Origin of the sequence: Caulobacter segnis (assembly GCF_019931575.1) — a bacterium.
Lineage (GTDB): Bacteria > Pseudomonadota > Alphaproteobacteria > Caulobacterales > Caulobacteraceae > Caulobacter > Caulobacter segnis_C.
Genome location: NZ_CP082923.1, coordinates 2,086,159 through 2,143,829 on the forward strand (window position 1 = coordinate 2,086,159; position 57,671 = coordinate 2,143,829).

A 57,671-nucleotide genomic window follows, 5' to 3' on the forward strand; every position below is an offset into this window, starting at 1 on the left:
AAGCGGACCCCGCGTCTAGCGGGATGTCGCGGCGAAATCGAGGCGTTTCATGTTTCTGGATCGGTGGCTCAAGCCCAGGCCCGCCAAGGCGGCGGGGGCCAAGCTCTATGCTGGAGCCGTCGGGCAGGCGCGGTCCGCGACCTTTTATCGTGACTTCGGCGTCCGCGACTCGATGGAAGGCCGCTTCGAGCTGTTCAGCCTGCACGTCATTTTCCTGATCGAGCGGCTGAAGGGGCAGGGCGAGGCGGCGGCCGAAACCTCGCAGGCGGTGTTCGATTCCTACGTGAAGGGCCTGGACGACGCCTTTCGCGAGATCGGCGTGGCCGACACCTCGGTCGGCAAGAAGATGAAGAAGCTGGCCGGCGCCTTCTACGGCCGCCTGAAGGCCTATGACGAAGCGGCCGCGGGCCTGCCCGACACGGCCGGCGTGACCGATTTCCTGGCCCGCACCGCGTTCGAAGGGCGCGGGGAGGGTGATGTGGCGGCCCTGACCGCCTATGTGATCAAGACGCGCGCGGCGCTGGCGGAGCAGCCGCTGGACGCCCTGCTGCAAGGAGACGTGACGTGGCCGAACCCGTGACCGCCCCCTGGCCCTGCGAGATCCCGCTGGCCCAGGTCGACCGCGGCGCCGTGAAACTGCGGCTGGAGCCGAGCGCGGATCAGCGCAAGGCGATCGCCAAGCAGCTGGGCCTGGTGAGCCTGGAAGCGCTGAGCGCCGAGGTCTACCTGACCTCGTGGCTGGACGGCGCCGAGGTGTCGGGCCTGCTCCGCGCACGCGTGGTCCAGACCTGCAGCGCGACGGCCGACGACTTCGAGACGCCGATCGACGCTCGCTTCGACCTCAGGGTCCTGCCGGCCAACAGCCAGAACGCCCCGCAGGAGGAGTTCGGCGACCTGGGAGCCGATCCCGACGGCGACGATCCGCCGGACGTGCTGGAAGGCGAGAAGATCGACGTCTCGGGCTATGTGGTCGAGCACCTGGCCCTGGAGCTGGATCCGTTTCCGCGCAAGCCGGGCGCGGTGTTCGTCCAGCCCGCCGAACCAGTCGAACTGTCTCCGTTCGCGGCCCTCAAGAGCCTGAAATCGTCGGACGAATAGGCCGAAGACCTCCGACTCGACCGCTTGCGTGATATTCACGCGGATGTATCGTCCGCCGCCTTGAGGGCGGCGGATGCCGCCTGCCGGAGCTTTTAGCGCCACGTGTCCCAATCCGTAGTCATCTCCGTCGACGCCATGGGCGGCGACCACGGCCCCTCCATCGTCGTGCCCGGCGTCGCCCAGGCGGCCCAGGCTCTCCCCGGAGTGCGGTTCCTGTTGCATGGCGACGGCGCGGCGATCGAGGCGGAGCTGGCCAAGCACCCCGCGGCCAAGGCCGTCAGCGAGGTCCGTCACTGCGACAAGGCCATCGGCATGGACGACAAGCCCGCCCAGGCCATGCGCCGGGGCAAGGGCTCGTCGATGTGGAACACCATCGAGGCCCTGCGCGAGAACGAGGCTCACGCCTGCGTCTCGGCCGGCAACACCGGCGCCCTGATGGCCATCTCCAAGCTGATCCTGCGCATGGGGGCCGACCTCGAGCGCCCGGCCATCGTCGCCAACTGGCCGACCCTGAAGGGGGTCACGGCGGTGCTCGACGTCGGCGCCAATGTCGAGAGCGACGCCGAGCAGCTGGTCGAGTTCGCCATCATGGGCGCGGCCTTCCACCACGCCGTGCACGGTTCCAAGCGCCCGACCGTGGGTCTGCTGAACGTCGGCTCCGAAGACCAGAAGGGGCATGAGGACGTGCGGGAGGCCCATGCCATCCTGCGCGAGACCAAGCTCGATTTCGACTATCACGGCTTCGTCGAGGGCACCGACATCGCCTACGGCACCGTGGACGTGGTGGTCACCGACGGCTTCACCGGCAATGTGGCCCTGAAGACCGCCGAGGGCCTGGCGCGCTTCTTCTCCAACGAGATCAAGTCAACCCTGACCTCCACGCCCCTGGCCATGCTGGGCGCGGCGATCGCCTCGGGCGCGCTGAAGAAGATGCGCCAGCGGCTGGATCCGGGCCGGGTGAATGGCGGTCCGCTTCTGGGGCTGAATGGAATCGTGGTGAAGAGCCACGGCGGCGCGGACGCGGGCGGCTTCGCCTCGGCCATCCGGGTCGCCACCAATCTCGCGCGCAGCGATTTCCGCGCCGAGATCGACAGAAATCTCAAGCGCCTGACCGCCGCCGCGGCCAAGGACGAAGCCTCGGGGCAGGGGCAGGACCAGGGAGCGGCCGAGTGAGCGTGACCCGTAGCGTAGTGACCGGCGTCGGTGCGTATCTGCCGCCGAAGGTCGTGACCAACGACGATCTGGCCAAGTTCGTTGACACCAGCGACGAATGGATCGTCGAGCGCACCGGCATCCGCCAGCGCCATCAGGCCGCCGACGACCAGCCGGTCTCGGATCTGGCCGTCGAGGCCGCCCGGGAGGCCCTGGCCGCCGCCGGCAAGACCGCCGCCGACGTCGACCTGATCATCGTGGCGACCACCACGGCCGACCTGACCTTTCCCGCCGTCGCCACCATCGTCCAGCGCAAGCTGGGCGCGCCGGTGGGCATCGCCTTCGACGTCCAGGCCGTCTGCTCGGGCTTCGTCTACGCTCTGAGCGTCGCCGACGGCTTCGTCGCGCGCGGCCACGCCAAGTGCGCCCTGGTCATCGGCGCCGAAACCATGACCCGCCTGATGGACTGGAGCGACCGCGGCACCTGCGTGCTGTTCGGCGACGGCGCCGGCGCGGTGGTGCTGGAGCCCAAGGAAGGCGAGGGGACCACGGCTGACGAAGGGATGCTGGGCTTTGCCCTGCGCGCCGACGGGACCAAGCAGGACCTGCTCTATGTCGACGGCGGCGTCTCGACGACCGGCACGGTCGGCAAGCTGCGCATGCTGGGCAACCAGGTCTTCAAGCACGCCGTGGTCAATATCTCCGAAGCCATCCACGCGGCGGCCGCCAAGGCCGGCGTCGCGGTGGCGGACGTCGACTGGTTCATTCCGCACCAGGCCAACCAGCGCATCCTGCAGGGCGTGGCCCATCGCTGCGGCATCGACGAGGAGAAGGTGATCTCGACGGTCGCCATCCACGCCAACACGTCGGCCGCCTCGATCCCGCTGGCCTTCGCTCACGGCGTCAAGGACGGTCGAATCAAGAAGGGCGACCTGTTGCTGCTCGAGGCCATGGGCGGCGGTCTGACCTGGGGCGCCTGCGTTCTGCGCCTTTAGGGCGCGGCTTCAGGCAGCTTGCGCGGCCTTGTCGCCGGGCTTGAACTCCTGACGTTGAGTCTTTGACTTCATGCGATAATCGCGGCATGAGGTCGTCGGTGAATTCGGGCGCGGCCAGTTGAGGGCGGTCGCATCCAGCCTGGGTTCGCCGCGAGTGCTCCATCGTCGGTGGTCTTCCAGACCGCCAAGATACGCGTGAAGGGGGTTGCATGAAGGGCGCTACTTTGACCCGAGCCGACCTGTGCGAGGCGGTTCATGAAGAGGTCGGACTGACCCGTCAGGACTGCGCCGGGCTTGTCGAGCGCACCCTGGATCTCGTGGCCGAGGCGCTTGAGAACAGCGAGACGGTCAAGCTTTCCGGATTCGGCGTCTTCCAGGTCCGTTCCAAGCGGGCCCGCATGGGGCGCAATCCCAAGACCGGCGAGCCGGCCGAGATCGAGCCCCGCCGGGTGATCGGCTTTCGCGCTTCCCAGGTCATGAAGGCGCGAATCGACCGCGCGCTGGGCGGCTAGGGAATCAAAGCGGTGGCGAAGGGGCCGAACGCCTTCCGCACGATTTCCGAGGCAGCCGACGAGCTGGGCGTGCCGCAGCACGTCCTGCGTTTCTGGGAAACCAAGTTCTCCTTCATCCGCCCGATGAAACGGGCCGGCGGGCGACGCTTCTACCGTCCGCAGGACGTGGCCGTGCTGAACGGCGTCCGCACCTTGCTGCACAGCGAGGGCCTGACCATCAAGGGCGTGCAGAAGCTGCACCGCGATCATGGCCTGGCCCAGGTGATCGCCGCGGGCATCGGCTCGAACGGCTCGGCCAGCCTCGATCTGGACGTCGATTACGAAGCGCCCGTCACGCATGGCCGACGACTGGGCGGTGAAGCGCGCGACCGCCTGGCCTTCGCGCTGGACGACTTGACGGCCATCAAATCACGTCTCGACGGACTTCTGGCGCGCTAGGGTTACACGCCGAAACCGCCCGCGCTTTCGGGCGCTTGGCTCTGTTGAATTTCGTCCGAAATCGCTGTTGCCCAACCCCGGAGCGGCCCCTATAAGGGCGCTCCTTCCGCGTCGGAGCGTGGCGCAGCCTGGTAGCGCACTTGACTGGGGGTCAAGGGGTCGCAGGTTCGAATCCTGTCGCTCCGACCATTTCCTTCTGGGAATAGCGGAAGACGAAAGGCCGCCCTTCGGGGCGGCCTTTTTCATTCCTATCGCTCGCCGACATTCAGCGGCTTGTCGGCCTTGCCCATCCACGAGATCAGCGGGATCACCGGAAGGATCCAGCCCATGCCTAGCGCCACGAAATAGATCAGGTGCACGAAGCGGTTCTGCGGCAGGCGGTCGTAGAGACTGGTGAAGGCCCAGATCCAGGCGAACAGGACGGCCATCACGCCGATCGAGCCGATCAGCTTGCGAAGGCGGGCCGGGATGAGAGGAGCGCTCACGCGGGTCTCCGGATGAGGCCGAGCACGGCCAGGAACAGGATGGCCCCAACGCTGGAGACGATCAGCTCGCCGAGGAAGCCGGCGAGATGCAGGTCGATGCGCGAGGCGACGAACGCTCCGATGAACGAGCCGATCACGCCGATCAAGAGCTTGATGAACAGCGAATGGCGGCGCGGCGGCAGCAGGTCGGCGATCCAGCCGGCCAGGATGCCGATCAACGCCGCCGCGAATACGCCCATGCCGCTCATCGTATCCTCAGCCTCCGGACGTCCCGTGTTTTACATGAAGCACGCTCGGCGTCATGCCGGGTCACAGAGACGTTGAAGCGCGTAAGCGTCAGGCGTAGGGAAGTCACGCCGCATTTCGGCCCATAAGTGACGCTTTTCCGATCCTATGACGTCTTTCCTGCGTTCCGACCGTTCGCGCGCCGTCGCGATCTGGCTCTTCATCGTCGCCGCCATGGTGTTCGCCATGGTCGTGGTCGGCGGGGCGACCCGCCTGACGGATTCGGGCCTCTCGATCACCCAGTGGAAACCGATCATGGGTGCGCTGCCGCCGATGTCGGAACAGGCCTGGCGCGAGAGCTTCGAGCTCTACAAGAAGATCCCCCAGTACCAGCTGGTGAACCCCGACATGACCCTGGACGGGTACAAGGGCATCTTCTGGTGGGAGTGGGCGCACCGCTTGCTGGGGCGGACGGTGGGCGTGGTGTTCGCCATCCCGTTCGTCGTCTTCCTGATTCGTCGCGACATCCCGCGCCGCCTGATCTGGCGGTGCGCCGTCATGCTGGGCCTGGGCGGTTTGCAGGGCCTGGTGGGCTGGTGGATGGTGTCCAGCGGCCTGTCCGAACGCGTGTCGGTCGCGCCCGAGCGGCTGATGATCCATCTGGGCCTGGCCCTGGCCTTGTTCGTCGTCCTGATCTGGACGGCCCTTGACGCCTGGAACGGCTCGCCGCGCGTTGCGGAACGCTCGGCCTGGCGCGGCTGGGCGCTGGCCTTCCTGGGGGCGGTGTTCTTCCAGAGCCTGCTGGGCGCGCTGGTGGCCGGCAACGACGCGGGCCTCGTCTACAACGACTGGCCGCTGATGAACGGCGCGTTCTTCCCCGCCGACTATGTCGGCAAGGGCTTGTGGGGCACGCTGGCCCACAGCCAGGGCGCGGTGCAGCTGCATCACCGCCTGGTCGCCTACGTCCTGTTCGCGGCCGGGATCGCCATCGGCGTCCTGGCGCGCCGCGATCGGCCGCTGGCGGCCGGCAGCAAGGGCGCGGCGCTGGCGGTGACGGTTGTCGTGACCCTGCAGGCGGGTCTCGGGATCTGGACGCTGATGGCCGGCGTGCCGATCGCCCTGGGCGTGCTGCACCAGGCCGGCGCGGCGTTGCTGCTGGCCACGGCCACGGTCTTCGCCTGGCGCGTCCGCCGGCCCTGACTTTCGCGAGGCCGATTTTCCGGAGGCTGTAACAAGGGGCCGGAACAACTGTCACATGCCGGGCGCAAACGGGGCCGATTCCTCATGGAGCTTGGCCTTGATCCGCCCCCTTGTTCTCGCCCTCGTCGCGTCCGTCGCCGTTCCCGCCATCGCCCTTCCCAGCATGGTCCTGGCCCAGGCGCCTGTCTCGGCCAGCGCCAGCGACCCCTACTACAAGGCCGGCGAGGCCGCCCTGGCGCGGCAGATCGCCGTGGTTCCGAACACGGGCAAGGCCCGGAACGTCATTCTGTTCCTGGGCGACGGCATGGGCATTTCGACGGTCACGGCCGGCCGCATCTATGACGGCCAGCTGAAGGGCGTGGACGGCGAATCGAACTCGCTGGCCTTCGAGAAGCTGGCCTATTCGGCGCTGTCCAAGACCTACAGCCACGACACCCAGGTCACCGACAGCGCCGCCGGCATCACGGCGATCATGAGCGGCGTGAAGACCCGCAACAAGATCATCGGCCTGACCGGCGCGGCGATCGGCGAGAAGTGCGAGACCGAGAAGGGTCACAGCGTCGAGAGCCTGGCCGAGCTGGCCAAGGCCAACGGCCGCGCGGCCGGCGTCGTCACCACCACCCGTGTCACCCACGCCACGCCCGCCGGCGCCTACGCCCATACCGCCTATCGCGACTGGGAAGGCGACAGCGACATGCCGGTCGAGGCTCTGGAAGGCGGCTGCAAGGACATCGCCCGCCAGCTGATCGAGGCGCCCGACGCCCTTCGCCTGGACGTCGTCATGGGCGGCGGCCGCTCGCGCTTCCTGCCCGAGGACAAGGACGGTAAGCGCGCCGACGGCCGCGACCTGACCGCCGAGTGGCTGAAGGCCGAAGGGGCGGGCTCGTCCTACGTCACCACCGTCGACCAGTTGAAGGCGATGCCGGCCAGCACCAGGCATGTGCTGGGCCTGTTCGCCGCCGAACACCTGCCGTACGAGGTCGAGCGACCGGTGCTGGGGCAGGGCGTCCCGACCTTGGCGGAGATGGCCCTGTCGGCCATCGACGTGCTGTCCAGGAACCCGAACGGCTATTTCCTGCTGGTCGAGGGCGGCAAGATCGACATGGGCAGCCATCTGGGCAACGCCAAGCGGACGCTGACCGAGACCGTGGAATTCTCCAAGGCGATCGAGGCCGTGCTGGCCAAGGTCGACCTGAAGGACACCCTGGTCGTCGTCACCGCCGACCACAGCCACGGCCTGGTGATCTCGGGCTACGCCGCCCGCAACGCGCCGATCCTGGGGCTGGCGGGCAACGAGGGCGAGCCCATCCTCGGCGGCGACGGCAAGCCCTACACGACCCTGATGTTCGCCACCGGCCCCGGCGGCCCGCTGGGTAACGACACCCGCGTCGACCCGGCCAAGGAGGACCTGGACGACAGCGACTATCACCAGGAAGCGACCGTGAACCTGCCCAGCGCCGCCCACTCGGGCGAGGACGTGGGCGTGTTCGCCGACGGTCCGCAGGCCTTCCTGCTGCGCGGCGTGGTCGAGGAGAGCTACATCTTCCAGGTCATGCGCCACGCCTTCGGCTTCGACGGCAAGGCAGTGAAGAATCGCTGATCGTTCTAGGGCGGCCGGCGCCGCAGGCCCCCACCTGACCGCTTCGCGGTCGTCCGCCCCCAAAGGGGGCGGAAGGTGCGCGCGCCGTCCTTCTTCCCCCTCCGGGGGAGGAGCGCGCTAGCGCGGAGGGGGCGAGTACGGGGATTGAGCGCGCTCTGTCCTCGGAATTCGCGAGATCGACTCCCGCGAAATCAATCGCTTGTCGATTTTAGACGCCGCTGAATGATCCGCGTTCAGAACCGCCCCCATACTGCTTCTCACCTGATGGCTTGAAAGGGACGTCCGGCCGGCGATCGTGACGGCTGTCAGGGGTGGTCGAGCGGGAAGCGCTCGCCGGTCTTCCTTCGGGAAGGCGTCTTCGCGACGGATCCAGCACGGGCTCCCTGAAACATCGGGACGAAAGGCTGGCGGCGAAGACTTCGGCGACCGCGACAGGTCCGGGCTGAAATCGCCCGGGCGTTCCGGGACCGGGGTCGTCGCCCCGGCCCGCCCGTCGGGGGCCTCTCGTGAGAGCGGGTTAAGACCCCGCGCCTCGTGGGCTCACCGGATAACGCGCCACGCGGAGCGTCCTGGCTTCGTCGAAACGGTACTCACTATCCAAACCTCCGGGCGACGCCCGGCGCTCCGCGTCCCTTTCCATCCCTTCAGCGGCAAGCCGCGTGAGGACGCCGACGCATGATCTCGACCCTAGGCCTTGACGCTCGCCCAGGGCCCGGTGATCGCCAGGGTGATCCCGGGGTTCTGCACGTTGACGAACATCGTGCCGCCGTCGTGCGAGAAGCAGGCGCCGGCGAACTCGGAATTGCCCGTGAAGACGTTGCGGCCCAGTGTGTAGACCTTGCCCTGGGGCGTGACCCCGCGCAGGTGGTTGCGCAGGGTGTCCGAATAGCGGTCCTCGCAGACGATCACGTGGCCCCATGGGGCGACCACCAGGTTGTCGGCATAGTCCAGCACCCGGTCATTCTGGCTTTCGACGAACAGCTGCAGCTTGCCTGGCTGGTCCTTCTCGCCGGCCTGGCCTTCGGCGGGCGAGGGGACGTAGCGGAAGATCTGGCCCGAGCCGGCCGCGCCGCCGGCCGTGCAGGCGAAATAGAGTTCGCCTTGGCCGAAGAACACGCCTTCGCCCCGGCAGAAGACCGCCGCGCCCTTGGCGTGGCCGCGGCGGCGCAGGTCGTCATAGGGGTTGTCGACGCCATCCAGATCGATCCAGCGCACGGCCTTGGTCCCGCCGATCGGGAAGGTCTTCTCCTCCTGGTTCCGCGTGTCGCCGCCTTCGGGCGCGTCGACCAGACCCAGCGCTTGGAGGCGGCCGCCGGCGGCCAGGTTGCGGCGGTCGGTGGGCAGGAAGCGATAGAAGAGGCCGTCGGCCACGTCCTCGGTCAGATAGACCACGCCGGTCCTGGGATCGATGCAGGCGGCCTCGTGTTTGAAGCGGCCCAGGCCCTTCAGGGCGACGGGCTGGACGAGCCCGACATGGGCGGCGGGCACCTCGAACACCCAGCCATGGTCCTTGCCGACCTCAAGGCCCGACTCCAGCGTCGTCTCCTCGCAGGTCAGCCACGAGCCCCAGGGCGTGACGCCGCCGCAGCAGTTGACGAGGGTGCCGGCCAGGCTGAGGTGCTGGCGCTCGGTCTGGCGGGTCTTGAGATTGTAGAGCTGGGTCGTCGTGCCGCCGGGCAGGGGGCGCTGGCTGTTGTGGAAGTCCCAGACCTTGGACCGATCGATGCGGTCGACCAGGCGCTCGGAGAGGCCGAACGCGCCGTTGTGGATGTCGCTGACCGACAGTTCGTGGTTGCGAACCAGCAGAACGCGCTCGGCGTCGACGGAGAAGCAGCCCATGCCGTCGGCCTTGCCCGGCACTAGGAAGCCGTCGCTCATGGTCTCGCCGGCCTGGGAAATGACCTGGTAGCGGAAGCCCGCCGGCAGATCGAGAAGGCCCTTGGGATCGGGGACCAGCGGGCCATAGCCCTCGACCTCGTTCAGATAGGTCTCGGCCTCGACCGCCTCGTCCTGGGCGCGGGCGGAAAAGGCGGCGAAGGCCAGGCTGGTGGCGGTGGCGCCGAGGAAGCTTCTGCGGGAAAAGGACATGGAGCGCGCTCGTGCGAAAGGAGACCTACACGGCGGCTATGCCCGTCCTTCGTGACGGTTCGAACACAAGGATGCGGTATTATAATACCTTATCATTTATCTCATTGTATTTTATGGGCTTTGTAAGTTTTTCATATCGCTATTGTTGACAGCGCTCGAACCCTCCCGTACATGCCGCGCCTCACACGGACGAAACCGGATTTCTCGGGGTCGGACGCCTAGAAATTACGGATCAATCCCATGCAGAAGATCACGGCTTCCTTGAAGCCAGCCGAGGTCGAGAAGAAGTGGATCGTGGTCGACGCCCAGGACGCCGTTGTCGGCCGTCTGGCGACGTTCATCGCCATGCGTCTTCGCGGCAAGCACCGTCCTGACTACACCCCGCACGTCGATTGCGGCGACTTCGTCGTCGTGATCAACGCCGACAAGGTGAAGTTCACCGGCAAGAAGCTCGACGACAAGGTCTACTATCGTCACACCGGTCACCCGGGCGGCGTCAAGGAAACCACCCCCCGCAAGGTGCTGGGCGGCAAGTTCCCGGAACGCGTCCTGGAGAAGGCCGTCGAGCGCATGCTGCCCAAGGAGAGCCCGCTGGCTCGCAAGCAGCTGACCCACCTGCTCATCTACAACAACGGTGAGCACCCGCACCAAGCGCAGAACCCCGAAGTCGTCGACTTCGCCGGCCGCAACGCCAAAAACACCCGGAGCCTCTAAGCTATGACTGACGCTCAAGGCTTTGAAGCGCTGGCCAGCCTGTCCAGCAACCCGGAAACCGCCGCTCCGGCCGAACCCAAGATCGACGCCCAAGGCCGCGCCTACGCGACCGGCAAGCGCAAGAACGCGATCGCTCGCGTCTGGATCAAGCCGGGCAAGGGCTCGATCACGATCAACGGTCGTGACCAGGAAGTCTACTTCGCCCGTCCGGTGCTGCGCATGATGATCGCCCAGCCGCTGGAAGTGACCGACCGTCTGGGTCAATTCGACGTCGTCGTGACGGTTGAAGGCTCGGGTCTGTCGGGTCAAGCCGGCGCCATCCGCCACGGCCTGTCCAAGGCCCTGACCTATTACGAGCCCGGCCTGCGCCCGGTCCTGAAGCCGCACGGCTTCCTGACCCGCGACAGCCGCGTCGTCGAGCGTAAGAAGTACGGCAAGGCCAAGGCCCGCCGCAGCTTCCAGTTCTCGAAGCGCTAATCGCGGTTCGTACGCGATTGGAAGAGGGCGCTTCGGGTCTCCGAAGCGCCCTTTTTCTTGGTCTTTTGTCCCCCTGTCTGGATTGGAGCGCGCCATGGCGAACGCCCCCAAGGTCTTCATCGACGGCGAAGCCGGCACCACCGGCCTGCAGATCCGCGAGCGCCTGGTCGGCCGCACCGATCTGCAGCTGGTCTCGATCGATCCCGACAAGCGCAAGGACGCCGATGCCCGCGCCGAGATGCTGAACGGCGCCGACGCCGTGATCCTGTGCCTGCCCGACGACGCGGCCAAGGAAGCCGTTTCGCTGGTCACCAATCCCGACACGGTGATCATCGACGCCTCGACCGCCTACCGCACCGCCGAGGACTGGGCCTACGGTTTCGCCGAGCTGGACAAGGAGCAGCGCGGCAAGATCGCCGCGTCCAAGCGCATTTCCAATCCGGGCTGCTATCCGACCGGCGCGATCGCCCTGACGCGGCCGCTGGTTTCGGCGGGCATCCTGCCGGCCGAACTGCCGGTCTCGTACAATGCGGTCTCGGGCTACAGCGGCGGCGGCAAGGCGATGATCGCCGAGTTCGAGGACGAGAGCGCGCCCAACTATACCAAGGTCCCGTTCCGCATCTACAGCCTGTCCCAGGCCCACAAGCACGTGCCGGAAATGCAGAAGCACGGCGGGCTGCTGAGCCGCCCGTTCTTCGCGCCGGCCGTCGGTCGCTACATGCAGGGCATGATCGTCGAGCTGCCGCTACACTTCTCGACCCTGAACGGCGCGCCGTCGCTGGGCGACATCCAGGCTACCCTGGCCAAGCACTACAAGGGCGAGAAATTCGTCGAGGTCGCTTCTCTGGAAGAGGCCAAGGGCCTGACGACCCTGGACCCGGAAGGGCTGAATGGCACCAACCGCCTGAAGCTGTTCGTGTTCGGCTCTGACACCAGCGGCCAGGCGCGCCTGGTGGCGCTGCTCGACAACCTGGGCAAGGGCGCCTCGGGCGCGGCGGTGCAGAACCTGAACATCGCCCTGGGCCTGAAGGAGGACGCGGGCCTCTAGGCCCCGTCCGATCTACACCCGCCAGCGATAGTGGCCGGCGGGTTTGTGCAGCTTGAACATCCACAGCGGTTCCTCGCGGACGCCGTCGCCGATGTTGTGCGCCACCCGCACGCGCCGGGGGCCGTCGACCACCACGCCCAGATGCGGCCGGCCGCCGGCTAGCCGCCAGGTCAGCACGTCGCCCGGCTGGGGACCGTCGAAGGCGTCGCCGCCGAACGGCAGCGCGGCGGGCAGGGGCAGGCGCGCGTTCTGGCGGGCCAGGAAGGTCTCGAGGTTCAGCACCCGCCGGTGGTCGATATTGGCGTCCGGCTTGGTCAGCCCCCATTCGCGGCGCGAGGGATAGCTGGCGAAGGCCTGGACCATGTCCTCGTGCACCCGCCGCTGCAGATCCACGTCCCAGGCGTCGCGGGCGGCGCGGATCAGCACGTCCGAGCAGACGCCGCTGGTGCGCAGCACGTCGCCGTTCGGATAGCCGATCGAGCGATAGCTGGGATCGTAGTCGATCGTGACGCCGATCTGCTCGCGCGCCGCGGCGGCCAGCTTCAGGCCGGCGTTCGGGATCAGCGCATGGCTGGACGACGCGCCCGCCATGAGCGGCGTGGCGGCGAGCATCCCCAGAGCTGTCCGGCGATCAAGCGTGAGCATGAGGCGAAGCTTCGCCGCGATCCGGGCGACTTTTGGGCGAACATGGGTCCGCGATGCGGCGGCGGCGCCTTTCAGGCAGGACTGTAGCCGCGGAGCCTCAGGCCTGAGACTTCACCAGCACGAAGCTGCCCGGGGCGTCCTCGAGGGGCTTGAGCGGGCCCTTGGCCGGATCGCGCGCCGGAACCTCGCCGCCCGATCGGGCCCGGAGCCACGCGGCCCAGTGCGGCCACCAAGAGCCCGGATGCTCCGTCGCCCCCGAGATCCACGCGCCGACGTCGCCGGGTAGGGTCTCGTTGGTCCAGTGCTGGTATTTCTTGGCGTCCGGATGGTTGATCACCCCGGCGATGTGGCCCGAGCCCGCCATGGTGAAGGTCACCGGCCCGCCGAACGCCTTGGCCCCGCGATAGACGCTGCGATAGGGCGCGATGTGATCGTCCTTGGACGACTGGACGTAGATCGGGGTCTTCACCTTGGAGAGATCCAGGTGCTCGCCGCCCAGGTCCAGCTTGCCCGTCGTCAGGGCGTTGTCCTTGTAGAAGTTGCGCAGATAGAACAGGTGCAGCGCCTTGGGCATGCGCGTCTGGTCGGCGTTCCAGAACAGCAGGTCGAACGGGCGGGGCTCCTTGCCCATCAGGTAGTTGCTGACGAAGAACGACCAGATCAGGTCGTTGCCGCGCAGGGCGTTGAAGGTGTCGGCCATCGACTGGCTGGGCAGGAAGCCGCCGGCCGCGTCCATCTGCTGCTCGATCGACTGCAGCCATTCCTCGTTGGTGAACAGCAAGAGGTCGCCGGCCTCGGCGAAGTCCTGCTGGGCGGCGAAGAAGGTGGCTGAATTGATCCGCTTGTCGCCGCGCGCGGCCATGTGGGCCAGGGCGACCGACAGCAGGGTGCCGCCGATGCAGTAGCCGACGGTGTTGACCTTATCGACGCCGCACTGGGTCATGACCTGCTGGGTGGCGTCGTAGACGCCCTCCAGCATGTAGTCCTCGAAAGTCTTGGCGGCGAGCTTCTGGTCCGGATTGACCCAGGACGCGACGAACACCGTGAAACCCTGGCCGGTCAGCCAGCGGATCATCGAGTTCTCGGGGCGCAGGTCCAGGATGTAGAACTTGTTGATCCAGGGCGGGAAGATCAGCAGCGGGATCTCGCTGACCTTGTCCGTCGTCGGATCGAACTGCAGCAGCTGCAGGATATCGTTCTGGTAGACGACCTTGCCTGGGGCGGTGGCGACGTTCTCACCAACCTTGAACTTGGCCAGGTCCGTCTGGCTGATCGCCAACTGACCGCCGCCGCGCTCCAGGTCGGCGGCGAAGTTCTCCATGCCGCGCACCAGGCTTTGCCCTTGGGTCTGCACGACCTCGCGCAGGGCGGCGGGGTTGGAGATCAGGAAGTTGGACGGCGAGAAAGCGTCGGTCAGCATCTTGGTGAAGAACTCGACCCGGCGCTTGGTCGCGGGATCGACGCCCTCGACCTCGGCGATCAGGCCGTTCAGCCAGTTCGAGGACAGGAGATATGACTGCTTCATCAGGTCGAACATTGGGTTCGACGCCCAGTCAGGGTCGTTGAAGCGCTTGTCGCCGGCGGCGGGGGCGACCACGGGCGTGACCGCCTCGCCGGCGGCGCGGCGGGCGGTCGACTGCCAAAGGTCCATGTACTGGCTGAAGAGATCGGCCTGGGCCCGCATCAGCCGGTCCGGCTGGGCGGCGAGGCGGGTCATCACCTCGTTCAGAGCGGGGGCGACATGGAAGGGGTCGGGCGTCAGGGCCGCTGGGCGATCGGCCTGCCGCAAGGCGGCTTCGGCGATCGCGCCCTGGGCGGTGACGGCCGCGCGGGCCAGGTTGGCCGACAGGGTCTCGACCATCTTCAACTGGTCGGGCGAGAGCATGCCCTCGAACGGCGGGAAGGGCGGAGAGGCGGCGTCGGCGTGAGCGCCCGTGAAGGTCCTGCCCGCCGATTCGGCCTTGGGCGGCGGCTCGACGGTTTCGGGCTTGGTCTTGGCCTTGGTCTTCGCCGCCTTCGGCGTGGCCTTGGGTGCGGTCGTCTCGGCCTTGGCGGAGGTCTTTTTCCGAGGCTTGGGGGCGGCCTTCGCCGTGGCCATGTGGTTTCCTCCGCTTGTCCAAAGCCAGTTCGCGAAAAGCGACGCCGAACGCCTTTCGCTCGCCGCGATCATCGCATAAGACCAGAACCAATGAACGGCGAAACCCGCAAAATCGTGCGTCTTGGTTTGATCGTCGGCCTCGCGGCCGGCGCGACCGCCTGCGCGAGCCCGTTCAAGACCGCCCAGGTCGATCCCAGCTCGCCGATCGCGGCCGAGGCCGCCGCCGCGGCGAAGGCCAAGGCGCCGCGCCGCAAGTTCTCGGACATTCCCGTGATTCCGAGCGACGTGCCGACCGCCGATCAGGTTCGCGCGGCCGTCGTCCAGCAGCAGCGCGCCGGCGAGGCCCTGGCCGCCGCCGTCGCGCCGAACACCTGGGAACTCAAGGACACCGAGGCGTACGTCTCCAAGGCCCGTCGCGACGTCAAGGCGCCGGCGTTCGAAGCGCCGACCGAGGCCGACCGCGCCGACACCGACGCCTTCGCCCGCGCAGCCCGCGGCCGAGCTAGCGCGCCTCCGTCAACGCCCCAATAGGGCGACGGAGGCATAATCTTCCTTGAACCGGCTTGGCTTGACCCCGCGTGGGGTCTATCCATGCCCGACTTTTCGCTCCCAGAGCGCCGAAGCGGCGCACAGAGCCCTCATGAGCACCGATTTTCACCGTATCCGCCGTCTGCCGCCATACGTTTTCGAAGAGGTCAACAAGATCAAGGCGCGCCTCCGCGCCGAGGGGACCGACATCATCGACTTCGGCATGGGCAACCCGGACATGCCCACGCCCCAGCACATCGTCGACAAGCTGATCGAGACGGCGCGCGACCCCAAGGCGGGCCGCTATTCCGCGTCGAAGGGCATTCCCGGCCTGCGCAAGGCCATGGCCAACTACTACGGCCGCCGCTTCGGCGTGAAGCTGAACCCCGACACCGAGGTGATCGCCACCCTGGGTTCCAAGGAAGGTTTCGCGAACCTCGCCCAGGCCCTGACCGGTCCCGGCGACGTCATCATCTGCCCGAACCCTGCCTATCCGATCCACGCCTTCGGCTTCATCATGGCCGGCGGCATCATCCGCCACGTGCCGGCTCTGTCGCCGGAGGAGTACCTCTCCAACATCAGCCGTGCGGTGAAGCACTCGGTGCCGCCGCCCAGCGTGCTGATCCTGTCCTATCCGTCGAACCCGACCGCCCAGTGGGTGGACCTGGACTTCTACAAGGATGCCATCGCCCTGGCGAAGAAGCACGACCTGCTGGTCATCAGCGACGTGGCCTATGGCGAGATCTATTTCGACAACAACCCGCCGCCGTCGGTGCTGCAGGTCGACGGCGCCAAGGACATCGCGGTCGAGGTCAACTCGCTGTCGAAGACCTACGCCATGGCCGGCTGGCGCGTGGGCATGGTGGTCGGCAACAGCCGCATCTGCTCGGCCTTGGCTCGCGTGAAGTCGTACCTGGACTACGGCGCCTACACGCCGGTGCAGGTCGCGGCCGCCACAGCGCTGAACGGCCCCCAGGACTGCGTCGACGAGATCCGCGCCATCTACAAGAGCCGCCGCGACACCCTGATCAAGTCGATGAAGGGCGCGGGCTGGGACATCCCCAATCCGCCGGCCTCGATGTTCGCCTGGGCCAAGATCCCCGAGCAGTACCGCGAGGCCGGCTCGATGCTGTTCTCGCGCCTGCTGATCGAGGAGGCTGGCGTCGCCGTTGCTCCGGGCATCGGCTTCGGCGAATACGGCGAGGGCTATGTGCGGATCGGTCTGGTCGAGAACGAGCACCGCATCCGCCAGGCGGCGCGCAACGTGAAGAAATTCATCGCCAACGCCGACTCCATCCTGGCCAAGGCCCACAACAAGATGGAACAGGCCTGACGGCTGGTTTCGACCGAGGATTCGAGAATGACGAAGAAGACCTGGCGCATCGGCGTGGCGGGCCTCGGCACCGTCGGCGGCGGCCTGCTGCAGTTCCTGGCCGAACGCCCGGACTTCGCGCCGGCCGGCGATCGCGCGGTGATCACCGCCGTCTCGGCGCGGAACAAGTCGCGTCAGCGCACGGTCGACATCTCGAACCTCGCCTGGTTCGATGATCCGGTGGCCCTAGCGGCCTCGCCGGACATCGACCTGTTCGTCGAGCTGGTCGGCGGCAGCGACGGCCCGGCCAAGGTCGCCGTCGAGACCGCCCTGAAGGCCGGCAAGCCGGTGGTCACGGCCAACAAGGCCCTGATCGCCGTACACGGCGCCGAGCTGGCCGCCCTGGCCGAATCTCAGGGCGTGCCGCTGCTGTTCGAGGCCGCCGTCATGGGCGGCACCCCGGCGGTGAAGATGCTGCGCGAGGCCATGGTCGGAGACGACGTGGTCTCGGTGGCTGGCATCCTGAACGGCACCTGCAACTTCATCCTCACCGAGATGGAGCGCACCGGCCGTTCGTTCGGCGACGTGCTGCGCGAGGCCCAGGGCCTGGGCTATGCCGAGGCCGATCCGACGACGGACGTCGGCGGTTTCGACGCCGGCCACAAGATCAGCATCCTGGCGGCGCTCGCGTTCGGCTGCGCCCCGAACTTCGAGGCGGCCGAGATCGAGGGGATCAGCGATGTCGAGCTGCTCGACATCAAGCTGGCCAAGGACCTGGGCTACCGCATCAAGCTCATCGCCGGCGCCGCCAAGTCCGAGGACGGCGTGGCGGTGAAGGTGCATCCGTCGCTGGTCCCGCTGGACCATCCGCTGGCCCAGGCCGGCGGCGCGCTGAACGCGCTCTTCATCGAGGGCACGCGCATCGGCCGCATCTTCATCCAGGGCGCTGGCGCGGGCGCTGGTCCGACGGCCGCCGCCGTGGCCGCGGACATCGCCGATGTGATGACCAAGGCCGTGCGTCCGGTGTTCCAGGCCCCGGCCGGGGATCTGGCGCCGTTCATCGCCATCGATCCGGCGCGCGCGGTGGGCAAGGCCTATCTGCGCGTCATGGTCCAGGACCAGCCCGGCGTGATCGCCGCGATCTCGGAAACCCTGGCCGAATGCGGCGTTTCGATCGACAGCTTCCTGCAAAAGCCCGTCGAAGGCGCGGGCGGCGTACCGATCGTGCTCGTTACCCATGCGACCCCAGAATCGAAGCTGCTGGACGCGATTAGCCGCATCGAAAAGCTGCAGACCGTGCTAGAGCGTCCCCGCCTTCTGCGCGTCGCGCGCATCTGACGACCAAGAAAACTCGGCGTTGAAGGCGACATTGGGAACAAGGCCGCCTGCTTCCGGGGCGGTCGGGAGAGACGGATGAGTTCGAACACCCTGGACCGTTCGCTGGTCCTGGACGCCGTTCGCGTGACCGAAGCCGCCGCCATCGCGTCGTGGACGATGCTGGGCCGCGGCGACGAGATGGCCGCCGACCAGGCGGCCGTCGACGCGATGCGCAACGCTCTGAATGAGCTGAACATCGACGGCGAGATCGTCATCGGCGAAGGCGAGCGCGACGAGGCGCCGATGCTGTACATCGGCGAGAAGGTCGGCAAGGGGAAGGGCCCCAAGGTCGACATCGCTCTCGACCCGCTGGAAGGCACGACCCTGGCGGCCAAGGCCCAGCCCAACGCCCTGACGGTGATGGCCTGGGCGCCGAAGGGCACGCTGCTGAACGCGCCCGACACCTACATGGACAAGATCGCCTGCGGCCCGGGCCTCCCGGCTGGGGTGATCGATCTGGACAAGTCGCCGGCCGACAACATCAAGGCGCTGGCCGAGGCCAAGGGCATCGCGCCGACCGAGATCACGGTCTGCGTTCTGGATCGCCCGCGTCACGCCGAGATCATCGCCAAGGTCCGGGCGGCCGGCGCACGCATCCATCTGATCACGGACGGCGACGTGGCCGGGGTGATCAACACCACCGATCCGTCGACAGGCATCGACCTGTATCTGGGCTCGGGCGGCGCGCCGGAAGGCGTCCTGGCCTGCGCGGCCCTGAAGTGCGTGGGCGGCCAGTTCCAGGGACGCCTGCTGTTTCGCAACGGCGACGAGCGCGCCCGCGCCGCGCGCTGGGGCATCACCGAGCTGGACAAGAAGTACGACCTGCACGAGATCGTCCGCGACGAGGCGATCTTCGCCGCCACGGGCGTGACGCGCGGCGGCCTGGTGGATGGCGTCGTCTATCGCGACGGCTGCGTCCACACCCACACCCTGGTGATGAACTCGTCGACGGGCACCGTCCGCGAGGTCCGCATGAAGCGGAAGGTCTGAGATCTTCCTGTCACGGCCGTCCTGTAGGGCGGCCGTTCTATTTTTCCGGTTCGAGGTTACGCATGACCACCTTTGTCGACTTGGCCGCCTGGCTCGCGGCGGAGCCGGCGGACGCCGCCCTCAAGGACGTCGTCCAGACGATCGCGGCGACCTGCGCGCGGATCAGCGACGTCGTCGCCTCGGGCGCCCTGTCGGGCAGCCTCGGCGCGGCCGGCAGCACCAACGTGCAGGACGAGGAGCAGAAGAAGCTCGACGTCATCACCAACGACATGCTGAGCGACGCCCTGAAGGCCTGCGCACCCGTCGCCGGCCTGGCCTCGGAGGAACTGGAGGAGGTCGAGCCCACCGGCCGCGTCGGCGGCTATCTGGTGACCTTCGACCCGTTGGACGGCTCCAGCAATATCGACGTCAACGTCTCGGTCGGTACGATCTTCTCGGTGCTGCCCGCGCCGGCTGGCCACGCGCCGACCGAGGCCGACTTCCTGCAGCCCGGCCGCAACCAGGTCGCGGCGGGCTACGCCGTCTACGGCCCGCAGACCATGCTGGTCCTCACGCTCTCCAGCGGCGTCAACGCCTTCACGCTCAGCGCCGACGGCCAGTGGCTGCTGACCCATCCGACCCTCGCCATCAAGGCCGACACCGCCGAGTTCGCGATCAACATGTCGAACCAGCGCCACTGGGCTCAGCCGGTGCAGCGCTATATCGACGGCTGCCTGCGGGGCAAGGACGGCCCGCGCGGCAAGAACTTCAACATGCGCTGGATCGCTTCGATGGTGGCCGACGTCCACCGCATCATGATGCGCGGCGGCATTTTCATGTACCCGTGGGACAGCCGCGAGCCCGGCAAGCCGGGCAAGCTGCGCCTGATGTACGAAGCCAACCCGATGGGCCTGATCGTCGAGCGGGCTGGAGGCAAGGCGACCGACGGCGTGACCGACGTCCTCGATATCCAGCCGACCAAGCTGCACCAGCGCGTGCCGGTGGTGCTGGGCTCGGCCAACGAGGTCGAGGTCGTGCGGAGCGAGCTGCGGGCGGGCTGACCCACGTCCGGGACTGTCGCCGCAGGGCCGCATGGTCCGAATCCGCATGACCGGATACTCTGCCGCGATGGCCGCCGATGGTGCTCCCAATATCGTCCCCGACGCCTTCCTGGGCGTCGAGCGCTCGCTGAGCGGCCGCGCCTGGCGTGAACGCCCGGCCGACATGGCGGTCGTGCGCGACATCCAGCAGCGTCACGGCCTGAACGAGCCGCTGGCCCGGGCCCTGGCCTCGCGCGGCGTCTCGCTGGAGCAGGCCGAGCATTATCTGCGCCCGACCCTGAAGGCGCTGTTCCCCGATCCGTCGAGCTTCACCGACATGGACCGGGCCGCCGAGATCCTGATCGACGCCCTGGAGCAGGGGCGACCGACCATGGTTTTCGCCGACTACGACGTCGACGGGGCCACCAGCGCCGCCCAGTTGGTCCGCTGGTACCGCCACATGGGCGTCGAGCTGCCCATCTACATTCCCGACCGCCTGACGGAGGGCTACGGCCCCAGTCCGGCGGCCTTCCGCAAGATCCGCGACGGCGGAGCCGAGCTGGTCGTGACTCTGGACTGCGGGGCGGCCGCCTACGACGCCATCGCCAGCGCCGCTGAGATCGGCCTCGAGGTCGTGGTCATCGACCACCACCTGATGCGCAAGGATCCGCCGGCCGCCGCCGCCGTGGTCAATCCCAATCGACCGGGTTGCCAGAGCGGGCAGGGGGTTCTGGCCGCCGCCGGAGTCACCTTCGTTCTGCTGGCCGCCCTCAACCGCGAGGCGCGCAAGCGCGGCCTGTTCACCGACGAGCGCCCGCAGCCGGATCCGCGACAGTGGCTCGACCTCGTGGCCCTCGGCGAGGTCTGCGACGTCACCCAACTGGTCGGTTTCAATAGGGCCCTGACGACCCTGGGCCTGCGCACCATGGGCGCCTGGGCCAATCCGGGCCTGAAGGCGCTGTTCGAGGTCGGCAAGGGCTCTGGCGAGCCGTCCGTGTTCCATGCCGGCTTCATCCTGGGGCCGCGCATCAACGCTGGCGGCCGCATCGGCCGCTCCGACCTCGGCGCCAAGCTGCTGTCCACGGACGATCCGCTGGAGGCCCGAGCCCTGGCCGAGGAGCTGGACGGCCTCAACACCGAACGCAAGGCGGTCGAGGCCGCCGTGGTGGAAGAGGCCGCGGCGATGCTGGAGCGCGGCAACTTCAATCCCGACGCGCCGGTGATCGTGGTCGCCGGCGAGGACTGGCATCCGGGTGTGATCGGCATTGTCGCCGGCCGTCTGCGCGAACGCTATCGCAAGCCGGTGGTGGTGATCGGCGTCGACCGGGCCGCCAATGTCGGCAAGGGCTCGGGCCGTTCGCAGCCGGGCGTGAACCTGGGCAAGGCGATCCAGGCGGCGTTTGAGGCGGGGCTGCTGATGGCCGGCGGCGGGCACGCCATGGCGGCGGGCCTGTCGATCCGTCCCGACGCGATCCCCGAGTTCCGCGCCTTCCTGGAGGAGCGCTTGGCCGGCGAGATGGAAGCGGTGGGAGTTGAGGCGGTCGAGATCGACGCCCTGGTCCAGCCGCGCGCGGCGAATCGCGCCCTGCTCGACGACTTCCAGCGACTCGCGCCGTTCGGCCCCGGCAATCCCGAGCCGATGTTCGCCCTGGCCCAGGTGCGGCCCGACCGCGTCTCGGCCCTGAAGGGCGGCCATGTGCGCCTGGATCTGGTCGGGCCCACCGGCGATCGCATCAAGGCGATCAGCTGGCGCAGCGCCGAGACGCCGCTGGGCCAGCGCCTGCTGGCCGGAGGCGGGGCGCTGGACGTCGTGGGCAAGCTCAAGCCCGATGACTACATGGGCCGCAACGGCGTCCAGCTGGAGATCGAGGACGCCCATGATCCCAGAGCGCGGTACGCGCTCTAGTCCTTGAAGAGGTCGAGCCAAAACGGAGTTTGGCTCGGGGCGCGGTACGCGCTCTAGTCCTTGAAGAGGCCGAGCCAAACGATGTCCGGCTTGGCGATGTAGGCGGACTGAAAAAATGACTTTCGGCGGCTTGCGCACCCCAAAGGTCGCGGCTATACACCCGCTTCCTCGCGGGGCCGTGGTCCCTTCGTCTATCGGTTAGGACGCCAGATTTTCAATCTGGAGAGAGGGGTTCGACTCCCCTAGGGACTGCCACCCGCGAGGCCATATATCGACGATGTTCCGCTCCGGCGGCGACGTGGTCCCTTCGTCTATCGGTTAGGACGCCAGATTTTCAATCTGGAGAGAGGGGTTCGACTCCCCTAGGGACTGCCATTCTCGGCTGTATTTCAGAATTGTTTCCGTCCTGTAGCTGCGGCGAAATGTCGCGGATCGCCTTCGCGCGCCGTTTTGACGCGATTTCGTCATTGACGGTTCTCGTTACGCGAGAACACTGTTCTCGTAGTGCTCGCTCCGATGGGCTGATTGGGCGAGCCAGAGGGGTGGGATGTCTGGTTATGATTTCGAGGACGCTGCGGCGCACGAAGAGTTCGTGCGCATCAGCGGGAGGGTGAAGTGGTTCGACGCTGGCAAGGGCTATGGGTTCATCGTCCCCGATGACCCCGGCCAGACCGGGCTGAAGGACGTGCTTCTGCATGTGACGTCGCTGCGCAACTGTGGTCGCGAAACGGCCATGGAGGGAGCGATGATCGTGTGCGACGTGGTGCGAAGGCCCAAGGGCTGGCAGGTCAGCGAGGTCGTCAATCTCGACGAAACCTCCGCGCCCGCGCCCCTTGAGCGCCAGAGGCGGACATTCGCCGAGGGACCGACCCGTCGCGAAGGGCTCCGGGATGGCCACGGGCGTAGCGCCCTGACGCCGGAAGGACCCGCCGAACACGCCAAGGTCAAGTGGTTCAACCGCACCAAGGGCTATGGCTTCGTGATCCGCGACGCCGAGCCGGGCGACATCTTCGTGCATATCGAGACGCTCCGCCGGGGCGGGCTCGAGGACCTGCAGCCGGGCGATGATGTCCTGGTGCGGTTCGCGCGAGGCCCCAAGGGCCTGGTGGTCGCGGAGATCACGCCCGGCGACGCCTGACTTTCGCCGCCTCGGCGCGGAAGCTAGTCTCACGAGGGGCTGGCTTTCGACGAGGTGTCGCGTGGCGGAACGGATGATCGACAGGCGGGCCCTGCTCGCCGCGCTGGCGCTCGGCTCTTGTGTCGGGGCCGTTGGCGCGGGCGGCGCGGTGTCGGCCGCGCCCAGGCTCGAGACGGTCGAGATCGTCACCAGTCGCGGTCGTCCGCGTTTCCAGGTCGAGATCGCCGCCACGCGCGCCGAGCAGGCGCGGGGGCTGATGTTCCGCAAGTCGCTGGCCCCGGACCGGGGCATGCTCTTCATCTACAAGCAGCCGCAACCGGCCGCCTACTGGATGAAGAACACGCTCATCCCGCTGGACATTATCTATATCCGGCCCGACGGCACGATCCTCTCGATCGTCCGCAACGCGCGTCCGCAAGACGAGACCCCGCTGCCGTCGGGGGGCTTGGTGCTGGGCGTGCTGGAGCTGGCCGGCGGCCGCGCGGCCCAGCTGGGCGTCCTGCCGGGCGACCGCGTCTTGCATCGAATCTTCCCGAAGGGATGATTGGCGCCCAAGATGATTGAGCGCAGTCGTTGATCCGCGCTTCGAACCCCTGTAGAGCAGCCGCCTGCCGATGTTTCGGAGCGTAGCGCAGTCTGGTAGCGCGCCTGGTTTGGGACCAGGATGTCGCAGGTTCAAATCCTGCCGCTCCGACCATCGGTAAGGTACTTTGGGAGAGGTCCATGCTGGCCCGCATCTATCGCCCCGCCAAGAACGCCATGCAGTCCGGCAAGGCGAAGACCAAGGACTGGGTGCTGGAGTTCGAACCGGCCTCGGCCCGCAAGCCCGACCCGCTGATGGGCTGGACCCAGTCCAGCGACATGAACGGCCAGGTCCGTCTGACCTTCGAGACCCGTGACGAAGCCGTGGCCTACGCCCAGCGTCACGAAATCTCGTTCCAGCTGTTCGAGCCCAAGACCCCGAAACGGATCATCAAGGCCTACGCCGACAACTTCGCCGCCAACCGCAAGCAGCCCTGGACCCACTAGGGCCGCCGCGGACCAGGCCGGCCAGCGCGCGCCCTTAGCTCAGCTGGATAGAGCACTCGCCTTCTAAGCGAGCGGTCGCAGGTTCGAATCCTGCAGGGCGCGCCAACATTTCCCGAGAACTATTTTCTTTTTAAAATCAACAACTTGAAGTACTCTGGTTTCAATTGAAGCGACTTTTCCGCCCATCGGTTCCTTCATAAGTATCTGTTTTCGTTAGCGATATTTTGGTTCGAGTCCAGCAGGGTGATAAGGTGCTTATGACCCAGTCCTGAAGGATTTACCCACCCGCAAAAGCGACTTTTGGGACGGAAGAAGAGGGCGGTTCCTCCTCACCGAGTTCGTCGCGTTGGGCTCGCCGTGGACCGCTTCGGGACCTCCAACGCGACCAAAAAGCGGTACCTGTCGCCATCTCTCCAGTAGGTCCGGCCCGAGCCGAGCGAGAGCGCCTTCCAAGCTTGTCCCTCGACGGCCTTTCGCCACCGGCCAAGCGCCGAAGGGCCGGAAAATCCAAGCTCGCGCGCCAGCTCGCCGGCGCTCGCCTTCGCTCCAACACCTTGCTGAACAAGCAACTCCCGCCGCACCTGCGTGAGCAAGGCGAAATAGCTGCCGCCCTCGCTCATCAGCCTCCGATGCAGCGTCCGCCGATCTATTGATAGGCGAGCCGCGAGGGCTTCCGTGGAGCATGACCCCTTCGGAAGAAGCTCACGGATAAGCGACACCACGATCGGGCCTAAGGCTGAGCGGCCAGTTTTGACGCGAGATTTCGTCATCGCGGCGATCCCTGAGGCGCTCCCGAAAAATGTCCCAAATTGTTCGCTTTAATGTCCCAAAGCGTCAAATCGGTCCAATCGAGCCAAACGGGGGTGACTCGACAGCCAACGTCCGTTCATGACTCTAAGGCGAAGTTCGGAAGGTCCGCTGACTGGCACCGTGCTCAGCGCTAGCGATCAAGGCGCAGGTCTGACTCTTCTCAGACCTTGAGAAGGGCTGCTGATGGTCGGCTTGCGCGCGAACCAGTCTTCGCCCGAGCTGATGGTCCAATCCGGGCGAGAGCGACCGTGTTTGGCGTACCCGGAATGAAAGCTTGAGCGTTGGCTTGCGGCGGTGCGACGCTGTAAGCATGGGTTGCATCATGGGAAAAAAGACGCAGCACCAGAAGCGCGCCAAGGCCAAGGGGCCCGCCGGCGAGGCCAGGGCGGACGCCTCGCTGCTGACCGATGCGGGCGGCTACGATTGGGGCTGGCCGCGCACGGAGATGGCCGCCGCCAATCTCGAACTCATCCGGCGCCTTAGCGCGGGCGGGTTTAGCGGATGCGCCTATGGACTCATGTCGCCCGACGGGCCGCCTTTCCTCAGCTTGGTGGGAACCAATCTGGCGGGCATGAAGTCGGCCATGGCACTGATCCGCGAGTGGAGCGACGCGGTCGGGCCCAACGCGCTGCAGCTGGAAATCTTGCTCGACGATCCCGGCTACGCGATCGCGCTGTCCCAGCAGCCCGATCTGCTACGTCTGCGCCTGACGGGCCTGGACACCGTGCTCCAGCCGATGCTGATGACCACGAGTGTCATGAAGACCTTGGACACCCGCCACCCCTTCCTGCAGCAGTTGGCGCAATACGCCAACGAGCCGATCGCGCCGATCGTGCTGACGGTGGCGCAACAGCCCCCCTCTCGACCGGGCGCGCCCATCAGCACGATCGGCTTTCGCCCCGACCACGCCAACGCAATCATGCTGCCGGGCTTGAACATCTATGCGCGGGCGGAGGATCGGCCGGCCTTCTCGGCGGTGAGGGGCCGCCATGAGCCGCCGCCGGAACTAACCAAACGCTTTCCCGACTCCGACCACTCGCCCCAGGCCCTGGCGCGGCAACGCGAGCGTCGCCTGAAGGCCGCCTTGCCCAAGACCCTGCACGTGCTGCGCCATCGCCAGGACGGCAAGGCCTTGCTCGATAGGGCCAAGGCGGCGGGCTGTACGCCCTGGCAAGCCGAGCAGGCCGTGTGCAATCTGCGCGTCCCGGATTTTTTGGCCTATCAACCCAACGGAAAGGCCAAGCGGCTGGCGATGCTGGATAAGATCAGATCGGTGATTGTCGAGCCGGCGTCCACGTCCTTCAAGCCGGAAACGATCGAACTCGAGGCGGTCCTTGAGCAAGCTAAGCTCGATGCGGCTTTTCTGGTCCGCAGGCTCGACAAAGACGCCAAGGTTTCCGGAAATCTGGCCGACCTGAATGCACAGTTGCGCGAGCTTGGCCATGGCTGAACACACCGCGACCATGGCCCTGTCGGACCGGCTCCAGGTCTTCATCAGCTCGACGATCGCCGAATGCGCCGCTGAGCGCGAAGCCGCGCGTCGTGCGATCCTAGGCCTCAACTTCACGGCCGTACAGTTCGAGCGGGAGGGCGCTCGAGCCGAGGCACCCCGCGCCTTCTACCTGCGCAAGCTTCAGGGTGCCCACATCGTCGTGGCCATCTACCGAAACGCCTATGGTTGGATCGACGAAGCCAAGGGCATGATGATCTCCGGGCTCGAGGACGAGTACCGCGAAGCCGTGCGGCTCGAAAAGGATTTGCTGGTCTACGTCCTCAAGCCGCCTGTAGACCGCAACCCGCGGCTGGCGTCGATGCTGGACGAGATCATGTCCGGCCCCAACACCCTCTACTTCTACGAAGAGGGGGAAGATCTCGAAGCGCGTATTCGCGACGACATCACAGCGCTCGTCTCGCGCCAGGTCGCGCAGTTCCAGAGCGCGGACTCGTCCGTCGGTTCGGCGAGCGCCTTGCTGGAGCGCATCTTCCGCGGCAGCCCGTTCCGTATTCGTCGGACCGGGCTCCTGGAACACCTGACCAAGGCGGCGGCCTTGGGGCGGATCGTCTGGGTCAACGGCGTGGCCGGGGCCGGCAAGACCGCGCTGGCGGCCGAATGGGCCGCCGAACGGTCTGCGCCCTACGTCAACGCGCGGGGCCTGGATCCCCGGGCGACCTTGGTCGAGATGGTTCGCGCCTTGGGCGTGGCCGACGGCGCCGAACTTGCCGCGCCGGTTTTCGACGACGCCCGTGCGCTGCTGTTTTCGCGATGGGCGTCGGCCACCCGCTGGCCGATCGTCCTGGATGATCCCGACGACGTGGAGGCGGTGTGGTCGGTGCTGAGCGAGTGCTTGGCGACGAGCGGCACGGGCTCGGTCGTTATCGTGGCCCGCGACGTCGCCGCCCACCTCCCCGGCGAGCGCGTCGAGGTCAGCGCCTTTACGCCTGATGAACTAGCGGCGCTGGAGGCTATCGCCGGATCGACCGTTCCGGCCAAGCCCGGCGATCTGCCCATCGCAGTGCGCAGGGCGGCCGGTGGCTCTTCGCCTATCCAGAGTTTCGACGTGCTCGACGCGGGGGCCCGCGAGCTGCTTGGCTATATGGCGCTGTCGCCCACGCCACTGGCGCTCTCGGACCTTGCCGCACTGGTCGGCGGCCCGGTCGGCGCGGCCACCGCCATCGTCGACAAGCTCGAACCGATGGCCGATGTCCTGATCGAAACGCCCGCGGGCTTTGGCTTCGTCCACGAGCATTATCGCGAGGGCCTCGTCGCGCGGCTCGGCGATCACCCCCAACTGCGCGCGCTGCTCTTGGATCGTTTGGCCAAGCAGCTTGCCCGAACGGGGCGCGCCTGGGCGGCCTTCGCGCTCCGACGCGACGATGATCCCCAGCTTGCCGAGCGACTGGCCAACCGCACCGTGCGGGAGGCGGCCTTCACCGGTTCAACCCGTCACCTCGTAGACGCCTTGGAGTTCCTGGCGACCTACTACCGAGACCGGGCCGAACATGGTCCGTTGATCTCGGTGTTACTGTCGCTGGCCGACGCCAAGGCCCATCAAGGCCGTCCCGCCGAGGTTCCCGTCTTGCTCGAGGAAGCCTCCTCCATCGCTCAGACGATCGGCGATGCGGAAGCGGAGCGGACGATCGACGTGCTGCAGGCTTCGATCGCCTTGCGCCGCACACCGACCGTGGCGAACTTGGCCCGCATTCGCCAACTGGGCCAAGCGGCCAAGGACGAGGGGCGGCTCGATGACCATGGTCGTCTCCTCATCGAGGAGGGCGTGGCGCTTCTCAGCGCCAACGAGGTCGACGCCGCCGCGCCAGCCTTCCGGTCCGCCCGCGAGATCTTCATCGATCTCAAGGACGCCTACGGCATCGATACCGCCACGCGCAATCTCATTGGCGCGCTCTCCATCTCGCCGGACGGAGCGGCCGAATCCGAACGTCTGCGCGCCACGCTCGGCGGCGAGCAGAACTCGCCGCGCTATCGCGCCTGGTTGTGCAACCTCCTGGTTCCCAAGTTGCGGCGCGAGAAGCGTTTCGCCGAGGCCGAAGCGATGGCCAACGAGGCCGTGGCAATTGGCGAGTCCCTGGGTGACCAATATCTCGTCGCCATCAACCAGACCATCCTGGGCAACGTCCTGCGCGAGGGCGGCCGGATCGACGAAGCAATCAAGGCCTATAAGCTTTCCGGCCAAAACGGTCAGAAGATCGGGCGCATTGATATCGAGGGTCGCAGCTCCCGACTCCTGGCGTTGACCGAGAACGAGGCGGCCGAAGCCTCCAGCGGTGCCGAAAGACGAGCCCATGCCGAGCGCGCCGAGCAATACGCCATCCACGCCGCGGGTTTGTTCGCCGACAGCTTCGCCTGGTCCGAATATGGTTTTGCCCTCGAAGAGCGCGGCGACGCCCGACGCTGGCAAGACCGCATGCCCGAAGCGATCGACGACTATGCCGACGCCGTGGCTTCCTACCTAAAGGCCGACGACCAGGACGAGGCCTCGCGGTTGCTGCGTTTCTTGGCGGCGGTGTTGAAGGATGTGGAGAGCGCCCCGCAGATCATGGCGCGCGCATTTGGAACCGCGCTTGACGCGAAGGCGCTGGGAAGGAGCGGGGTGTGGGTCGAGGCGCTCAAGGTCGCGCTCGAACACTGCCCTCGCGCGGTCGCACCCCATGTATTGGGCGTCCTGGTCAGGAATTTCGACCTCGGCGTCGACGATTGGTGGTTCGCCAATTTCACACGCTGCCTGCTTGCGGCTTCCCAGATGCGCAACCTGACAACAAGGCCGGCGCTGGGCTCGTTGTTGTTGCTGGCGGTCCTCGGCTTTAGTCGCCATCGGCAGTTTTCAACGCAGGACCTCCTGACCCTGGCGTCGCTGTGTATCAGCGACTTCGATCGGCTGATCATTCGTCATCGGCCAAACGATGACTTCATCCAGGTCATCCATCTGGGAAAGGACGAACGGGTTCTCTTCACCATCCGGGACGAGGGAAAACGCGCCGAATCCATCTTTGTGGCCCTCTGCATCGGGTCCTTCCTGGACGCCTTCGGCGACGAGCTGGCCGATATTCTCTTCGCAGACGGCCCTGCCGAAGGCGCGGCCATCGACGTGATGATTTTCGCCCAGACCAACGAGTCCGAGCACGTGTCCAAGTTTTTCGCCGAGGGGCTGAAGGATAAGGCGGTGGGCACGGCCAGGATCGAACCTGAAGGCGACGAGGAAACGCCGATTGTCATGTACGTGCGGCCTGACGCCACCATACAGCTTCAGGCCAACGAAGAGCACAGCTCCGAGCTTGAGTTGATGTTGATGCGTTTCCTGCAGGAGGTTGTGCATGCGACGCTCGGCAAGACCGTCGACGATGAGACGTTCGGCGCCAAACTTCGCGACCTGCTCATGCAGGTCTTCCGCTGATCGTCGGGCGGCGCGCCCGCCTGCACCCCCGCCCTCGTTGAGGAGACCGGTCGCGCTTGAACGTCACGCGTTCCCGCTGGTATCTGTGGTGTAGGGGGAGGCGCTTTGACGATCAGCTTAGGAACCATTTCGTTCGACGAGGCGATCCTGCTGCGGCAACTCCGGCAGGACATGCGCGACGACTGGTTCCCGGACGCCTTGGGCTATGAAGACCTGATGCGATCTGGCGATCCGCGCAGTCGCATAGAGCAGAACTTCACCGCCAATCATGGCCGCTACGTCCCCACGTCACGCGACGTGTTCAACATCCCCAAACCAAACTTCACGGTTCGCTACGGCCTAGAAACGAGCATCTGCGACCGGGTTGTCTATCATGCGTTGGCGTCGTCGATTTCGGTCCATATCGACCCACTGATCCCGCCAGTCATTTATAGCCACCGACGCGACCCTCATCGACGAGATGAGCGTTACTTCTTCCGGAGAAGCATCGCGGCTTGGCAGGACTTTGTCGGCTCGGTCCGCGCAGACTTGCAGCCCGGGGAGCAGCTCCTATCGACAGACCTGACCAACTATTTCGATAACATCGATTTGGTGAAGCTCCGCGACCTGCTTTCAGATCTCATTACACAGGCGAACTGCAGTCCTGCGGAAAAGGCGCAACTTCGAAGCGAAGTGACGTTGTTGTTTCAGCTCCTGCAAGACTGGACGTTCGAGATCGGAAGAGGGTTGCCTCAAAACCGTGACGCCTCTTCATTCTTGGCGAATGTCTACATGCTGCCCATCGACCTTGCGATGCGGGGAAAAGGGTATCGGTATTTCCGATACATGGACGACATCAAGATCATTTGCCCGGATGTCTACGCAGCCCGACGCGCCCTGAAGGACCTGATCGTCGAGTTGAGAGACCGCGGCCTTGCCGTGAACTCCAAAAGACAACGATCTGCGCTGTAGAAAACGTTGAAGCGGTGAACGATTGTCTTGATGCCGGGAGTCCCGACATCTCGCATTTGGACGCCCTGTGGGCGACTCGCTCGAGACAGGTGGTCGCAAGGTCGTTTCCGCTCCTCAGGCAACTCACTGAACGAGCTCTCCGGGAGGGCGATGGGGAGCGGATCGATACTCGGGAGTTTCGATACTGCATGAATCGAATGGTCATGCTTGCGACCTGTTCGGAGTTTGCGGTTCCCTCAGCCTACTTCGAGCCAGTGACCCGGCTGGTGATCGAGAGACTGGCGGACCATCCGGCTGCAACCGATCAGTTTGTGCGCTATCTGCGCGCGGTTCCGTTGGGCCAGGCTGAGCAGGATGGGGTCGCGCACTACCTCTTGGATGACCATCGCTCACTATACGGCTGGCAGAACTATCGCCTTTGGAAGCTGATGGGACAGCGCGGCTTCGCCAGACCGGATCTGATCGCGAGGGCAAGGACAGTTATCGCAGAGAAGGACGATGGCGCGAGCCGAGCAGGAGCAACCCTCTACCTCGGCTGCCTTGGTGCCGATGAAGACCGTGAACACGTGGCGGCGAGGTTCGGAAGCCTCCGATCTTTCCTTGGGCAGCGAGCGGCTCTAGTCGCTTTGCAGGGAGTGCCATTCGCTCCGGCTATTCGGGACCATGTCGCACCGCATGTTCGCGCCGACCTGCATGGTGTCTACCGGGCACTCAACCGGCGTGAGCGAATTTATTTCTCGCCGTTGGAGTCTACCTCCATCAGTCAGATAATCGATGCGGAGCGGGATTATGCGTGATGCCGCTGTTCTCGCATACCTCCCTGACCCGTTCGGCTTGGAGCGGGCCGAATTCTTCCTGTCCGAGGCGGCGGGCCAGTCCCGCCGGGTCGCAGCGGCTGAGGTAGCTGAAACTGCAGTCCCGATAGTGACTGTAGAAGCTGCCCGCTTGATTACTGAACTCCGTTCGCTGGGGGTCGCTCCACCTCCGGACCTCATCGATCTCGGCGAAGCGCTCCGCCTTCTGCGCGGTAAGGCCAAGAACGACGGGGGAGCCAAAGCTGCTGATCCATGGCGCATGTTGAAGCAGACTGCCTCAGGGGAGCCGTCCGAGGCAGCCACCGCGTCGTTTCAAAAGATGTTTGTTTCTGAGACGGAATGGCCCGGCGAAGCAGAGCGTTTCGCAGTCGCTGAACAGGTGCTCGCCGTGCTTAGAGCAGCATGGCACGCGGCTCTCGACGAGCTGGACGATTGCGGAGAGCTGCAGCGCTTTGATGGCGTTGAACGTCCGGTAGCGCAGGTTTTTTACGGTCGCCAGAGCGCCGGGATCAGCGTGGACCTAGCGAAAATCGATACCCTGATCTCGGTCGCTGACCGCGAAAAATACACCGCCTACAATCGCATCGCCGAGACTTTGGGCGTCAGCCCGTCTGGACTGACCTTCCGCAACGTGGGGCCTTGGCTGGAGCGGACCGATGCAGCCCATCTTACTCCGCACGTCTCTGCGGCAAACTTCGAAGAATACGTTCGCTTGGCGGCGACATATTCCACTTTCGCAGCCCAGCTTGTCACCTTGGTACGGGCGACCCGCGATCTCCGTGCCTTGGCTAGATTGCGAGGAGACGCTGCAGGTGTAGTTCGGCCAGAGTTCCAGATCATGGGAACGGTGACAGGACGGATCCTCGTCTCAAACCCCGCCCTTCAGCAGATGCGCCGCAGTTATCGGGACGTTCTCACCGCCGGGCCTGGGAAACGCTTGGCCTATCTCGATTTCGCGCAGTTTGAGCCTGGTATCCTTGGATCCCTCGCAGCGGATCGGCAGTTTCTGGAGAGATACAACGCCGGCGACATTTACCGCGAACTCGCCATCGCTCTATTCAACACTGCTGATCGGAGAGATGTCGCCAAGCGAATGTTCCTGTCGTTCAGCTATGGGATGTCGCCTGACAGGATTGTAGACATCCTCGGCGGTGGGGCGCGGGCGGAGACTCTAGCCGCCTTTCAGGCGTTCGTTTCGGAGTTCCCAGGCTTGATGCGCTTCCGCAAGGCGATGGAAGACGCACTTCAGCAATCAGGCCACGTGGAGACGGCGCTGGGAAATCGCCGATACCGCACGAGCAACGGTGAACTGCGGCACGACGAGCGGCGCTGGGCCGTCAGCCAAGCAGTGCAAGGAACAGCCTCGCTGATTTTCAAGGAGGCGGTCCTTCGATTGACTGAGCAACTCGGAGCGCAGGTTGTGATGCTGCCCATGCATGATGCGCTCCTGCTGGAGCTTCCCGAAGAGACCTATGATGCCGACGTTGAGGTCGCAGAACACGCGATGCTTTCGGCGCTCCACAACCGTTGTCCGGGAGTCAGTGGTCGAGTGGTCGTTGCCGATCACTTCTGAAGCATTCCGGTGCTGTTGCGGGCGCGACCTCAGCTTCCTGTGTCTCCAAAGTCAGCAACGGGTCGTTACCCCTCGCGCGGCTTGATGCTGAACGTCCGGTTCCTGGAACTGGCCCAACGTCCGTTCATGGCGCTTTTCAGACTCCGACGTCGGGCGTTCGATGTGCAATTTCACACTTTGGTCGTCGCCAGAGGTTCGACGCCATTGCGATCTCCGCCGGCATTTATAGCGAGCATACCTGCTCGGAGCTGGGCCGAGCTTGTTCCCGAAGAGCGACCGGACGGTGCGGCTTCTGGCAAGCTAACCTCGACACCCATTTGGACCGCGCCTTGACCTTGGGATGGCGACGACCTCCCTGTAATTTCCACTCGGGTGCAACATGGTGCGCCAACGGTCTTCCGTGATTTTTGCGTTAAGATTTTGAACTGTAAGGATATATCTCGCCCAAAAGCCGTCTGAACGGCTGTGGCGTGGAGCGTTCGCGAAGGTGACCGCATGCAGGCGGCTCAGGACGCGGCGCCTGGCGGAGCTGTCGCTGAGGGCGCTGCGCCCTAAGCCTCTAGCGACCATCGTCGTGGCGCCGAGGTCTAGCTGCGAGGCTCGCCGTCCTCCCAGAAATAGGCGTCGCGCACCGGATCGTAGAAGTAGAAGCGCCCGATGCGCCGGTCGAAGAACTGGCGGCGGTTGAGCTCATAGGGTCTTGCCGTGACCGGCGGCGGCGCTTCGCTGCGATCGGTGACGATGTCGCCGTTCGCGTCGGCGGGGCCGGCGGCGCGATCGACGGTGCGGGCGGGCGCTTCGTAGAAGACCGTGCCGCCGGCTTCGCCTTGCACGGTGGCGGCGAAACGAGAGGTGTCCGCGCCGACCAGGGTGATCAGCTTGGCGAACCGGTTAGGGCCATACTTCTCGTCGTCCGCCACGTCGAAGTCCAAGTGCAGCAGCACCTCGCAAAGGAGGCCATTGCGCCGGACCTCCTGGGTGATCCGGGCGACGCCGGCGAGGCGGTCATGCACCTCTTCGCGGCACGCCGCGTTGTTGGGCCACAGGTAGTAGTAGCGTCCGATCAGGTCGTAGTTGGCGTTGGATTCGTTGCGCCGCTTCAGGTCATAGACCGCGACCACGTCTCGCCCGCAAGGATCGGCGGCCTGGGGCGTCATCCGCTGCACCCCGCGATACGAGGCCTTGAAGGCGATGGAGTCGGCGAACTTCTGCGCCTGGTCGCAGTCGCCCCGGAACGCGCTTTGGGCATGAGCCTGGGTCGTCCCCGCCAGGAGCACGGCGGCCGCCGCCGCCACGAAGGATCGCGTCGTGTGGGTCATGGTCTGGTTCCTTGGCAGGTGGCGACGGCGCGCACCTGGCAGTAGTTGACGCCATTGGGGCAAAGGGTGTCGCCGGGACGGACCGACAGGACCTGGCCGCCTTCGCTGTCGCAGGCGGCCCGGCCGGCCAGTTCCACGGCCGAAGAGAAGTCCGTCGCCGGATCGACCTTGATGAAGGTCGAGGCCGTCCAGGTGCGCAGGGCCGGGCGCGGCGCCGGGGGCCGCGTGGGCGTGGTCGCGGCGGGACGGGGCGCTGGAGCGGGCGCGGGCTTTAGGGGCGCGCGGCCAATGGGCGGCGAGGGCTTGGGCGGTGGCGTCTTGGCGGGCGGCGCCTTCGCCTTGGAAGCGGGTTTCTTCTTGAGCGGGGGCTTCTCCGCCGGCCTCGTTTCCACCGGCTTTGGGGCGGGCTTTTCGATCTGGGGTTTCTGCGGGATCTCGGGTTCGACGGGGGGCGGCTTGGCGGCCGCGTCGACGCGGGCGAGGCCGCGTTCGGCTTCACGCTGCAGGGCCGAGCCATCCCCGAGCTGGGCCACGCGGGCGTAGAGACCGCGCGCCTCGGCCAGCCGATCGGCGTCGTCGCCGGCCTGCGCTTCCAGAAGCTGGCCGAGGGCTAGTACAGCGTCGGCGCGGCTGCCCGCGGCGGCCTGGCGCAGGCGCGGCTCGGCGGCGGCGGGGTTCGGCGCGCGTCCCCCCTCGCCATGGGCCAGCATCTGGCCGAGGGCGAGCGCCGCGTCGTCCCGAGCCCGGGCCGTGTCGGGGCGACCGTCGTCGTCGGCTTCGGCGGCGCGCTGCAGCCAGTCCAGGGCTTGGTAGGCATAGGCGCCACGATCCGGGTTGGCCGTCTCGCCAGCTCGCAGGCGATAGAAGGCGCCCAGTCGTTCCATCGCGGCCGGCTCGCCGGCCGCTGCGCGGGCCGTGGTCTGGGCGTTGAACCTTTCCGGCAGTCGCAGGCCCTGGGCCGGCGCGTCCGCGCAACGTAGTCGCCAGCCGTCGGCGGCCGCGAGCCATCGGCAGCCGGCCGGCGCTGCCGGGGTCTCGGGCGCATTGGTGCGAGGCGGCGCCGGCGGTCGCGAGAGGAGCTTGGGCGTGACCAGGGCGACGGCGGCCAGGGCCGCGAGGCCGCCGGCGGCCGCCCACCAGCCGAGCTTCCTTGGGGATGGCGCCGCGCGGCCCAGCGTCAACGGCGCCTCGGCGTCCGCCGCGATCGCCGGAGGCGGCGGGGCGACAGCCGGCATGGGCGGCACGTCGAGCGGTTCGGCTTCCGGCGCTGGCGTGGGTTCATCGAACCAGACGGTCGTTCCGGGCTCGGCTCGAAGATTCAACCCGGCCAGCCAAGCCGCGGCGCTTGCCGGTCGCGCCTCCACGGCCGGCGCGAGGCCGGCGTCGATCCCGGCGCGCAGGGCGGCGGACACGGGAATGTCGTTCGGCCAGACATTGTCGCCGGCGACACGGGCGGCGAGATTGGCGGCCGGCGGCGCGCGGCCGGTCAGCAGGCGCTGGAGCAGGGCGCTGGCGGCGTAGAGGTCGGCGCTTGGGCCGATGGCGTGACGCAGGGCGCCGTCATGGGCTTCCGGCGGCGCGTAGCCAGGCTCGACCAGGCCTTCCTGGCTGCGCAGCGCCCGGAAGAAGGGACGGCGATCGACCATGAACCCCGTCAGCCGCACCTCACCGCCATCGATCAGCACGGCGCGTGGCGACAGGTCCCCGTGAACGATGCCGGCCGCGTGTAGTTCGCCCAGCGCCCCGGCTAGGCGACGAGCGAAGGCGGCGACAACGGGCTCGGCGACGGCGGCGGGATGATCGGCCAGCCACGCCTCGAGCGTGAGGCCCGCCGGCGCTTGCAGCCAGAAGATCCCGCTCGGCGTCCGGGCGACGGCCTCTACACCCTGGGCCGCGCTCGGCGCTACTGCCTGGAGCCGCCGACCGAGGGCCTCGAACGCGTCCGCCGCCGTTGCGTAGGCGATGCTCGCCTCGGGGATCGCCGTCAGGCGTCCGCCGACTTCGCGCACCGCGCCGGCCGGGAAGAAACGCACCGCGTGCAACGGCTCGCCCTCGACGGCGAACGTCTCCAGGGCGCCTTGGCAGTGCAGCGCCCGCAGCCGCAGGGGCTTGCGAAAGCCGTCGAATTTCAGGCGCAGCGGCGACTCGGCCGGGAGGAACGTCATGGAGCGGCTCCGCAGTCGGCCATGGCCCGCGACGCCGCCTCGATGATCCGATCGGCCTCGGGCGGCGAGGGGGTGTCGATCGGCACGAGCGCGACGCGGATCGGCGTGGCCGAACCATCTCGACGCCAAACGCTTTCAGCCCCGCCTCCGTTGAGGGCGAGGGTGGCGCGCATCAGGGGCGGGTCGGCGGCGAGGCCGGAACAGGCGAAGAAATGCGGCCAGTCGCGAGCGGCGGGGCTGTCGCCCACGACAGCGACGGTGAGCCAGCGGGGAGCCCTGGACTCGACGCTGGGCGCGGGCGAGGGCCTGCCCATCCAGGCGCCCAGTGCGATCGCGGCGAGCCAGAGTACGGCGGGGGCGGCGATGGCGAAGGACGGCGCGTAACGCTTCATGGCTGGCCTCCCGCGATCCAGGCATGGGCGGCGGGCGAGCGCAGGATGGCGGCGGCGACCGCTAGCGCGGGGGTCTCGGCTTGGCGTTTGTCCTGAAGATTGACCACGATGGTCAGCCCCCGCACCGGCTGCCCGCCCGCCTGACGCACGGCGGCGACGGCGATGGCGTGACCGTCGAGCAGAGGCGGCTCGACCGCGCGGATCGGCAGCTCGATTACCCGACCGTCGGGCAGCGGCGTGAAATCGGTCGGCTGACAATTGCGATAGCCGCACGCGAAGCGCTGCATCTCCTCGGCCGCCTGCCGCGCCAGGTCGCGCCGGCCACTGACACGAACCCGGCAACGGGTCTCTTTGAGGCTCAGGATCTGGCGCGTCGCTTCGACCTGGTCGCGCGGCGCGGCCAAGCCGAACTTCAGCACGCCGGCCTTGGCGTCCCAGCGCAGTCCGCAATCGCCGTGAGCCAGTTGCCGCAGCAAGGCCGCGCCCGGCTCGGTCGGAATCTCGCCGGCCACCTTCATGGTGCCGGTCTTGCCCAGCAGCGTGACGTCCGAGTCGTAGCCCATGCTGGCGAATTCTCGGCCGAGCCAGCCGGCGGTGCCGCTCCTGACGACGCGGGAGAGGCCGTCGAGCACCGTCGCGCGAACTTGCGGATCGCGCATCCGCAACATGGGGGGCGGCGGACCTGCGGAGCTCGGGGTGAAGCGGGCGCGCACCTGGCGGCCGGTGACGATCCGCGAATAGACCTCGGCCATCTTGATGGCGCTCCAGGTCGAGCGGCTGCCGCCAAGAACGGCCATCAGATAGTCATTGCGGAACGAGGCGATGGCGTCGAAACCCAACCGCTCGCGCTCGGGCGACGCCCCCGCCAGGGGCGAGGCGCAGGGTGGCGTCGCGCCGGTCAGGCCGCGCCAGACGGCGACGTCGTAGCGGCAGCCGCCCCCCTGGCCGGCGTCGAGTTCGAACAGCCTGGCCAGGCGATCGGCCCAGGCCGGACCGCGTCCGGGCGGCGGCTGCAAAACCCAACCGAACGGCCCTGGCGCGGTCGCCTCGCCGAACACCGGCAGAGGCGGCGTGTCGGTGCGATCACGGCCCTCCAGGGACCAGGCCTCGACCGGCGGCGGCTGGGCGCGTGTCGACCCCAGGGGCGCGGCCGGGTCGCGATAGGCCAGCATCATCAGCGCCAGGGCGTAGCGGTTGTTGGAATGCTCCAGGAAGGTCGGGAAATCGGTCATGCCCAGGCCGTGGTTGTCGAACCCGCCCTTGCCGAGGTCCATGCCGAGCACGGTGCGGATGCGGCCGGTGGCGCCGCCCTGGATCTTCAGGGTCGCCAGGCCCGGATCCGCGTCGAGGATCGCCAGCGAGAACGGCCCCTTGACCATGGAGCCGACAGGCAGGCGCTCGAAGTTGTGGTTCTGCGAGATCAGGTTCTGACCACGACGCGTGCGGCGCTGGGCGGGGGTCAGTTCGGCTTCGGCCAGTGGCCAGGACGCGACGGCCAGAACCTCGCCGCTGGTGGTGTCCATGACCGTCACCGCGGCCTTGAAGGCGTCGCCGGCTTCGGTCTTGGTCCCAGGCGCCGCGCTGGCGCGCACGATCGCGGCGCCGCTCGCCAAGGCGTCCTGGGCGACTTGCTGCAGACGCGCGTCGAGCGACAGGCGCAGAGGCGTCGGCGGCCGGCCGGCCATGGCGCGCTCGATCGGCTGGGCCAGGGGCTGCAGGGCGGGAAAGTAGGTCCGCGCGCCCGTGGGCTGGGTGTGGGCGATGTCGGCGGCGCCGCCGTCGAGGCGTAGGCGCAGCACCGATTGGCCGGTTCGCAGGGTGAGGGTCTCGCCGGGCGGCAAGGGGGTAAGGGTCACCTCGCCGTCGGCGCGCGGGCGCACGTCCTGGCCGCCGACCCGGATGTCCAGGAGGGACGGGGTCTGCACGCGCACGATGGCCTGGTCGCCGACCAGGATCACCGAGCCGACGGCGTGCGGTGGGGCTTCGCCGTCCTTCAGGCAGATGGAGAGGGCGCGGCGCGGCTCCGGCGCGGCGGCCCGGCGCGTCGGCATCAGGATGTCGCACGCGGCGGCGGGCGCGCCCTGGGGTTCCAGGCGGATCGGAGCTGGCGGCGGGTCGCCCAGCGGCTGCAGCCTCAGACCCGGCGAAGCGCCGCCTCGAAACAGAATTGGTCCGGCCCAGGCGCCGCCGCCGGTGAATGGACGGTCGATGTGGTGGGCGTAGGGATCGATGCCTTCGATCCATTGACCATCGTCACTGAGACGCCAGACCGTCGGGTCCTGCAGGTCGGCGCGCAGATAGGAGGCGTTGACGAAGGCGCGCAGGCGCGGATCGGCGCCAACGGGACCGTCGCGCAAGGCGATCCGCGGCTCGCCGTCGGCGTCGTAGCGCACCGACAGCCATTGTCGCTGGGCGATGGCGTCGACCAGGCGGTCATAGCCGTTGGCGAGACCTTGCCCCGGCGGCCGGCCGAGGGCGGCCAGCAGGGCGGGCGCCGCCGCGACGAGGGCGACGATCGCGGTCAGCGGCGCGGCGACGGCCAGGGCGCGGATCCAGCGCGGCCCGGTTTTCGGACGGCGGGTCATCGCCTTGCCTCCGAAGGTCGCTCAGCCAGTCCCCAGACGGCAAGGGCGATGAGGATCGCGCCTTCCAGCAGGTCGCTGCCGGAGGTCGGCGCCAGGAGATAGACGTTGCGGCCGGTGAAGGGGACCAGCTGCAGATTGGCCAGGGTCATGTAGGCGGCCGCGCCGAACAGACACCACAGGGCTAGCAGGCCGGTGACGCGCCGCGCGTCCAGGGCGGCGGCGCGCGTGACGGTCCAGACGGCGATGGGCGCGCCGGCCAGCACGGCCAGGAACAGGCCGGTCGCCAGGCGGCCGAACGGGGACATCAGGTGGACAGCGGTCAGGTTGTCGGTGGCCTGGACGGGCTTGAGAGCGGTCAGGTTGGCCGGCGACAGATAACCGCGTCCGAACAGGGAGCCGGTGTAGTCCGAAAGCTGGGCCGACCAGATCTTGAGGGCTTCGGCCTCGGTCGAAACGTCGGCTCCGAGGGCTTCGGGGGCGGCGATCAGGTAGAGGCGGAGCAGGTTCTGGCTCGTCTTCGCCTGACGATCCAGCGTCGCCAGGGCTTCCTGGTCGCTAAGGCTTCCATGCATCTGCGTGGTCTGGCCAAGGCGATTGGATTGGGCGGCGCCGACGGCGCCCAGGGCGGGCAGGACGAGCAGGACCGCCATCGCGGCGGCGGTCGGCGCCGTCCACGGTAGGCGCGCGACGAAGCCGCGCCAGGCCAGGGCGGTGGCGACCCCGGCGATCGGCAGGAACATCAGCGCGTAGCCGCTGTCGCGCACCGTGAACGGGACGGCCAAGGTCGCCACGGCGAGCAGCGCCCAGAACAGGATCGGCCGCCCCCATCCAGCCGACCAGGCCTCGGGAGCCGCCAGCAGGCGACCGAAGCCGAGCAGGATCAAGGGCGTGTAGGCGACGCTGATCGCCAGCACGGTGACCCCGAAGTCGACGCGTTCCTTCCAGCCGATCGCGCCGAGGGCCAGGCGCACGGCGAGCACGATGACGAGCAGGACGACGCCGGAGGACCAGGCGGAGCGGGAGGTCGGGCCGGCGCGTCGCCAGCGGTCCGCGATACCTGAAAGGCGCGAGGCGCGCGCGCCCTTGGCCGGAGGCGCGGCGGCGGCCCGCCAGAACGTGGCGAGGCCCCAGGCGGCGATCAGAAGCAGGCCGAGAACACTAATATGATGGGTCCAGGCCAGCCCGGCGACGGCGGTCAAAGGCGGAGCCAGATCGAGCGCCAGATCACCCGGCTTGCGGGGCTCGTCGGCCCTGGCCCAGGCCAGCAGGGCGGCGGGAACGGTGACATAGGCGAGCGCGGAGTCGCCGAGGATTTCCCGCCAGTCGAGCGTCGGGTCCGCCTCCGCCGCGGCGAGGCCTATGAGCAGGCGCAGGGCCAGCAGCAATTGCAGCAGGCCGAAGATCGTCCAGAGGGCCGGGCGACGGTGGAAGAGGCCTTGGCAAGCCAGGAGAAGGCTGGCGGTCCAGGCCAGGACGATCAAGAGCGCCGGCCAGGGCGTCGTCAGCCGGTCCAGCGTCAGGTGAGCCGTCCGCAGGGCGGGGACGGTGGCGGGGGCGTCCAGCCTGGCCCGGGTGAAGCGCTCGCAGGTCGGTCCTTGCGGCAAGGCTGGCGCTGTGCGCAGGGCGTCGGCGGTGAGCCCGCCAACCACGGTGGCCTCGAGCGTAAGGCGACGCGCCGGTCCGGAGCGCTCGCAACGCCCGGCGATCTCGGTGGGTGGCGTGGCGAAGGCGACCTCGGCCTGGCCGTCGCGCTCGGCCAGGGTCAGGCTGCGCCTCAGCTGCAGGCGACCGCGGCGCGCGTCCGGCCCATCAAGCACGCCGTCGACGAAGCGCGGCTCGAAGATCTCCGCCTGGATTCCGGTTCCGAGCGGAATGGCGGGCGGCGGAGCGTAGGGAACGACCCGACCGTTTCGCGCGATGCGCGCGCCGGGGTCGGCGAGAATGATCGACCAGGCCGAGCCGCCAAAACCCCCTTGCTGGAACAGGAAACTGCGAGCGGGCGCGCGGGTCGCGCCCTTGCCGACGCAAAGCCAGCGGTCGCAGTCGGTCAGCACGCCGCGGGCTCCGCCAGCGCCAGGCCGGGGGAAGAAGTCGCGCAGGGGATGGATCGCCTGGGCCGGGGTCCAATCGTTGACGCCGCTGAACGCCAGGAGGGTCTTGCGCTCAGGCATGGGCGGACCGGTGATCGCTCCGGACTTCGCGACGACCGCGCCGTCACGCCAGTCCGCCGGCGCGAAGGCCCGCCCGTGTAGCACCGCCCAGGCGGCGCCCTCGCGCTCGCATGGGGCCTGGACGCACACGGCGTCGCCTTCGGCGAAGGTGAGGGCGGAGGGCCAGGAGAGCCGTCGTCCCTGGCGCAGGCCGACCACGGCTTGCGGCGGCGCAGCGTCGGAGCCCGCGACGATGAGAGCCAGGGGCGGGGCGTCGGCGTCGCGCGAAAGGTCTGGCTGCACCGTGGCGAAGCCAGCGGGCAAACGCGTCGCGACGAGGTCGTCGCGGGCGGCGTCGCCCCCCAGGCTGAGGGGGAACTGGCGAACCTCGGCCGTCAGCCGCGACAGCGACAGGCGAAGATCGCCGGTGCGGCCCTGGACGGCGGCCGTCAGCAGGCATCCCACGACCAGGACGGTTGGGGCCGCGACGCCGACGGCCAGGGCCGCGACCCGCGTCGCAGAGGGCTTGCGCCGTGCTCCGGCGCTGTCCGTCGCCACACGCCAGAACGCCAATCCGAGCGCCAGGCAAACCAAACCCAGCAAAGCGCTGCTCATCCGGTGCCCGCCCTCCGCGCCGCCCCGAAGGTGGATCGACCGAGCAGCCGCCAGCGGTCATGCGCGCGCTTCAAGGCCACGAGCTGCGACAGCGCCAAGCCGATCGCCGCGATCGACAGGGTGACCAGGGATGGCCAGCCGAGGCGCGGGCCCAGGACCACGATCACCGGTGACACCGAGGCCACGCGCTCGATCGGCGCGCCGCAGAGGGCGGGGTCGTTGCGCACGAGCGCCCGCCGCGCCTCGCGAAAGGCCGGGTCGGCGTCCATGCCGCTCCCCTGGCAGACCTCGCGCTTCAGCGTCGCGCCCTGCGGCGTGTCGCCCAGGGCCGCGAGGCGCTCGACGAAGGCGGGGGTTGGCGACGACCACGGCTCCAGCTGCGAGAGGCCCAGGCGCTCGATCCACGCCCCTCCGCCACGGGTCGGCGCCGCGCCGACCGTCGCCGTTCCAAGGCCCGGCGTCAGGCCGAAAGCCCAGGCGAGCACGATCACACCCAGCGAGGCCGCGAGGCCCCTGGCGATCAACACCCCGGCGCCGCCGTTCCGACTCATGGCGCGGACTCCGCGACAGGCGTCTCGGCCGGCGGCCGGCGCCGGAACAGGCTCGCCACGCCGTCCCAGGCGCGGCGCTTCTCGGTATGTTCCTTGAGGCGCAGCAGAGCGCGGATCAGTTCGGTGACCCCAACGTGACTGAGCCGGTAGTTGATGGTCGTCGAGCCCCGCGCCACCCCCTCGAAGGCGGTGGCGAACTGGAAGCTGGCCAGGGCGAACCATTCGTCGATCTGGCGGGCGACCCCGGGGCGCAGGGTGTTGAGCATCGCGAAGGCGTCGGCCTTGCGTGGTTCGCGCCGGAGGATGCGCAGTAGGTGAGCCGCCTGCGGATGACCCTGCAGCAAACGGCGTATGGGCAGCTGCACCGCGTCCGAACGGTGGGTGAGGTCGTCGCTCTTGGAGAGGACGATGAACATCGGCTTGGTCGGCTTCTTGCGCTCGGCGTCGCGACTCCGGTCGAAAACCGCGTAGGCGTCGATCGACGGGTCGAGGTCGGGGCCGCCGCGCTCGTCCATCACCACCATCAGCTGGGCCATCAGGCCCACGCCGCTGATGTATTCGCCCAGCTCCTCGTGCTTGGAGGCCAGGCGATGCAGCGCCTGCTCGACGCCGCCCTCCAACAGCCGCTTGCGCTCTCGGACGAGGGTCTTGAGCTTGGTCTGGGCTTTGCCGTCTCCGCCATCCGCCGATTTGCGCGCTTGCGAGATCTGGCGCTTCAGCAGGTCGACGCGGTCGATCAGCGCCTGGGCTGGCGGCAGGCTCGCCAAGTCGACAGGCGCCGTCTCGCCAGCGGCCGAGCGTCTCCATAGGACGTCGTGGGCCAGTTCCGAAAGCAGGGTCTCGTCGGCCGGCAGCAGGGTGAGGAAGGCCTGGCCGGTATGGATCACGTGCCGCATCAGCGTGTTGGCCTCGCCGAGGAACGAGCCCTCCACGGCGCGCAGGAAGCGCTCGCCAGGGATGTCGATGACGTAGAAGTCGTTCTCGCCCTTGCGGAAGCGGTGGGCCGTGAAGAGCGTGGTGTTCTCCACGTCGCCGGGCGGGGCGCGGCGTGGATAGCAGGCGTAGGCGTCACCCTCCTGCAGTTCGTACTTCAAGCGATTGAGAAACCAGGTCTTGCCTGCGGTCGGGAAGCCGAGCAGCACCACGGTGAACACGCCGGATTCCCGGATACGGCGCAGGGTTTCGACGTCAAGTTCGCGGCCGCCCTGGCCGATAATGGGCGCGATGGCGGCGGGCTCGGTCCCGGTCGACGCGAAGGTCGTCGGTTCAGCGGCGGCGGCCGCCGCCTGATCGACCTTCTGTTCGACGAGTGCGCGAAGGCCCTCGCTCATGCCCTCGGGCGGCTGCGGCGCGGTGGTCGGGATCGCCGGCGGTTCGGCCGGGGTCTCGGGCGGCGTCAGGCGGCGCAAATTGTCGATCACCTCGCCCATGGTCGTTCCGGCGGCGGGCGCATCGAGCGCGCTGACGGCCGACGTCGCCGCTCGTCCCTCGGCGAGGGCGCAGTGGGGGCAGTCGACGAAATCCTCGCCGGAGAACGTGTTGGTGCAGATCTCGCAGTAGATCATCGCGCCGTCCTCCCGTCCTTCTCGGCGGCCACCAGGGCCCAGGCGGCGCGGGTGAGCTCGACCGGGCGACGGGCGTGGCGCAGGCCGGCCGGAACGGCCCGAACCGTCAGGATGGCGGACAGTTCGGGAGCGAAGGTCCTGGCGGCCGCCAGGACCGTGCGGTCGGCGAGGGCGGCGTCGGCGTCGCCTGGTGGGGCGGCCAGCAAAGCCGCGAGGACGACGCGAATTCGAGCGCCCTCCTGGATGGGACGCAGGCATTGCAGGCGCAGCAGCGTTCCGACGAGCCGCCGAGCGTCTTCATCGCCAAGATCGGCGAGGGCGACGTCGAGCACTGCGTCCAGAAAGGCGGGGCCGGCCGCGGCGAGGGTGTCGGCGAAGGCCGGGTCCATGGCGAGGCTGGCCGCCCACGCCCGAGCCACCTTGGCGAGATCGAGGCGATGGACGATGTCGCCCAGCCAAGCGGCGACCTCGGGCTTGGCCACCACGGCGTCGAGCCCGCGCAGGGCGACGGGGGACACGCCATCGGTGAGCCCGCGCACGTAGAAGGCCGCGCCTTGCGCGTCGGCGACGGCCACCAGGGCGTCGAAGGTCTCGGACACGCCGTCGCGCAAGGCCTGGCTGACCGGGTCGGCGCCCTCGGCGTGGCGCATCACCGCGCGAAGCAGCTCGACCATCGCCGTGGGCTTCAGGCTCGCGCAGGCGCTGGCGATCTCTTCGAACATCACGTCGCCCGCGGGCAGGCGGGCCTTGTCCTGGGACCATTGGGCCGAGCGCAGGGCGTTGGCGGCGGGCTCCCGCTCGGCGATGGCGGCGAGCTTCAGCCACGCCTTCCAGGCCAGCGGCGTTTCGGCGGCGGCCTGCAGTGACGCCAGTTCGTGGCTCGCTTGAAAGGCGGCCGGGCTTTCGGCCGAGGCGTGAGTGACGAGCTTGAACGTCCGGGCTGGGTCCAGGGCGCCGGCCGGCGCGATCAGGCTGGTGCTGGCCCAGCCCATGAGGCTCGCCCGCTGGGCGGGCGGATCGACGCCCTCGACCAGGGCGCGCAGCACGACCTCCGGATCCTCGTCGCCGACGTCGATGGCGATGTCGCTCCAGCCAACCCGGGGATTGGCCATGGGCGGGGGGGCGGATCTCGCCAGGTCGGCCGGCGACACCGGTAGGAGCGACGAGCCGAAGGTCGCGTCCTCCGGCTCGGGCAGCAGGCTCAGCAGGCGAGGCGACGCCCAGTCCAGGGCTTCGAGCAGGGCGGAGTCGGCGACAATCAGGTGCGCGACGGCCACCGGACCAAGCTCGCCTTCGCCCATGTGGCGGGCTCGCACCACGGCGAAGGACGAGCCATCGGCGGCCAGCGGCAGCATGGCCGTGAAGCAGGGACGTCGCAGCATGGCCCATCCGGCCAGCGAAAGGGCGAAGTCGGCGAGGCGCGCCTGACTCTCCGACGTCAGGCGTGGACCGGCGTAGCGGCGCAGGCCGTAGTTGCGGCCCTGGGCCTTCGGGCCGATGACGGCGGTCGGAACCAGGACGGTCATGGCGTCGTCCCCGGCGTGGCGGCGGGCGGCGTCGCGGTCGCGCCTACGGGCTGGGTCGAGCGGGCGGCGCTGTCGTTGGCGGGCGCCGGACGGCCCAGTTCGCGCGGACTGGGCCGCGAAGGGGGCGCGGCGCTTCGCGTGGACCGCTCGGCGCGGACGGTCGGCACAGGCGTCGACGCCTGTGCGCGCGGCGTGGAGGAGGTCGGGGTCGGCGGCTCGGCGCTCGGGGCGAGGGGCGCGATGGGGGCTGTCGCCGCCGTGGCGGCGGGCGCGGGGGGCAGGGCATCCTCCCGCCGGCCGGTCTGCAGGCCAAGCATGAAGGCCACGACAAGCAGCGCCATGGCGACGAGGCCGACGACGCCCAGGCCCCAAGGCCGCATGCGCCAGACAACAAGCCCTCCAGCCCGGTCACGACGTTCGAGCGCCTCGGCGATCTGGTCCGCGGCCTCTGTGGCGAGGACCTGATGCTGTTCGGCGACGGCGCCGCGGGCGGCGTCCCCGACCGCGCGCGTAAGGGCGGTCGACATGGGTCCGTCCGGGTCGTCCTTCACCGCCTTCCCGGCCCATTCCAGGATCAGGATCGCCAGTTCGCGCCGCAGAAGTTCGACGTCTTGGAAATGGCCGTCCGCCATTGCTCGGTCCTCATCGCCGTCAGGCAAGGTGCGGACGTCCCCGAGCCGATCAGGGGGCTCGTGGTCCGCGTGGACCGAAGCATTTCCTTTCCAACATGAAGCGCGCCTGAACGAGCTTGACCTTGGGCGAGCGAACCGGCGGGTTCGTCGGTGCGGTTGTCGAGCTCACATCCATCTCTGGATTGCTCGGACGGGCCCCGGGCGACCGCCCGGGTTCGGGTCAGAAATGTCATCCGGCTGTCAGCGTGCCGACCCAGGGGTCCAGCCAGGATCGAAGACGTCCTCGTTCCGCCGCTCGGCGATCCCCCCAGCATGGCGGTTGGAGCGAGGACATCCTATCCTGTCGGCCCGGAACGCCCGTCGCGTCCCGGCTTGCCGCCCGTGGAATGCCTGGCCATGAAGATCCTGATCGTGGAGGACGAGCCCAAGACCGTCGCCTACCTGCGCAAGGGGCTGACGGAGCAGGGCTACGCGGTCGACTTCGTAGCCAACGGCGAGGATGGCCTGCACCTGGCCCAGACCCTCGACTACGACGCTATCGTGCTGGACGGCATGCTGCCGGGGCTGGACGGGATCGAGGTGTTGGAGCGCCTGCGCCAGAGCCGCCAGACGCCGGTGATCATGTTGACCGCCCGCGACAGCGTCGATGATCGCCTGAGGGGACTGGGCGCGGGCGCGGACGACTATCTGGTCAAGCCGTTCTCGTTCCTGGAGCTGCTGGCCCGGCTGCAGGCGATCACCCGGCGCGGGCGCAGCGAGTCGACGACCATCACGGTGGGCGACCTGCACCTGGACCTGCTGGCCCGCCGCGCGACCCGGGCGGGCAGGCGGCTGAACCTGACGGCCAAGGAGTTCGCCCTGCTGGCGGTCCTGGGCCGGCGCCAGTCGCAGATCGTCTCGAAGACGATCATCACCGAGCTGGTCTGGGACATCAATTTCGACACCAATACCAATGTGGTCGAGGTCGCCATCAAGCGGCTGCGGGCCAAGATCGACGGCATGTTCGAGACCAAGCTCCTGCACACCGTGCGCGGCATGGGCTATGTCCTGGAGCATCGACCGGAGGGAGCGCCATGACCGTGACCCCGACCTCCATCGCCGGCCGTCTGGCCCTGATGTTCGCGATCGCCACCAGCCTGGTTTCGGTCCTGGCGGGGGTGGCGATCTTCGGTTTCCAGAGCCTGGAGCTGAAGCGCCACCAGGCCGAGGAGCTCAGCGCGCGTTCGGAGATCATCGAGGCGATGATCCACCGCCTGGAGGATCCGACCCGTTGGCCCTTGATGACCGACAAGCTGAAGTCGTTCACCCCGGCCGACGGCAGCATTCGCTACCGGATCGAGAGCGCCGACCCGCGCTTCCGGTTCATGCCGGGCAAGGCGCTAGAGCCGGCGCGTGACGGCTTCGGCGTCATTCACGCCGACGGCAAGCGGTTCATGACCCTGGCCCGCCATGTTCCGGCCTACGGACGCCGCCCCGACGTGCGGCTGGTGATCGCCGCCGACACCGCGCCGTTCGACGCCTCGCGCTATGTCCTGGGCGTCGGGGTGCTGGCCGTCTCGATCTTGACCATCGCCCTGGTCAGCCTGCTGGGCTGGTGGATCGCCCGCCGGGGCCTGGCGCCGGTCGACCGCCTGTCGCATCGGGCCGGCGCGCTGAATCCCGCCGACCTCAGCCTGCGCATGCCGACCCGGGACCTGCCGGCCGAACTGGTCGGGCTGATGACGGCCTTCAACGGCGCCCTCGACCGCCTGCAGGGCGCCTATGAGCGTCTGGCCGCCTTCAACGCCGACGTGGCGCACGAGCTGCGCACGCCGCTGGGCAACCTGATCGGCCAGACCCAGGTGGCGCTGTCGCGGCCGCGTCCCGCCGACGAGCTGGAGGACGTGCTCCACTCCAATCTCGAGGAACTGGAGCGGCTGCGCACGATCATCAACGACATGCTGTTCATGGCCCGCGCCGACCAGGGCGCCCTGGCGGCCAATCTGGCGCCGCTGTCGCTGGCGGCCCTGAGCCATAAGACCGCCGATTTCCTGGATGTGTTGTTCGAGGACGCCGAGGTGAAGCTGGAGGTGCGGGGCGACGCCATCGTGGTCGCCGACGCCTCGCTGCTGGGTCGGGCGGTGACCAACCTGCTCGACAACGCCATCCGCCACGGCGTCGACTGCAAGACCGTGCGGGTGACCATCGAGACTCAGGACAAGGGGGTCTGCCTGTCGGTGCGCAATCGCGGCGGCCCGATCCCCGAGGCGCACCTGGCGCGGCTGTTCGACCGCTTCTACCGCCTGGACCGGGCCCGCGAGCACAGCGGCGAGATCCACGGCCTGGGCCTGGCGGTGGTCAAGGCCATCGTCGCCATGCACGGCGGTTCGGTCTTCGCCCGCTGCGAGGGCGGCGAGGTGCTGATCGGCTTCCTGCTGCCGCGCCCCGAGGGGATCATGCCCGACGACCGGGCCGAGCGCACGACGTCGACTCCGCCGCGCGCGGAGTCGACGGTGACCGAGGCGGCCTAAGCCGCCGGTGGCGCGCTCCAGCCGCCGCCCAGCGCCCGGATCAGGTCGACGCTGGCCGACAGGCGGCGGGTGCGCAGGTCCAGCGCGCCGCGTCGCGCCTCCAGCTCGGCGGTCTGGGCCGTGACGACGTCCAGATAGCTGGCCGCGCCCTCGCGATAGCGGGTGGTCGCCAGGGCGCTGGTGCGCGCGGCGGCGGCCACGGCCTCGTCCTGGCGGTCCTGGGCGGCGGCCAGGCGGTTGGCCAGCACCATCTGGTCCTCGACCTGGCGGAAGGCGTCGAGCACGGTCTGGCGATAGCCGGCCGCCGTCTCGTCGAACACCGCCCGGCTGCGGGCGACCTCGGCCTTGCGCGCGCCGCCGTCAAACAGCGGCAGGGCGGCCGACAGCGGGCCGAGGGCCCAGATGTGGTTGGCGGCGGTCAGCAGCTCGCCGCCCGAGGACTGGTAGCCGCCAGTCGCGGCCAGGGTCACGCTCGGGAACCAGGCGGCGCGGGCCACGCCCACGCGGGCGTTGGCCGCCGCCATCCGACGCTCGGCGGCGGCGATGTCGGGCCGGCGCTGCAGCAGGATGGAGGGGGCGCCGACCGGCGTGGCCGGGGCGTCCCGCAGGCCGGGCGCGGCGGCCAGGGCGAAGGTCGAGGCCGGCTCGCCGACCAGGACCGCGATGGCGTGCTCCAGGAGGGCGCGGTCGGCGACCGCCTGCTCGTACTGGGCCTGGGTCGCGGCCAGCTGGGTCTGGGCCCGGCCGGTGTCCAGGGCGCTGGCCGCGCCGCCGGACTGGCGACGGCTGGTCAGGTCCAGGGCCTGGCGATAGGCCTCGACCGTCGAGGCCAGCACCGCGATCTGGGCGTCGGCCCCGCGCAGGCTGAAATACGTATCCGCCAGCTGGGCTTGAATACTGAGGCGCACGCCCGCCAGGTCGGCGGCGCTGGCCTGGGCGTCGGCGCGCCCGGCGGCGGCCAGGTTGCGCACCCGGCCCCACAGGTCCAGCTCGTAGGCCGCGGCGGCGGTCACGGTCGTGGTGTCGAAGCGGCCATTGGCCGGGGTGCGCTGGCGCTCGACGCTGGCGTCGACTCCCAGGCTGGGCCACAGGTCGCTGGCGGCTTGGCGCGACAGGGCGCGGGCCTGGTCGTAGCGGGCGGCGGCGGCGGCGAGGTCGGCGCTGCCGGCGTCGAGCCTGCGCTCCAGCCCGTCTAGCACCGGATCCTGGAACGTCGCCCACCAGGCGCCGGCGGGCGCGACCTCGGCGGCGGCCGGGGTCCAGGGGCCGATGTCCCGGAAGGCGGCCGGCGTCGCGGGCGTCGGCGGGGCATAGGCCGGGGCCGTCGAGCAGCCGGCCAGCGCCAGGATCAGGAACGCGGGAGAGAAACTAGCCGCGCGCACCGGCGCCTCCCTTCGGGCGGACCGGATTGACCTTGTCGCCGTTGGCGATGGCGTCGGGCGGACTGCTCACGATCCAGTCCGAGGCGGCGACGCCGCCGGCCAGCTCCAGGTCGGCGCCGTAGTCGCGGGCGATGCGCACGGGGCGCACGCGCACGGTGTTGTCGCGGTCGACCACGGCGACGGCCGTGCCTTCCTTGCGGAACAGCAGGGCGTTGGCCGGCACGCGCACGGCGGCCGTTCCAGCGCCCGTCGCGCCCTTCAGGTTCAGGCTGACCTGGGCATAGGCCCCGGGCTTGAGCTGGCCGCCGATATTGTCGACCTCCAGCTGGACCAGCATGGCGCCCGACTGGGCGTCCACGGCGTCGGCCGAGCGGGCCAGGCGCGCCGGGAAGGTCTGGTCGGGCAGTTCGGGCGTCGTGAACGTCGCGGTCATGCCCGGCCGGATCTGACCGGCCAGGCTTTGCGGCACGCTGACATAGAGCCGCAGGCGCCGCGTGTCGGAGACCGTGAACAGCGGCGAGGGCCGTCCGCCGCCGGCGCTGATCAGGTCGCCCTGGTCGGTGTCGCGGCTGGTCACCACCCCGTCGAACGGAGCGACGATCCGCTTGAAGGCGGTCAAGGATTCCAGCCGGCGGACATTGGCCAGGGCCTCGTTGCGCATCGCCTCGCGGGCGGCCAGGTCGCCTTGGCGCTCGTCGGCCTCCTGCTGGGAGACCGCGTTCTCGCCGACCAGCCGCTTCCAGCGCGCGGCGCTGGTGGCGGCCAGGTCGCGCTGGGCCGAGGCCGTGGCCAGGGCCGCGCGGGCGGCCACCAGCTGCTGGTCGACTTCCGGCGCGTCGATCTCGGCGAGCACCTGGCCGGCCTTCACCGGCTGGCCGATGTCGACGTACCAGCGACGCAGATAGCCGTCGGTGCGGGCGAACACCGGGGCCTCGGCCCAGGGCTGCAGGCGGCCGGGCAGCACCAGGGCCGCGTCCTCGCCGCCGCCAGGCTGGACGACGTTGACCGTCGTCACCGCGCTGGCCTGGCTGGTCTTCTTCAGGTCCTGGCCGGCCATCAGCCGCGAGGCCGTCCCGGCGGCCAGGATCAGGACGAAGCCGGCCGCGCCGATCAGGGCGAGGCGCCGCAGACGCTGCGGACTGGTCTTGGGCAAGGTGTCAAGCATGGGTGGCGCCTTCGGGGGAGGCGGCTTTCGCGTGGGGGCGGCGGCCGTGAACGATGGAGAAGATGGTCGGGACGAACAGCAGCGAAGCGCAGGTGGCGAAGATCAAGCCTCCGATCACCGCGCGGCCCAGCGGAGCGTTCTGTTCGGCGCCTTCGCCCAGGGCCAGGGCCATCGGCGCCATGCCGATGATCATGGCCAGGGCCGTCATCAGCACCGGGCGGAAGCGGGTGACCCCGGCCTCGAACGCGGCCTGGACGGCGTCGCCGGTGGCCTCGAGTCGCTCGCGGGCGAAGCTGACCACCAGGATCGAGTTCGCGGTCGCCACGCCCATGCACATGATCGCACCGGTCAGGGCCGGCACCGACAGCGGCGTCCCGGTGGCGAATAGCATCCAGGCGATGCCGGCCAGGGCGGCGGGCAGGGCCGAGATGATCACGAACGGGTCCAGCCAGGACTGGAAGTTGATCACGATCAGCAGGTAGATCATCACCACCGCGCCCAGCAGGCCCCAGCCCATGCCCGAGAAGGCGGTGTTCATGGTCTGGTACTGGCCGCGCAGGGTGACGCGGACCTTGGCGGGCTTTTCCTTTTCCAGCTTCTCCAGGATCTTCTGGATGTCGGCGGCCACACCGCCCAGGTCGCGGCCCTGGGTGGCGGCGAAGACGTTGATCATCGGCTGGATGTTGTACTGCGAGACCACGGCGGCGGTGGATCCGCGGCGCAGGTCGCCCAGGCCGCCCAGCACCTGCGGCGCCTGTTCGGGGACGCGGGCGCCGCTGACCGGGATCGCGCGCAGCTTGTCGAGACTGTCCAGCATGTATTCCGGCGTCTGGGCCACCACCGGGTACGAGACGCCGTTGGTCGGGTTCAGCCAGAACACCGGCGCGGCCTGGGCGCTGCCGGCCACGGCGCCGGCCAGGCTGGCGGTGACGTCGCGCTCGTCCAGGCCCAGGGCGTGGATGCGGGTGCGGTCGGCGTCGAAGCGCAGTTCGGGCGAGGCGACCGGCTGCTGGATGCGGACGTCGGCCACGCCGTCGACGCCGCGGATCGCCCGCAGGATCTTCTGGGCGTAGGCCTGGTTGGCCGCCATGTCGCCGCCGGCCACCTGGATGTCGATCGGGGCGGGGCTGCCGAAGTTCAGGATCTGGCTGGTGACGTCGGCGGGCAGGAACGAGAAGGTCGCGTTGGGGAACGCCTTGGGCAGTTCCTCGCGCAGGGCGCGGACATAGCCATCGGTGGGCTTGTGGCCCTTCTTCAGGCTGATCAGGATGTCGCCGTCCTGCGGGCCGATGGTGCCCGAGGCGTTGTAGGCGACGTTGATGCCGCTGGTGGAGAGGCCGATGTTGTCGACGATGGTGTCGACCTCACCGGCGGGGATGATCGCGCGGACCTGGCGCTGGATGCGGTCGAACAGCGCCGCCGACTCCTCGATCCGCATGCCCGTCGGGGCGCGCACGTGCATGGCGATCGAGCCCGAATCCACCGCCGGGAAGAAGTTGCGGCCCAGGAACGGGACGAGGCCGAGGCTCAGCAGGGCGAAGCCGAGGAAGCCGGCGACGAAGACGCCGCGCGCCCCCAGGGCCACGCCCAGAAGGCCCGAATAGGCGTCGCGCACCTTGGAGAAGCCGCGCTCGAACTCGCGCTGGAAGCGAACCAGCCGGTTGGCCGACGGCGCCGTTTCGTCATGCGGGACATGCGGCTTCAGGAGATAGGCCGCCATGGTTGGGACCAGGGTCCGCGACAGCAGGAACGAGGCGACCATCGCGAACACCACCGACAGGGCCATGGGCACGAACAGGAAGCCCGAGACGCCCGGCAGGAAGAACATCGGCACGAAGACGATGCAGATGCACAGCAGGCTGACGAAGGCCGGGGTCACGATCTGGGCCGCGCCGTCCAGGATCGCCGTCTTGACGTCCTTCCCGTGCTCCAGGTGCCAGTTGATGTTCTCGATGGTGACCGTGGCGTCGTCGACCAGGATGCCGACAGCCAGGGCCAGGCCGCCCAGGGTCATGACGTTCAGGGTCTGGCCGAACGCCGACAGGGCCGCGATCGCCGCCAGCACGGCCAGCGGGATCGAGACGGCGATGATCACGGTCGAGCGCCACGAACCCAGGAACAGCAGGATCATCAGCGAGGTCAGCACGGCGGCCAGCGCGCCCTCGTGGACCACGCCCTCGACGGCGGCCTTCACGAAGGTCGACTGGTCGTTCAGCGGCGTGATGCTCAGTTCCGGCGGCAGTTGGGCCTTCAGTTCCGGCAGGGCGGCCTTGACCCCGTCGACGATGGCGATGGTCGAGGTCGCGCCCGACTTCAGCACCGTCATCAGCACCGAGCGCTGACCGTCGACGTGGACGACGTTCTGCTGCGGGGCCGAGCCGTCGCGCACGTGGGCGACGTCGCCGATGCGGATGGTCGCGCCGTTGACGGTCTTGATCGGCAAGGCGTTCAGCTCGTCGACCGAGCCAGGGGCGTTGTTCAGGCGCAGCGCGTACTGGAACTCGCCGATCTTGACGAAGCCGGCCGGGGTGATCTGGGTCTGGGCCGCGATGGCCGCCCCGACGTCGGTGGCCGACAGGCCTTTGGACAGCAGGGCTTGGGGATCGATGTCGACCTGGATCTGGCGGGTCTTGCCGCCGAACGGGAAGGGCAGGGCCGCGCCGGGGACGGTGACCAGGCGCGTGCGGATGAAGTTCTGGCCGAGGTCGTAGAGCTGCTGCTCGCTCATCCCCTGGCCCGAGAGGGCCAGCTGCACGATCGGCACGGTCGAGGCGTTGTAGTTGAGGACCAGCGGCGGGGTGGTGCTGGGCGGCAGCTGGCGCAGCAGGGTCTGGGAGATGGCGGTGATCTGGGCGTTGGCCAGGCGCACGTCGGCGCCGGGCTGGAAGTAGATCTTCACCACCCCGATGCCCTGCAGCGAGGTCGCCTCGATGTGGTCGATGTCGTTGACCGTGGTGGTCAGGGCTCGCTGGTAGGGCGTCAGGATGCGGCCCGACATGTCGGACGGCGACAGGCCGTTATAGGTCCAGGCGACCGCGACGACGGGAACGCGGATGTTCGGGAAGATGTCGGTCGGCGTGCGCAGGATCGCCAGGACGCCGACGATCAGGATCATCGCGGCCATCACGACGAAGGTGTAGGGACGCGCCAAGGCCGTCCGCACAAGCGAGATCATCTGAAATTCCGTCGTTGCGGAGGGGAGGTTGGCCACGGTCTACCAAGACCACGCGGTCGGTAGGCTGACGGCTGCCTGACAAGACGGTCAGCAAGCGCGCGATCGGACGATGCTGGCCTTCAAGTCCCTCGCCTCGGCGTCGCGCTTCCGTCTCGAGCAAGCGCCTGAAACTGACTCATGTCTTGGTCGGCGAAACGCCGGAGACGGATGACCTCCGACCGCGTCGATCCGGAAACTCGCGGGGACAAAGATGCAGCAGGCCGACCTCTTCAACATCGAGGGCCATGTCGCCGTCGTCACCGGGGCGGCCTCGGGTCTCGGTCTGGCCTACGCGGAGGTCATGGCGCGGAACGGCGCGATCGTGGTCCTGGCGGACCTCAATCCCGCGACGCTCGACGAACACGTGTCGCGGCTACGGGCCGAGGGCTGCGCGGTCGAGGGCGTCGTGGTCGATGTCGCGGACGCCGAGGCCCTGCGAGTGGCCATCGACGGAGCCGCCGAGCGCCATGAACGGCTAGACTAACTGTTCGCCAACGCCGGGGTGAGCGGCGGTCTTGGCACGCTGGTCTCGCAGGATGGGGCCATCGACCAGTTCGACTTGGCGGTCTATCAGCGCGCCGTCGACATCAACCTGACCGCCACGGTGCTGGCCCTGCGTTTCGCCGCGCCGCACATGAAGCGCGCCCGGTCCGGAAGCATCGTCATCACCGCCTCGATCGCCGGTCTCCAGGCCGAGCCGATGTGCGGCTATGGCTATGTCGCGGCCAAGGCGGCGGTGATCAATGTGGCGCGGCAGGCGGCGGTCGAGCTCGCGCCGTTCAATGTGCGGGTCAACGCGATCGCGCCGGGGCCCTTCCTCACCAACATCGGTGACGGACGGCTGAAGCAGCGGCCTGAATTGCAAAAGTTGTTCGCCGACATGGTCCCGCTGGGGCGGGTGGCCGCGGCGGAGGAGATCAAGGGGCTGGCCCTGCTGCTGGCCTCGCCGGCAGGCAGTTTCATCACCGGCGCGGTGATCCCCGTCGACGGCGGCGCGACCTGCGTCTCCACCCGTGGGAACTACGCGGCGCTGGCGGCTTCCTGAGGGCCGCGCGGCGGAAAAGGTCGTGCCGCTGCGAGCAAGTGCTGGCGAGTATCCATGCGTAACCCTACCCCTAGACATAATAAGGGAGGGGAAGTTGCTAAGGATTGCGAGTCTCGTTTCGACGTCTTTGTTCGCCCTGATGACGGCTAGCGCCGTGGCGGCGCAAACCACCCCGCCCAGCCCAGGCGGTTCTGATGCGCGGGCATCCGAACCGGTCGCGGTCGAGGAGGTGGTGGTCACTGGTTCGCGGGTGCGCACGACCTACAATTCGCCCACGCCCGTGAACGTGGTCGGCGCCGAGCGCATGCAGCAGCTGGCGATCCCGGACGTGGCCACCGCCTTGAACCAGATCCCATCGTTCCGGGCCACGGCGTCGGCGTCGACGATCCTGTTCCGGGTCAACGGCGCGATCGGCGGCAACACGCCCGACCTGCGGGGGCTGGGCACCAGCCGCACCCTGGTGCTGGTCGACGGCCGCCGCTTCGTGCCCAGCCTCGACTCCGGCGGTGTCGACCTGAACAGCGTGCCCAACGCCCTGGTCAAGCGCTCGGAAGTCGTTACCGGCGGCGCTTCGGCGGCCTATGGGGCCGACGCGGTGGCCGGCGTGGTCAACCTGATCCTCGACACCAAGTTCAATGGCTTCAAGATGGACGCCAGCGCCGGTGTCAGCGAGCGCGGCGACGGCAAGAACTACTTCTTCTCGGCATCGGGCGGACGTGGTTTCGCCGGCGATCGCGGCCACATCATCGGCGGCGTCGAATACCGGCAGGACAAGGGCGTCGGCAACTGTTTCGAGCGCGACTGGTGCGCCAGGCGGACGAACTTCGTGCCCAACCCGGGCTATATCGGCGGCGTCAGCACCAATGGCCTGCCGGCCACCCTGGTGCTGGACAACGTCTACTTCGCCTACGCCCCGACCGGCGTGCTGATGAGCGCCGTTCAGACGGTCGGTGGGGTCAAGACGACCCTGGGCCAGCAGGTCAACAACACCGGCGCCACGGCGCTGCCCGCCGCCTTGCGCGGCTTGCAGTTCAACACCGCCGGCGACGCCCTCGTACCGTTCAAGTTCGGCGACTACCTTTCCGGCACCTTCATGCAGGGCGGCGACCCGGCCGCCAGCAACAACTGGGGCTGGGGCAACCCGCCGCTGGTCACGCCGACCTCGCACGCCTCGGGCATGGTCCATGTCGACTATGATCTGACGCCCAAGACCCAGGCGTTCGGCGAGTTCATCTTCAGCCGCACCAAGGGCGGCCCGGTGCGCACCTCGGTGCTGCTGCAGGCCCCGGCCGGCGGCTCGGCCGGCATCGACATCAACAACGCGTTCATCTCGCCCACGGTGCGGGCCCAGATCCTGACGGCCAATCCGAACATCACGGCGATCAACGTCAACACCGCCGTCGCCCAAGGCGGAGACACGGTGGTGGCTTCCAGCACCAACGACATCTACCGTTTCGTCACCGGCCTGAAGGGGGAGCTCTTCAAGGACTGGCGCTGGGACGCCAGCTATGAGTACGGCCAGACCGACAGCGATACGATCGTCAAGAACACGCGCCTGGCCTCGTTCGATACCCAGGCGACCAACGCCATCACGCCGCCGGCCGGTTACACGGGGACCACCTACCGCACGCCCTGGGGCGCGCCGGTGATCTGCGCCTCGTCCGTGGCCAATCCCAACGACGGCTGCCTACCCGTTGACCTGTTCGGCGCGAACCTCAGTCC

At 68.4% G+C, this 57,671-nt stretch carries 45 protein-coding genes, 5 tRNA genes and 2 pseudogenes (1 of these 52 running past the window's edge); 35 read left to right on the plus strand and 17 right to left on the minus strand.

The window, feature by feature from the left end; translation table 11 throughout:
• Positions 1-49: 49 nt before the first annotated feature.
• From K8940_RS09745 to K8940_RS09775, 7 genes are all read left to right on the plus strand, one after another.
• Positions 50-580, plus strand: coding sequence for a ubiquinol-cytochrome C chaperone family protein (locus K8940_RS09745; RefSeq protein ID WP_223395119.1), 531 nt, complete (start codon positions 50-52; stop codon positions 578-580).
• Entirely contained in the window at positions 565-1,098 is a 534-nt protein-coding gene (locus K8940_RS09750) for a YceD family protein (protein WP_223395121.1), read from the plus strand. Before K8940_RS09745 ends, K8940_RS09750 begins: the two co-directional genes overlap by 16 nt.
• A 102-nt stretch (positions 1,099-1,200) precedes the next feature.
• The gene (plsX, locus tag K8940_RS09755) at positions 1,201-2,271 is read left to right on the plus strand and encodes a phosphate acyltransferase PlsX (protein ID WP_223395123.1); all 1,071 of its coding nucleotides are present in this window, start codon (positions 1,201-1,203) and stop codon (positions 2,269-2,271) included.
• A complete protein-coding gene (locus K8940_RS09760) occupies positions 2,268-3,245 on the plus strand; it encodes a beta-ketoacyl-ACP synthase III (RefSeq protein WP_223395125.1) in 978 nt (325 codons plus the stop codon). Before plsX ends, K8940_RS09760 begins: the two co-directional genes overlap by 4 nt.
• A gap of 209 nt (positions 3,246-3,454) precedes the next feature.
• Positions 3,455-3,757 (plus strand): integration host factor subunit alpha, encoded by a 303-nt coding sequence (locus K8940_RS09765; RefSeq protein WP_223395127.1) that lies wholly within the window; start codon positions 3,455-3,457, stop codon positions 3,755-3,757.
• A gap of 12 nt (positions 3,758-3,769) precedes the next feature.
• The gene (locus K8940_RS09770) at positions 3,770-4,195 is read left to right on the plus strand and encodes a MerR family transcriptional regulator (RefSeq protein ID WP_223395129.1); all 426 of its coding nucleotides are present in this window, start codon (positions 3,770-3,772) and stop codon (positions 4,193-4,195) included.
• 112 nt (positions 4,196-4,307) lie between these two features.
• Positions 4,308-4,384: transfer RNA gene (locus K8940_RS09775), tRNA-Pro, on the plus strand.
• Between the two features lie 59 nt (positions 4,385-4,443).
• Here K8940_RS09775 and K8940_RS09780 read toward each other — a convergent pair.
• Together K8940_RS09780 and K8940_RS09785 are read right to left on the minus strand one after the other, a co-directional pair.
• Positions 4,444-4,680: a DUF2842 domain-containing protein gene (locus K8940_RS09780; protein WP_223395131.1), complete on the minus strand. Its 237-nt coding sequence runs from the start codon at positions 4,678-4,680 to the stop codon at positions 4,444-4,446.
• Positions 4,677-4,928 carry a GlsB/YeaQ/YmgE family stress response membrane protein gene (locus K8940_RS09785; RefSeq protein ID WP_223395133.1) on the minus strand — a complete coding sequence of 84 codons (252 nt, stop codon included), beginning with the start codon at positions 4,926-4,928 and terminating at the stop codon, positions 4,677-4,679. The genes K8940_RS09780 and K8940_RS09785 overlap by 4 nt, the downstream gene beginning before the upstream one ends.
• 145 nt (positions 4,929-5,073) lie before the next feature.
• Here K8940_RS09785 and K8940_RS09790 point away from each other — a divergent pair, with 145 nt between their 5' ends.
• The 3 genes and pseudogenes from K8940_RS09790 to K8940_RS23945 all read left to right on the plus strand — a co-directional run.
• Positions 5,074-6,105 carry a COX15/CtaA family protein gene (locus K8940_RS09790; RefSeq protein ID WP_223395135.1) on the plus strand — a complete coding sequence of 344 codons (1,032 nt, stop codon included), beginning with the start codon at positions 5,074-5,076 and terminating at the stop codon, positions 6,103-6,105.
• A gap of 97 nt (positions 6,106-6,202) precedes the next feature.
• Positions 6,203-7,705 (plus strand): alkaline phosphatase, encoded by a 1,503-nt coding sequence (locus K8940_RS09795; protein WP_223395137.1) that lies wholly within the window; start codon positions 6,203-6,205, stop codon positions 7,703-7,705.
• A gap of 51 nt (positions 7,706-7,756) precedes the next feature.
• Positions 7,757-7,836: pseudogene (locus K8940_RS23945) on the plus strand (hypothetical protein); the annotation flags it as partial.
• A 556-nt stretch (positions 7,837-8,392) separates the two neighbouring features.
• Here K8940_RS23945 and K8940_RS09800 read toward each other — a convergent pair.
• Complete coding sequence (locus K8940_RS09800; RefSeq protein WP_223395140.1) at positions 8,393-9,793, minus strand: alkaline phosphatase PhoX; 1,401 nt, start codon at positions 9,791-9,793, stop codon at positions 8,393-8,395.
• Positions 9,794-10,033: 240 nt separating this feature from the next.
• Between K8940_RS09800 and rplM the strand changes: the two genes are divergently transcribed.
• From rplM to argC, 3 genes are all read left to right on the plus strand, one after another.
• On the plus strand, positions 10,034-10,507 hold the full coding sequence (gene rplM, locus K8940_RS09805; RefSeq protein ID WP_223395142.1) for a 50S ribosomal protein L13: 474 nt from the start codon (positions 10,034-10,036) through the stop codon (positions 10,505-10,507).
• A 3-nt stretch (positions 10,508-10,510) separates the two neighbouring features.
• Positions 10,511-10,984, plus strand: a complete 474-nt coding sequence (rpsI, locus tag K8940_RS09810) for a 30S ribosomal protein S9 (protein WP_223395144.1) — start codon at positions 10,511-10,513, stop codon at positions 10,982-10,984.
• 94 nt (positions 10,985-11,078) lie between these two features.
• Positions 11,079-12,032, plus strand: coding sequence for an N-acetyl-gamma-glutamyl-phosphate reductase (argC, locus tag K8940_RS09815; protein WP_223395145.1), 954 nt, complete (start codon positions 11,079-11,081; stop codon positions 12,030-12,032).
• Positions 12,033-12,044: 12 nt separating this feature from the next.
• Here the strand turns inward: argC and K8940_RS09820 are convergent, their stop codons facing one another.
• Both K8940_RS09820 and K8940_RS09825 read right to left on the minus strand, forming a co-directional pair.
• A complete protein-coding gene (locus K8940_RS09820; RefSeq protein ID WP_223395146.1) occupies positions 12,045-12,677 on the minus strand; it encodes a DUF1287 domain-containing protein in 633 nt (210 codons plus the stop codon).
• Between the two features lie 97 nt (positions 12,678-12,774).
• Positions 12,775-14,775 carry a class I poly(R)-hydroxyalkanoic acid synthase gene (locus tag K8940_RS09825; RefSeq protein WP_223395147.1) on the minus strand — a complete coding sequence of 667 codons (2,001 nt, stop codon included), beginning with the start codon at positions 14,773-14,775 and terminating at the stop codon, positions 12,775-12,777.
• A gap of 90 nt (positions 14,776-14,865) precedes the next feature.
• Between K8940_RS09825 and K8940_RS09830 the strand changes: the two genes are divergently transcribed.
• The 18 genes from K8940_RS09830 (at position 14,866) to K8940_RS09915 (ending at position 33,133) form a co-directional block, all read left to right on the plus strand.
• Entirely contained in the window at positions 14,866-15,306 is a 441-nt protein-coding gene (locus tag K8940_RS09830; RefSeq protein ID WP_223395148.1) for a hypothetical protein, read from the plus strand.
• Positions 15,307-15,415: 109 nt separating this feature from the next.
• Positions 15,416-16,636, plus strand: coding sequence for an LL-diaminopimelate aminotransferase (locus K8940_RS09835; protein WP_223395154.1), 1,221 nt, complete (start codon positions 15,416-15,418; stop codon positions 16,634-16,636).
• 27 nt (positions 16,637-16,663) lie between these two features.
• Positions 16,664-17,953: a homoserine dehydrogenase gene (locus K8940_RS09840; protein ID WP_223395156.1), complete on the plus strand. Its 1,290-nt coding sequence runs from the start codon at positions 16,664-16,666 to the stop codon at positions 17,951-17,953.
• Between the two features lie 75 nt (positions 17,954-18,028).
• Positions 18,029-18,982, plus strand: coding sequence for a class II fructose-bisphosphatase (gene glpX, locus K8940_RS09845; RefSeq protein ID WP_223395158.1), 954 nt, complete (start codon positions 18,029-18,031; stop codon positions 18,980-18,982).
• A gap of 62 nt (positions 18,983-19,044) precedes the next feature.
• A complete protein-coding gene (locus tag K8940_RS09850) occupies positions 19,045-20,022 on the plus strand; it encodes a class 1 fructose-bisphosphatase (RefSeq protein WP_223395160.1) in 978 nt (325 codons plus the stop codon).
• Between the two features lie 67 nt (positions 20,023-20,089).
• Positions 20,090-21,907 (plus strand): single-stranded-DNA-specific exonuclease RecJ, encoded by a 1,818-nt coding sequence (gene recJ, locus K8940_RS09855; RefSeq protein ID WP_223395813.1) that lies wholly within the window; start codon positions 20,090-20,092, stop codon positions 21,905-21,907.
• Between the two features lie 180 nt (positions 21,908-22,087).
• Positions 22,088-22,162 (plus strand) — tRNA-Glu (locus K8940_RS09860).
• A 45-nt stretch (positions 22,163-22,207) separates the two neighbouring features.
• Positions 22,208-22,282 (plus strand) — tRNA-Glu (locus K8940_RS09865).
• A gap of 172 nt (positions 22,283-22,454) precedes the next feature.
• Positions 22,455-23,045, plus strand: coding sequence for a stationary phase survival cold shock domain protein CspD (cspD, locus tag K8940_RS09870; RefSeq protein ID WP_223395163.1), 591 nt, complete (start codon positions 22,455-22,457; stop codon positions 23,043-23,045).
• On the plus strand, positions 22,975-23,589 hold the full coding sequence (locus tag K8940_RS09875) for a DUF192 domain-containing protein (RefSeq protein ID WP_223395814.1): 615 nt from the start codon (positions 22,975-22,977) through the stop codon (positions 23,587-23,589). Before cspD ends, K8940_RS09875 begins: the two co-directional genes overlap by 71 nt.
• Positions 23,590-23,665: 76 nt before the next feature.
• A tRNA-Pro gene (locus K8940_RS09880) sits at positions 23,666-23,742 on the plus strand.
• 26 nt (positions 23,743-23,768) lie between these two features.
• Entirely contained in the window at positions 23,769-24,074 is a 306-nt protein-coding gene (locus K8940_RS09885) for an ETC complex I subunit (RefSeq protein ID WP_223395165.1), read from the plus strand.
• A 28-nt stretch (positions 24,075-24,102) separates the two neighbouring features.
• Positions 24,103-24,179: transfer RNA gene (locus K8940_RS09890), tRNA-Arg, on the plus strand.
• A gap of 1,015 nt (positions 24,180-25,194) precedes the next feature.
• Positions 25,195-26,334, plus strand: coding sequence for a hypothetical protein (locus K8940_RS09895; RefSeq protein ID WP_223395167.1), 1,140 nt, complete (start codon positions 25,195-25,197; stop codon positions 26,332-26,334).
• Positions 26,327-29,794 carry a DUF4062 domain-containing protein gene (locus K8940_RS09900; RefSeq protein WP_223395170.1) on the plus strand — a complete coding sequence of 1,156 codons (3,468 nt, stop codon included), beginning with the start codon at positions 26,327-26,329 and terminating at the stop codon, positions 29,792-29,794. The genes K8940_RS09895 and K8940_RS09900 overlap by 8 nt, the downstream gene beginning before the upstream one ends.
• Positions 29,795-29,899: 105 nt before the next feature.
• Positions 29,900-30,745, plus strand: coding sequence for an RNA-directed DNA polymerase (locus tag K8940_RS09905; RefSeq protein ID WP_223395172.1), 846 nt, complete (start codon positions 29,900-29,902; stop codon positions 30,743-30,745).
• A 188-nt stretch (positions 30,746-30,933) separates the two neighbouring features.
• Positions 30,934-31,542 (plus strand): hypothetical protein, encoded by a 609-nt coding sequence (locus K8940_RS09910; protein ID WP_223395174.1) that lies wholly within the window; start codon positions 30,934-30,936, stop codon positions 31,540-31,542.
• Positions 31,535-33,133, plus strand: a complete 1,599-nt coding sequence (locus K8940_RS09915) for a DNA polymerase (protein WP_223395176.1) — start codon at positions 31,535-31,537, stop codon at positions 33,131-33,133. The genes K8940_RS09910 and K8940_RS09915 overlap by 8 nt, the downstream gene beginning before the upstream one ends.
• Positions 33,134-33,720: 587 nt before the next feature.
• Here K8940_RS09915 and K8940_RS09920 read toward each other — a convergent pair.
• From K8940_RS09920 to K8940_RS09960, 9 genes are read right to left on the minus strand one after another with little or no spacing between them, the layout of a single operon-like run.
• On the minus strand, positions 33,721-34,452 hold the full coding sequence (locus K8940_RS09920) for a hypothetical protein (protein ID WP_223395178.1): 732 nt from the start codon (positions 34,450-34,452) through the stop codon (positions 33,721-33,723).
• Positions 34,449-36,617 carry a hypothetical protein gene (locus K8940_RS09925; protein WP_223395180.1) on the minus strand — a complete coding sequence of 723 codons (2,169 nt, stop codon included), beginning with the start codon at positions 36,615-36,617 and terminating at the stop codon, positions 34,449-34,451. The genes K8940_RS09920 and K8940_RS09925 overlap by 4 nt, the downstream gene beginning before the upstream one ends.
• On the minus strand, positions 36,614-37,009 hold the full coding sequence (locus K8940_RS09930) for a hypothetical protein (RefSeq protein WP_223395182.1): 396 nt from the start codon (positions 37,007-37,009) through the stop codon (positions 36,614-36,616). Before K8940_RS09930 ends, K8940_RS09925 begins: the two co-directional genes overlap by 4 nt.
• The gene (locus K8940_RS09935) at positions 37,006-39,594 is read right to left on the minus strand and encodes a hypothetical protein (protein ID WP_223395184.1); all 2,589 of its coding nucleotides are present in this window, start codon (positions 39,592-39,594) and stop codon (positions 37,006-37,008) included. Before K8940_RS09935 ends, K8940_RS09930 begins: the two co-directional genes overlap by 4 nt.
• Positions 39,591-42,359 carry a hypothetical protein gene (locus K8940_RS09940; protein ID WP_223395185.1) on the minus strand — a complete coding sequence of 923 codons (2,769 nt, stop codon included), beginning with the start codon at positions 42,357-42,359 and terminating at the stop codon, positions 39,591-39,593. Before K8940_RS09940 ends, K8940_RS09935 begins: the two co-directional genes overlap by 4 nt.
• Positions 42,356-42,910 (minus strand): hypothetical protein, encoded by a 555-nt coding sequence (locus K8940_RS09945; protein WP_223395186.1) that lies wholly within the window; start codon positions 42,908-42,910, stop codon positions 42,356-42,358. Before K8940_RS09945 ends, K8940_RS09940 begins: the two co-directional genes overlap by 4 nt.
• Positions 42,907-44,475: a GTPase gene (locus K8940_RS09950; protein WP_223395187.1), complete on the minus strand. Its 1,569-nt coding sequence runs from the start codon at positions 44,473-44,475 to the stop codon at positions 42,907-42,909. Before K8940_RS09950 ends, K8940_RS09945 begins: the two co-directional genes overlap by 4 nt.
• Positions 44,472-46,001 carry a hypothetical protein gene (locus tag K8940_RS09955; RefSeq protein WP_223395188.1) on the minus strand — a complete coding sequence of 510 codons (1,530 nt, stop codon included), beginning with the start codon at positions 45,999-46,001 and terminating at the stop codon, positions 44,472-44,474. The genes K8940_RS09950 and K8940_RS09955 overlap by 4 nt, the downstream gene beginning before the upstream one ends.
• The gene (locus tag K8940_RS09960; RefSeq protein ID WP_223395189.1) at positions 45,998-46,633 is read right to left on the minus strand and encodes a hypothetical protein; all 636 of its coding nucleotides are present in this window, start codon (positions 46,631-46,633) and stop codon (positions 45,998-46,000) included. Before K8940_RS09960 ends, K8940_RS09955 begins: the two co-directional genes overlap by 4 nt.
• 396 nt (positions 46,634-47,029) lie before the next feature.
• On the opposite strand from K8940_RS09960, the gene K8940_RS09965 reads away from it, so the two are divergent.
• Together K8940_RS09965 and K8940_RS09970 are read left to right on the plus strand one after the other, a co-directional pair.
• Positions 47,030-47,710 carry a heavy metal response regulator transcription factor gene (locus K8940_RS09965; protein ID WP_223395190.1) on the plus strand — a complete coding sequence of 227 codons (681 nt, stop codon included), beginning with the start codon at positions 47,030-47,032 and terminating at the stop codon, positions 47,708-47,710.
• On the plus strand, positions 47,707-49,143 hold the full coding sequence (locus tag K8940_RS09970; protein WP_223395191.1) for a heavy metal sensor histidine kinase: 1,437 nt from the start codon (positions 47,707-47,709) through the stop codon (positions 49,141-49,143). Before K8940_RS09965 ends, K8940_RS09970 begins: the two co-directional genes overlap by 4 nt.
• Here the strand turns inward: K8940_RS09970 and K8940_RS09975 are convergent.
• From K8940_RS09975 to K8940_RS09985, 3 genes are read right to left on the minus strand one after another with little or no spacing between them, the layout of a single operon-like run.
• Positions 49,140-50,525: an efflux transporter outer membrane subunit gene (locus K8940_RS09975; protein WP_223395193.1), complete on the minus strand. Its 1,386-nt coding sequence runs from the start codon at positions 50,523-50,525 to the stop codon at positions 49,140-49,142. The two genes, K8940_RS09970 and K8940_RS09975, sit on opposite strands and share 4 nt — an antisense overlap.
• On the minus strand, positions 50,512-51,690 hold the full coding sequence (locus K8940_RS09980; RefSeq protein ID WP_223395195.1) for an efflux RND transporter periplasmic adaptor subunit: 1,179 nt from the start codon (positions 51,688-51,690) through the stop codon (positions 50,512-50,514). The genes K8940_RS09975 and K8940_RS09980 overlap by 14 nt, the downstream gene beginning before the upstream one ends.
• Entirely contained in the window at positions 51,683-54,865 is a 3,183-nt protein-coding gene (locus K8940_RS09985; protein ID WP_223395196.1) for an efflux RND transporter permease subunit, read from the minus strand. Before K8940_RS09985 ends, K8940_RS09980 begins: the two co-directional genes overlap by 8 nt.
• 250 nt (positions 54,866-55,115) lie before the next feature.
• Between K8940_RS09985 and K8940_RS09990 the strand changes: the two are divergent.
• A pseudogene (locus tag K8940_RS09990) lies at positions 55,116-55,949 on the plus strand (SDR family NAD(P)-dependent oxidoreductase).
• Between the two features lie 139 nt (positions 55,950-56,088).
• On the plus strand, positions 56,089-57,671 hold the 5' portion of the coding sequence (locus tag K8940_RS09995) for a TonB-dependent receptor domain-containing protein (protein WP_223395197.1). It continues 1,339 nt past the right edge of the window; the window shows 1,583 of its 2,922 coding nt (coding positions 1-1,583); the start codon lies at positions 56,089-56,091; the stop codon falls past the right edge of the window.

Coding starts and splice junctions, on each gene's coding strand:
- K8940_RS09745 (WP_223395119.1), top strand. CDS start 50: ATGTTTCTGGATCGGTGGCTCAAGCCCAGGCCCGCCAAGGCGGCGGGG.
- K8940_RS09765 (WP_223395127.1), top strand. CDS start 3,455: ATGAAGGGCGCTACTTTGACCCGAGCCGACCTGTGCGAGGCGGTTCAT.
- K8940_RS09785 (WP_223395133.1), bottom strand. CDS start 4,928: ATGAGCGGCATGGGCGTATTCGCGGCGGCGTTGATCGGCATCCTGGCC.
- K8940_RS09790 (WP_223395135.1), top strand. CDS start 5,074: ATGACGTCTTTCCTGCGTTCCGACCGTTCGCGCGCCGTCGCGATCTGG.
- K8940_RS09800 (WP_223395140.1), bottom strand. CDS start 9,793: ATGTCCTTTTCCCGCAGAAGCTTCCTCGGCGCCACCGCCACCAGCCTG.
- rplM (WP_223395142.1), top strand. CDS start 10,034: ATGCAGAAGATCACGGCTTCCTTGAAGCCAGCCGAGGTCGAGAAGAAG.
- rpsI (WP_223395144.1), top strand. CDS start 10,511: ATGACTGACGCTCAAGGCTTTGAAGCGCTGGCCAGCCTGTCCAGCAAC.
- argC (WP_223395145.1), top strand. CDS start 11,079: ATGGCGAACGCCCCCAAGGTCTTCATCGACGGCGAAGCCGGCACCACC.
- K8940_RS09820 (WP_223395146.1), bottom strand. CDS start 12,677: ATGCTCACGCTTGATCGCCGGACAGCTCTGGGGATGCTCGCCGCCACG.
- K8940_RS09825 (WP_223395147.1), bottom strand. CDS start 14,775: ATGGCCACGGCGAAGGCCGCCCCCAAGCCTCGGAAAAAGACCTCCGCC.
- K8940_RS09830 (WP_223395148.1), top strand. CDS start 14,866: ATGAACGGCGAAACCCGCAAAATCGTGCGTCTTGGTTTGATCGTCGGC.
- K8940_RS09835 (WP_223395154.1), top strand. CDS start 15,416: ATGAGCACCGATTTTCACCGTATCCGCCGTCTGCCGCCATACGTTTTC.
- K8940_RS09840 (WP_223395156.1), top strand. CDS start 16,664: ATGACGAAGAAGACCTGGCGCATCGGCGTGGCGGGCCTCGGCACCGTC.
- glpX (WP_223395158.1), top strand. CDS start 18,029: ATGAGTTCGAACACCCTGGACCGTTCGCTGGTCCTGGACGCCGTTCGC.
- K8940_RS09850 (WP_223395160.1), top strand. CDS start 19,045: ATGACCACCTTTGTCGACTTGGCCGCCTGGCTCGCGGCGGAGCCGGCG.
- recJ (WP_223395813.1), top strand. CDS start 20,090: ATGGCCGCCGATGGTGCTCCCAATATCGTCCCCGACGCCTTCCTGGGC.
- cspD (WP_223395163.1), top strand. CDS start 22,455: ATGTCTGGTTATGATTTCGAGGACGCTGCGGCGCACGAAGAGTTCGTG.
- K8940_RS09875 (WP_223395814.1), top strand. CDS start 22,975: ATGTCCTGGTGCGGTTCGCGCGAGGCCCCAAGGGCCTGGTGGTCGCGG.
- K8940_RS09885 (WP_223395165.1), top strand. CDS start 23,769: ATGCTGGCCCGCATCTATCGCCCCGCCAAGAACGCCATGCAGTCCGGC.
- K8940_RS09895 (WP_223395167.1), top strand. CDS start 25,195: ATGGGTTGCATCATGGGAAAAAAGACGCAGCACCAGAAGCGCGCCAAG.
- K8940_RS09900 (WP_223395170.1), top strand. CDS start 26,327: ATGGCTGAACACACCGCGACCATGGCCCTGTCGGACCGGCTCCAGGTC.
- K8940_RS09910 (WP_223395174.1), top strand. CDS start 30,934: ATGAATCGAATGGTCATGCTTGCGACCTGTTCGGAGTTTGCGGTTCCC.
- K8940_RS09915 (WP_223395176.1), top strand. CDS start 31,535: ATGCGTGATGCCGCTGTTCTCGCATACCTCCCTGACCCGTTCGGCTTG.
- K8940_RS09920 (WP_223395178.1), bottom strand. CDS start 34,452: ATGACCCACACGACGCGATCCTTCGTGGCGGCGGCGGCCGCCGTGCTC.
- K8940_RS09925 (WP_223395180.1), bottom strand. CDS start 36,617: ATGACGTTCCTCCCGGCCGAGTCGCCGCTGCGCCTGAAATTCGACGGC.
- K8940_RS09930 (WP_223395182.1), bottom strand. CDS start 37,009: ATGAAGCGTTACGCGCCGTCCTTCGCCATCGCCGCCCCCGCCGTACTC.
- K8940_RS09935 (WP_223395184.1), bottom strand. CDS start 39,594: ATGACCCGCCGTCCGAAAACCGGGCCGCGCTGGATCCGCGCCCTGGCC.
- K8940_RS09940 (WP_223395185.1), bottom strand. CDS start 42,359: ATGAGCAGCGCTTTGCTGGGTTTGGTTTGCCTGGCGCTCGGATTGGCG.
- K8940_RS09945 (WP_223395186.1), bottom strand. CDS start 42,910: ATGAGTCGGAACGGCGGCGCCGGGGTGTTGATCGCCAGGGGCCTCGCG.
- K8940_RS09950 (WP_223395187.1), bottom strand. CDS start 44,475: ATGATCTACTGCGAGATCTGCACCAACACGTTCTCCGGCGAGGATTTC.
- K8940_RS09955 (WP_223395188.1), bottom strand. CDS start 46,001: ATGACCGTCCTGGTTCCGACCGCCGTCATCGGCCCGAAGGCCCAGGGC.
- K8940_RS09960 (WP_223395189.1), bottom strand. CDS start 46,633: ATGGCGGACGGCCATTTCCAAGACGTCGAACTTCTGCGGCGCGAACTG.
- K8940_RS09965 (WP_223395190.1), top strand. CDS start 47,030: ATGAAGATCCTGATCGTGGAGGACGAGCCCAAGACCGTCGCCTACCTG.
- K8940_RS09970 (WP_223395191.1), top strand. CDS start 47,707: ATGACCGTGACCCCGACCTCCATCGCCGGCCGTCTGGCCCTGATGTTC.
- K8940_RS09980 (WP_223395195.1), bottom strand. CDS start 51,690: ATGCTTGACACCTTGCCCAAGACCAGTCCGCAGCGTCTGCGGCGCCTC.
- K8940_RS09985 (WP_223395196.1), bottom strand. CDS start 54,865: ATGATCTCGCTTGTGCGGACGGCCTTGGCGCGTCCCTACACCTTCGTC.